General features: G+C 56.1%; 49 protein-coding genes, 3 pseudogenes and 1 riboswitch. Of the genes and pseudogenes, 34 read left to right on the forward strand and 18 right to left on the reverse strand.

The features are described 5' to 3' along the window. The 5 genes from JCM12296_RS07550 to JCM12296_RS07570 form a co-directional block, all read left to right on the forward strand. Positions 1 to 306: electron transfer flavoprotein subunit beta/FixA family protein (locus tag JCM12296_RS07550; protein WP_422698625.1), on the forward strand; the 306-nt coding region annotated here is incomplete at its 5' end. Then, on the forward strand, positions 297 to 491 hold the full coding sequence (locus JCM12296_RS07555; protein ID WP_054691350.1) for a hypothetical protein: 195 nt from the start codon (positions 297 to 299) through the stop codon (positions 489 to 491). The genes JCM12296_RS07550 and JCM12296_RS07555, both read left to right, overlap by 10 nt. Positions 492 to 575: 84 nt before the next feature. Further along, positions 576 to 2,204: an FAD-binding protein gene (locus JCM12296_RS07560; protein ID WP_054691351.1), complete on the forward strand. Its 1,629-nt coding sequence runs from the start codon at positions 576 to 578 to the stop codon at positions 2,202 to 2,204. Between the two features lie 90 nt (positions 2,205 to 2,294). Further along, positions 2,295 to 3,434 (forward strand): DNA alkylation repair protein, encoded by a 1,140-nt coding sequence (locus tag JCM12296_RS36075; RefSeq protein WP_083455937.1) that lies wholly within the window; start codon positions 2,295 to 2,297, stop codon positions 3,432 to 3,434. A 9-nt stretch (positions 3,435 to 3,443) separates the two neighbouring features. Beyond that, on the forward strand, positions 3,444 to 4,157 hold the full coding sequence (locus tag JCM12296_RS07570) for a histidinol-phosphatase (protein WP_246804057.1): 714 nt from the start codon (positions 3,444 to 3,446) through the stop codon (positions 4,155 to 4,157). Between the two features lie 678 nt (positions 4,158 to 4,835). Here the strand turns inward: JCM12296_RS07570 and JCM12296_RS37960 are convergent. Beyond that, positions 4,836 to 4,997, reverse strand: a complete 162-nt coding sequence (locus JCM12296_RS37960; protein ID WP_157067442.1) for a hypothetical protein — start codon at positions 4,995 to 4,997, stop codon at positions 4,836 to 4,838. A 59-nt stretch (positions 4,998 to 5,056) separates the two neighbouring features. Here JCM12296_RS37960 and JCM12296_RS07580 point away from each other — a divergent pair, with 59 nt between their 5' ends. Continuing rightward, complete coding sequence (locus JCM12296_RS07580; RefSeq protein WP_054691353.1) at positions 5,057 to 5,401, forward strand: hypothetical protein; 345 nt, start codon at positions 5,057 to 5,059, stop codon at positions 5,399 to 5,401. Positions 5,402 to 5,587: 186 nt separating this feature from the next. Next, a complete protein-coding gene (locus tag JCM12296_RS07585) occupies positions 5,588 to 5,791 on the forward strand; it encodes a cold-shock protein (RefSeq protein ID WP_054691387.1) in 204 nt (67 codons plus the stop codon). A gap of 107 nt (positions 5,792 to 5,898) precedes the next feature. On the opposite strand, the pseudogene gdhA reads toward JCM12296_RS07585, so the two are convergent. The 6 genes and pseudogenes from gdhA to JCM12296_RS07610 form a co-directional block, all read right to left on the reverse strand. Next, positions 5,899 to 7,247: pseudogene (gdhA, locus tag JCM12296_RS07590) on the reverse strand (NADP-specific glutamate dehydrogenase). A 34-nt stretch (positions 7,248 to 7,281) separates the two neighbouring features. After that, positions 7,282 to 9,885 carry a PEP/pyruvate-binding domain-containing protein gene (locus tag JCM12296_RS07595; protein WP_246804058.1) on the reverse strand — a complete coding sequence of 868 codons (2,604 nt, stop codon included), beginning with the start codon at positions 9,883 to 9,885 and terminating at the stop codon, positions 7,282 to 7,284. Between the two features lie 5 nt (positions 9,886 to 9,890). Continuing rightward, a complete protein-coding gene (locus JCM12296_RS43770) occupies positions 9,891 to 10,244 on the reverse strand; it encodes a hypothetical protein (RefSeq protein WP_246804059.1) in 354 nt (117 codons plus the stop codon). 222 nt (positions 10,245 to 10,466) lie between these two features. Continuing rightward, positions 10,467 to 10,895, reverse strand: a complete 429-nt coding sequence (locus JCM12296_RS07600) for a hypothetical protein (protein WP_054691354.1) — start codon at positions 10,893 to 10,895, stop codon at positions 10,467 to 10,469. Between the two features lie 27 nt (positions 10,896 to 10,922). Further along, a pseudogene (locus JCM12296_RS50285) lies at positions 10,923 to 12,375 on the reverse strand (CoA-acylating methylmalonate-semialdehyde dehydrogenase). A 423-nt stretch (positions 12,376 to 12,798) separates the two neighbouring features. After that, positions 12,799 to 14,271, reverse strand: a complete 1,473-nt coding sequence (locus tag JCM12296_RS07610) for a hypothetical protein (protein WP_054691355.1) — start codon at positions 14,269 to 14,271, stop codon at positions 12,799 to 12,801. A gap of 267 nt (positions 14,272 to 14,538) precedes the next feature. Between JCM12296_RS07610 and JCM12296_RS07615 the strand changes: the two genes are divergently transcribed. From JCM12296_RS07615 to JCM12296_RS07725, 25 genes are all read left to right on the forward strand, one after another. Continuing rightward, positions 14,539 to 14,826, forward strand: a complete 288-nt coding sequence (locus JCM12296_RS07615) for a hypothetical protein (protein ID WP_054691356.1) — start codon at positions 14,539 to 14,541, stop codon at positions 14,824 to 14,826. Between the two features lie 91 nt (positions 14,827 to 14,917). Continuing rightward, entirely contained in the window at positions 14,918 to 16,450 is a 1,533-nt protein-coding gene (locus JCM12296_RS07620) for a DUF1254 domain-containing protein (RefSeq protein ID WP_054691357.1), read from the forward strand. Positions 16,451 to 16,685: 235 nt separating this feature from the next. Further along, positions 16,686 to 17,489: an acid phosphatase gene (locus JCM12296_RS07625; protein ID WP_281491955.1), complete on the forward strand. Its 804-nt coding sequence runs from the start codon at positions 16,686 to 16,688 to the stop codon at positions 17,487 to 17,489. 52 nt (positions 17,490 to 17,541) lie between these two features. After that, the gene (locus JCM12296_RS39680; protein WP_172683804.1) at positions 17,542 to 18,471 is read left to right on the forward strand and encodes a DUF1254 domain-containing protein; all 930 of its coding nucleotides are present in this window, start codon (positions 17,542 to 17,544) and stop codon (positions 18,469 to 18,471) included. A gap of 38 nt (positions 18,472 to 18,509) precedes the next feature. After that, on the forward strand, positions 18,510 to 19,070 hold the full coding sequence (locus tag JCM12296_RS41510) for a DUF1214 domain-containing protein (protein WP_218188004.1): 561 nt from the start codon (positions 18,510 to 18,512) through the stop codon (positions 19,068 to 19,070). A 59-nt stretch (positions 19,071 to 19,129) separates the two neighbouring features. Beyond that, complete coding sequence (locus tag JCM12296_RS07635; RefSeq protein ID WP_054691358.1) at positions 19,130 to 20,599, forward strand: DUF1254 domain-containing protein; 1,470 nt, start codon at positions 19,130 to 19,132, stop codon at positions 20,597 to 20,599. A gap of 348 nt (positions 20,600 to 20,947) precedes the next feature. Then, positions 20,948 to 21,481, forward strand: a complete 534-nt coding sequence (locus JCM12296_RS07640; RefSeq protein WP_054691359.1) for an MBL fold metallo-hydrolase — start codon at positions 20,948 to 20,950, stop codon at positions 21,479 to 21,481. Then, complete coding sequence (locus JCM12296_RS07645) at positions 21,454 to 22,785, forward strand: alkyl sulfatase dimerization domain-containing protein (RefSeq protein WP_054691360.1); 1,332 nt, start codon at positions 21,454 to 21,456, stop codon at positions 22,783 to 22,785. Before JCM12296_RS07640 ends, JCM12296_RS07645 begins: the two co-directional genes overlap by 28 nt. A 111-nt stretch (positions 22,786 to 22,896) precedes the next feature. Beyond that, the gene (locus tag JCM12296_RS07650) at positions 22,897 to 23,511 is read left to right on the forward strand and encodes a transporter family protein (RefSeq protein ID WP_054691361.1); all 615 of its coding nucleotides are present in this window, start codon (positions 22,897 to 22,899) and stop codon (positions 23,509 to 23,511) included. After that, positions 23,444 to 23,920 (forward strand): SphA family protein, encoded by a 477-nt coding sequence (locus JCM12296_RS07655; protein ID WP_083455939.1) that lies wholly within the window; start codon positions 23,444 to 23,446, stop codon positions 23,918 to 23,920. The genes JCM12296_RS07650 and JCM12296_RS07655 overlap by 68 nt, the downstream gene beginning before the upstream one ends. 206 nt (positions 23,921 to 24,126) lie before the next feature. Then, the gene (locus JCM12296_RS43780) at positions 24,127 to 25,095 is read left to right on the forward strand and encodes a hypothetical protein (protein ID WP_054691363.1); all 969 of its coding nucleotides are present in this window, start codon (positions 24,127 to 24,129) and stop codon (positions 25,093 to 25,095) included. Continuing rightward, positions 25,079 to 25,963 carry a DUF2860 family protein gene (locus tag JCM12296_RS07665; protein ID WP_246804061.1) on the forward strand — a complete coding sequence of 295 codons (885 nt, stop codon included), beginning with the start codon at positions 25,079 to 25,081 and terminating at the stop codon, positions 25,961 to 25,963. The genes JCM12296_RS43780 and JCM12296_RS07665 overlap by 17 nt, the downstream gene beginning before the upstream one ends. Further along, positions 25,963 to 27,276 carry a BamA/TamA family outer membrane protein gene (locus tag JCM12296_RS07670; RefSeq protein WP_054691365.1) on the forward strand — a complete coding sequence of 438 codons (1,314 nt, stop codon included), beginning with the start codon at positions 25,963 to 25,965 and terminating at the stop codon, positions 27,274 to 27,276. Before JCM12296_RS07665 ends, JCM12296_RS07670 begins: the two co-directional genes overlap by 1 nt. An 81-nt stretch (positions 27,277 to 27,357) precedes the next feature. Then, positions 27,358 to 28,203: a hypothetical protein gene (locus JCM12296_RS07675; protein ID WP_054691366.1), complete on the forward strand. Its 846-nt coding sequence runs from the start codon at positions 27,358 to 27,360 to the stop codon at positions 28,201 to 28,203. Next, entirely contained in the window at positions 28,200 to 28,463 is a 264-nt protein-coding gene (locus tag JCM12296_RS07680; RefSeq protein WP_054691367.1) for a hypothetical protein, read from the forward strand. Before JCM12296_RS07675 ends, JCM12296_RS07680 begins: the two co-directional genes overlap by 4 nt. Positions 28,464 to 28,563: 100 nt before the next feature. Then, positions 28,564 to 29,796: an esterase/lipase family protein gene (locus JCM12296_RS07685; protein WP_172683806.1), complete on the forward strand. Its 1,233-nt coding sequence runs from the start codon at positions 28,564 to 28,566 to the stop codon at positions 29,794 to 29,796. Continuing rightward, positions 29,793 to 30,779 carry a patatin-like phospholipase family protein gene (locus JCM12296_RS07690; RefSeq protein ID WP_054691369.1) on the forward strand — a complete coding sequence of 329 codons (987 nt, stop codon included), beginning with the start codon at positions 29,793 to 29,795 and terminating at the stop codon, positions 30,777 to 30,779. The genes JCM12296_RS07685 and JCM12296_RS07690 overlap by 4 nt, the downstream gene beginning before the upstream one ends. Next, on the forward strand, positions 30,761 to 31,063 hold the full coding sequence (locus JCM12296_RS07695) for a hypothetical protein (protein WP_054691370.1): 303 nt from the start codon (positions 30,761 to 30,763) through the stop codon (positions 31,061 to 31,063). Before JCM12296_RS07690 ends, JCM12296_RS07695 begins: the two co-directional genes overlap by 19 nt. A gap of 153 nt (positions 31,064 to 31,216) precedes the next feature. Further along, positions 31,217 to 32,686: an alpha/beta hydrolase gene (locus JCM12296_RS07700; protein ID WP_054691371.1), complete on the forward strand. Its 1,470-nt coding sequence runs from the start codon at positions 31,217 to 31,219 to the stop codon at positions 32,684 to 32,686. Then, positions 32,683 to 33,693, forward strand: coding sequence for a GGDEF domain-containing protein (locus JCM12296_RS07705; protein WP_054691372.1), 1,011 nt, complete (start codon positions 32,683 to 32,685; stop codon positions 33,691 to 33,693). The genes JCM12296_RS07700 and JCM12296_RS07705 overlap by 4 nt, the downstream gene beginning before the upstream one ends. Positions 33,694 to 33,810: 117 nt before the next feature. After that, positions 33,811 to 36,156: a mechanosensitive ion channel family protein gene (locus tag JCM12296_RS41515; RefSeq protein WP_213182060.1), complete on the forward strand. Its 2,346-nt coding sequence runs from the start codon at positions 33,811 to 33,813 to the stop codon at positions 36,154 to 36,156. A gap of 142 nt (positions 36,157 to 36,298) precedes the next feature. Further along, positions 36,299 to 36,497: riboswitch (cobalamin riboswitch) on the forward strand. Positions 36,498 to 36,847: 350 nt separating this feature from the next. Continuing rightward, positions 36,848 to 37,492, forward strand: a complete 645-nt coding sequence (locus tag JCM12296_RS07715) for an ABC transporter substrate-binding protein (protein WP_218188005.1) — start codon at positions 36,848 to 36,850, stop codon at positions 37,490 to 37,492. Beyond that, positions 37,486 to 37,734: an ABC transporter substrate-binding protein gene (locus tag JCM12296_RS41520; RefSeq protein ID WP_218188006.1), complete on the forward strand. Its 249-nt coding sequence runs from the start codon at positions 37,486 to 37,488 to the stop codon at positions 37,732 to 37,734. Before JCM12296_RS07715 ends, JCM12296_RS41520 begins: the two co-directional genes overlap by 7 nt. Further along, the gene (locus tag JCM12296_RS07720) at positions 37,731 to 38,738 is read left to right on the forward strand and encodes a FecCD family ABC transporter permease (RefSeq protein WP_054691374.1); all 1,008 of its coding nucleotides are present in this window, start codon (positions 37,731 to 37,733) and stop codon (positions 38,736 to 38,738) included. The genes JCM12296_RS41520 and JCM12296_RS07720 overlap by 4 nt, the downstream gene beginning before the upstream one ends. After that, on the forward strand, positions 38,735 to 39,520 hold the full coding sequence (locus JCM12296_RS07725) for an ABC transporter ATP-binding protein (protein ID WP_054691375.1): 786 nt from the start codon (positions 38,735 to 38,737) through the stop codon (positions 39,518 to 39,520). Before JCM12296_RS07720 ends, JCM12296_RS07725 begins: the two co-directional genes overlap by 4 nt. A 221-nt stretch (positions 39,521 to 39,741) precedes the next feature. On the opposite strand, the gene JCM12296_RS39690 is transcribed toward JCM12296_RS07725, so the two are convergent. Then, a complete protein-coding gene (locus JCM12296_RS39690) occupies positions 39,742 to 39,954 on the reverse strand; it encodes a hypothetical protein (protein WP_172683807.1) in 213 nt (70 codons plus the stop codon). A 3-nt stretch (positions 39,955 to 39,957) separates the two neighbouring features. Next, on the reverse strand, positions 39,958 to 40,113 hold the full coding sequence (locus JCM12296_RS39695) for a hypothetical protein (RefSeq protein ID WP_172683808.1): 156 nt from the start codon (positions 40,111 to 40,113) through the stop codon (positions 39,958 to 39,960). Positions 40,114 to 40,389: 276 nt separating this feature from the next. Between JCM12296_RS39695 and JCM12296_RS39700 the strand changes: the two genes are divergently transcribed. Both JCM12296_RS39700 and JCM12296_RS07735 read left to right on the forward strand, forming a co-directional pair. After that, positions 40,390 to 41,016, forward strand: a complete 627-nt coding sequence (locus JCM12296_RS39700; protein ID WP_172683809.1) for a histidine kinase dimerization/phospho-acceptor domain-containing protein — start codon at positions 40,390 to 40,392, stop codon at positions 41,014 to 41,016. Next, a complete protein-coding gene (locus tag JCM12296_RS07735; protein WP_054691377.1) occupies positions 41,013 to 41,921 on the forward strand; it encodes a response regulator in 909 nt (302 codons plus the stop codon). The genes JCM12296_RS39700 and JCM12296_RS07735 overlap by 4 nt, the downstream gene beginning before the upstream one ends. A gap of 77 nt (positions 41,922 to 41,998) precedes the next feature. Here the strand turns inward: JCM12296_RS07735 and JCM12296_RS50290 are convergent, their stop codons facing one another. From JCM12296_RS50290 to JCM12296_RS07780, 9 genes and pseudogenes are all read right to left on the reverse strand, one after another. Next, the gene (locus JCM12296_RS50290) at positions 41,999 to 42,157 is read right to left on the reverse strand and encodes a DUF2196 domain-containing protein (RefSeq protein WP_479690856.1); all 159 of its coding nucleotides are present in this window, start codon (positions 42,155 to 42,157) and stop codon (positions 41,999 to 42,001) included. Beyond that, positions 42,108 to 43,841, reverse strand: coding sequence for a DEAD/DEAH box helicase (locus tag JCM12296_RS07740; protein ID WP_083455943.1), 1,734 nt, complete (start codon positions 43,839 to 43,841; stop codon positions 42,108 to 42,110). The genes JCM12296_RS50290 and JCM12296_RS07740 overlap by 50 nt, the downstream gene beginning before the upstream one ends. A 557-nt stretch (positions 43,842 to 44,398) precedes the next feature. Next, positions 44,399 to 45,670: a DUF1302 domain-containing protein gene (locus JCM12296_RS07745; protein ID WP_157067446.1), complete on the reverse strand. Its 1,272-nt coding sequence runs from the start codon at positions 45,668 to 45,670 to the stop codon at positions 44,399 to 44,401. A gap of 8 nt (positions 45,671 to 45,678) precedes the next feature. Beyond that, positions 45,679 to 46,511: pseudogene (locus JCM12296_RS50295) on the reverse strand (outer membrane lipoprotein-sorting protein). 23 nt (positions 46,512 to 46,534) lie between these two features. Further along, complete coding sequence (locus tag JCM12296_RS07760; protein ID WP_054691381.1) at positions 46,535 to 48,979, reverse strand: efflux RND transporter permease subunit; 2,445 nt, start codon at positions 48,977 to 48,979, stop codon at positions 46,535 to 46,537. A 29-nt stretch (positions 48,980 to 49,008) separates the two neighbouring features. Then, on the reverse strand, positions 49,009 to 49,623 hold the full coding sequence (locus JCM12296_RS07765) for a TetR/AcrR family transcriptional regulator (RefSeq protein WP_054691382.1): 615 nt from the start codon (positions 49,621 to 49,623) through the stop codon (positions 49,009 to 49,011). 301 nt (positions 49,624 to 49,924) lie between these two features. After that, positions 49,925 to 50,362 (reverse strand): acyl-CoA thioesterase, encoded by a 438-nt coding sequence (locus JCM12296_RS07770; protein WP_054691383.1) that lies wholly within the window; start codon positions 50,360 to 50,362, stop codon positions 49,925 to 49,927. 104 nt (positions 50,363 to 50,466) lie between these two features. After that, a complete protein-coding gene (gene thrH, locus JCM12296_RS07775) occupies positions 50,467 to 51,078 on the reverse strand; it encodes a bifunctional phosphoserine phosphatase/homoserine phosphotransferase ThrH (RefSeq protein WP_054691384.1) in 612 nt (203 codons plus the stop codon). A 41-nt stretch (positions 51,079 to 51,119) separates the two neighbouring features. After that, on the reverse strand, positions 51,120 to 52,436 hold the full coding sequence (locus JCM12296_RS07780) for a homoserine dehydrogenase (RefSeq protein WP_054691385.1): 1,317 nt from the start codon (positions 52,434 to 52,436) through the stop codon (positions 51,120 to 51,122). Positions 52,437 to 52,789: the final 353 nt, after the last annotated feature.

A 52,789-nucleotide genomic window follows, 5' to 3' on the forward strand; every position in this document is an offset into this window, starting at 1 on the left:
GCCCTTGCCGCCATGGTCAGGCACGTTTCCCCATTTGACCTGTTACTTTTCGGAACCCGCACGGCCGACAGCGATACCGGACAAGTGGGCCCCCAGACGGCCGTTCTGCTTGACATCCCGATGGTGACCGGTGTGACCGGTTTTGACGCCACGGACAGCGCCCTTACCGTCGATCGCCAGATCGATGGTTTCCAGGAACGGTATCAACTCAGCGCACCGGCGGCACTGACCATCCATCCTTCGGCCGCCCAACCGCGCGATCCGGCTTTGGTCGGCTTGGCGCGGCATTCGATACGATGTCCGTAGCGCTCTTGGGCATCGCGGATGTGGGACTTGAGGCAAATCAGGTGGGCGACGCCGGCTCCCCCACGCGGGTGTTATCCATGAAAGCGGTGAAAAAACAGCGCACCTGCCAGTGGATTGAGGGGCCCCCGGCGGATCAGGCGGAAACCCTGGTTCAACAATTGGCCGACAAGGGTTTGATCGGCTAAGGCTGGCGTCAACCCCGGCACGCTTTCACCAGCGTTTCGTCAATACAAAAAGCGTCATTTAACGAAAAGACACACATAACGATCATGACCAACGCAACGACCAACGAAATCTGGGTATTCGGGGACCTGCGCAGCGACGATTTACTGACCCTCAGCATGAAGGTGGTGGTCAAGGCAGCCGAACTGGCCCGCCAGACCGCTGACCGGGTGATTCTGTTTGCCCTGAAAACAACCGCCGAACCGCTGTTAACCCTTGCCGCAGATGAAGCCTGCGCCGTACGCGAGGGCGGCATCGATGCGGAAGCCTTTGCCTGGGGGGCCGATGAGGTCCTGTTTTTCGAAAACGATGCTTTCGCTTCTCCCATGGTGCATCCCTTTACCCATGTTCTCACGCCGCAGATCAAAGAGCGACGCCCCCGCCTGGTGCTCTTTCCCCTGACCGATTTCGGCCGCGACCTGGCCGCGCGCACTGCCGCCGCATGCCGTGCCGGCTTGATGGCGGATTGCATCGCCTTGAAGCAGGCAGAAGATGGGGCGATCGTCGGTCTATGCCCGGCCTGGGGCGGCGAGGTCATGGCTGAAATCACCTACGCCGCCGGTCACGGTACCGGGTTTGCCACCGTCCAACCCCATGGGGCTACCGGGACTTACGATCGGACGCGGTCCGGCCGCACCACACGCATCGGTGTGGACTGCCCGCCGCCGGCGGAAGGCATCCGCCGGATTTCCAGCCAACGCGCCCCGGTCAGTGCCGAGGATCTGGAAAACGCCCGTACCGTGGTGGTTGGCGGTGCCGGTCTGGGGACCATCGAAAATTTCAGCGCCGTTCGTCAACTGGCTGCCGCACTGACCGGTCAGCTCGCCGCAACCCGCCCGCCGGTGCTCAACCATTGGATCGCCGAAGATCGGCTGATCGGCCAAACCGGAAAGACCGTGCGCCCTGACCTGCTGATCTCGGTGGGAACCTCGGGAGCCGTCCAGTACACGGCCGGCATCATGGACGCGGGAACCATCGTCGCCATCAACCGCGATCCGGCCGCGCCGATTTTTCGTATCGCCGACATCGGCGTGGTGGCCGATGCCACCTCTTTCCTGCCCGTGTTGACCACCCAGATCCAGCAGACGGTCATGCGTCGGTTGGCCGATGACATCTGTGTGGACGGGGCAACCCCGACGGAAAAGCGTGGATTCGGCGAAAAGATCAAACACCTTCGCCAGGCGAAAAACTGGACCCGCGAGCAACTGGCCGATGCCACCGGTCAGACCCCGGAGTTCATCACCAGCGTCGAGTCGGGTGACGTTTCGCCACCCGTCGCCTTTCTCTTACGCCTGTCCACGGCCTATGGTGTCGATCCGGGGATGTTTCTGCGCGAGGATGAGAAGGCTCAGATTCGCGACCAGCGCACGCAGGCTTACGTCAATCGGACCCGCAATTACTCCTATCAGACCTTGACCTCGGGCGCGGAACACGACCACCTCAGGGCCTTTATGATCACCATCGAGCCCCATCATGATCACAAACCGGTGGCGTATAAGCACGATGGCGAAGAATTTATTTTTGTCATGGAGGGCAGGCTCCAGTTCACCCTGGGAAGCAAGGTGCACACGCTGAACCAGGGTGAGTCGATCCACTTCCACTCCAATACCCCGCATAAGCTGAAAAGTCTCTCTGCGGAAATCACCCGGTGTCTGGTCATCCTCTACACCCTGTAATCCGCAATATTGGAGGAGACCGCACGGAAGCATTTGCGGCAGAAAGCAGGTTTTCGGATCCGCAATAGCTAAAAACGATGACAGGCGGGCATGGGCGCAGAACAGAAAAGGCCGTTGATCGGTGTCGGCATTATCGTCGTAAGGGACGGTCGCGTGCTGCTGGGCAAGCGCAAGAGCGCCCATGGCGCCGGAACGTGGCAATTTCCCGGCGGTCATCTTGAGTTTGGCGAATCCATCGAGGCGTGTGCGCGGCGTGAACTTTCCGAGGAAACCGGTCTGACGATCTCCCGATGGCGCTTGGGGCCGTTCACCAACGACATTTTCGAGAAAGAGCAGAAGCATTACGTCACCCTTTTCGTCATCGCCGAAACGACCGAAGGAGAGCCCATTGTCAAGGAGCCGCATAAGTGCGAGCGATGGGACTGGTTCCCGTGGTCGGCCATGCCCAAACCCCATTTTCTGCCCATCGTCAATCTTCTCAGGCAAAACTTCAGCATTGCCGAAGTCGATCACCCGGCCGATGGCCTCATTCGTGAAATGGCCACCATGGCCAATGAAGCCAGGGCACGCCAGCTGAGCCGCTTCTTCAAGACCGGTCCGGGAGAGTATGGCGAAGGGGACCGATTTATCGGCATCAAGGTCCCCCAATTGCGCCAGCTGGCAAAAAGACACGCCGGTGCCGGCATGACCGTGATTGAAACCCTGCTGTGCGATCCGGTTCACGAACATCGCCAGCTGGCCCTGTTTCTTCTAATCGGTCGGTTTAAACGGGCGGTGCAACAGGAGCAGTCAGCCATCGTCGACTTCTACCTGGCGCACACCCGTTGGATCAACAGTTGGGATCTGGTGGATTGCTCGGCCCACGTGATCCTGGGTGCATTTCTGCTGCAGCGGGAGCGGTCCGTCCTCTATCGGCTGGCGCGGTCTACCAGCTTGTGGGAACGCCGCATCGCCATCGTGGCGACCTTCCAGTTCATCCGCGCAGGCGAAATCGGTGAGACCCTGCAGTTGGCCGAACGCTTGTTGGCCGATCGGGCGGACCTGATTCACAAGGCCGTTGGCTGGATGCTGCGGGAAGCCGGCAAGCGGAACGAAAAAGCCCTCGTGGCCTTTCTGGAAACCCACGCACCGGAAATGCCGCGGACCATGCTGCGCTATGCCATTGAGCGGTTGCCCGAGCCCCGTCGCCAGGCGTTTTTGGTCCGCAGACCGAAACCGTCATCAAGTTAGGATGCCATAATGAACGTTTCCCCGGTCTCGATCCATGGCGGTCATAGCGGTGAGTTTTGCGGACATGCGCACGATACCCTCGAAGCGGTGATCCAAGCCTATGTGCAAAAGGGCTTTGCCTGGGTCGGCATCACCGAACACATGCCACCGGCATCAGAGCGTTTTGTCTATCCCGAGGAGATCGATGCCGGGCTGGACGTTGATGCCCTGAAAACGCGTTTTGCCGCGTACATGCAAACCTGCCGGCAACTCCGGGACGCGTACCGGGACCGCATCCGGATTTATGTGGGTTTTGAGACCGAAACCTACACGGGAAGCATTGAACTGGCCCGGGAACTCATCACCACCTACGCACCCGATTACGTGGTCGGCTCCATGCACCACGTGGATGACCTGCCCTTTGATTCGAACGAAGACGATTATGCGGCGGCAGCCGCTCACTGCGGTGGTATCGATGGTTTGTATGCCCGCTATTTCGATCAGCAGTACGAGATGATCCAGGCGCTCAATCCGCGGGTGGTGGGCCACTTGGACATTATCCGGATTTTCGATCCGGACTACCGTTCCCGGATGATCAAACCGGTCATCTGGGAGAAAATCATGCGCAACCTGGAATTGATCCAATCCCTTGACCTGATCCTCGATTTCAACCTTCGTCCGCTGACAAAAGGCGCGGATGAGCGTACCTGTGTGCGCCGATCCTCAAAGCGGCCGCCCGGTTAGGGATTGATGTCGTTCCGGGTGACGATTCTCACGGTGTGGATACGATCGGTATCCACATGCAAAGGGCGGTTGATCTTCTCCAACGCGCCGGTTTGGGAACGGACTGGCGGCTCCCCGTCCATACGCCGCGGTAGCGCAAGCGCATCACTGCGATCCTCATTCATCCTCTATAAGATGACCCCGGTCGCCGCCATCCGTATTTTCACGGCCATCCAATGTCTCGCACGCGTCACATTCCTCAATTTTTTTCGGGAAAGCCGGCTGGCACGCTTTCGCCGGTCTCCTCCCTGGCGTCGTTCCGGATGATATCCCGGAGAATGAATCCAGCGCCGATCGATTCCCGTCCGACGGGAACCGCATGTTGACCTGTCGTTATTTTGATTATCGTCCATCGACCACGCTTTCGATCGTTGTCGCTCAATTCGCCGGGCCATCCATCTGGATACCGGGCCGTTCAAAACCTGGTAGACCGGCATTCAGTCGGCATTGGCGTGCGTCAATAAGCATGAAATCGCCCCCCCGCCATCTCACCGGAATCTGCTTTAACATGCCACAAGCAGTCGAGTAAATCAATTTTTAGTGATATTTTGGTAGCTTGACATTTATCCAGGCTTCCATTATGCTCTTTCTCAAAGGCGTTGCATTTTGGGTTTCGTTTGTTCTCACGTAACGTATCGGCTATTTGAAATAAAGCTGCATGATCCTTCTCAGCTCGGCAACGTCCGGCCGATTGCCGGTCTTCCGGCGATTGGGTCGAATAACGGCAAAATCAACCGCACTGCCGTTCAGCGACTGAGGAAGTATGCCAAATGATGAAACGGCAGTGCGTTCTTTCTCCATATATATCGTCTCAGGAGGAAAGGTCTTTTTCACCCCCTTTTACATGGAGGACGCAGGTCATGAAAAAACTAGCCCGAGAGTTGAAAACCATCGCCCGACAGCTTGAAAGCCTCTCCCAAAAGACTGAAAGCATGGCCACGGCATTTGAAGCAGACCCCGCGACTCAAGCCCCGGCGAAAAAAGGGGGGCGTACCCGGGTGGCCAAAACCAAAGCTGCAGGAACAACACCGACCGATCAGGTACTTGCCATCATGAAACGATTTAAGAAGGGAATTACCGTGGAGTCCTTGAGAGGCAAGTCCGGCCTGAACGAGAAACAGATCAGTAATATTGTTCACCGCGCCTGCAAGAAGGGAAAAATGAAACGCATTGGTCGGGGTGTTTACTCTGTGTATGATTCATGATCCGTTCACCGGACGACAGCATCGCCCGGACCGCTGAATATGGTTTTTTTATTGATACATCCTGTTATTGTGTGGTAACCGATCGTCGGGTCGGATAGGTCTTGCGCACAAATGGGGAATACCGCTGTACGGCGGCAGCCAATGTTCGAGACCGGGATTTTCACTTATTTTAAGGAGGCTGCAGAAATGGCTAACGGTGTTGTAAAATGGTTCAGTGACAAAAAGGGGTTTGGTTTCATCGAACAAGAAGGAGGTCAGGGCGACATCTTTGTTCATTTTTCTTCAATCAAAGCCGATGGATTCAAAACACTGGCGGAAGGTGATCGCGTGACCTTCGATGTGGAACAAACCGACCGTGGCCCCGCTGCTGCCAATGTGGTCCGATTGTAATCAATAGATAAAGCCATCTTCAAGAACGCATCCTGATGCAGGATGCCGTTCTTGTTTTTAGGTTGCCGGAAATCAGGCCGTTGTTCCTTGGAAGGGGCTGGTTGAGTTTAAACCACGCCTTGATCCAGCATGGCATCCACCACCTTGACAAAACCGGCGATGTTGGCACCGTTCATGTAATTCCCCGGCGTTCCGTACTGCTCGGCGGCCGCCAGGCAGGTGTGGTGAATGCTCTTCATGATCATCCGCAGGCGGTTGTCCACTTCCTCACGGGTCCACGCAAGACGCATGCTGTTCTGGGTCATTTCCAGCCCCGAGACCGAAACCCCACCGGCATTGGCTGCCTTTCCCGGACCGTAAAGCAACCGGTGCTCGATGAAGATATCGATTCCCGCCGGCACGGTCGGCATATTGGCGCCTTCACAAACCATGATAATGCCATTGTCCACCAAGTGCTTGGCGTCGACGGCGTTGATTTCATTCTGGGTGGCCGACGGAAAAGCACAGTCCGCCTTGTGATTCCAGAGCGGATTGAACTCCTCTGCCGGGTCAACGGGCGTGTAGGCCGCTGTCGGAAACTTCTCGGCAAATTCCTTCACGCGTCCCCGGCGTACGTTTTTGAGGGTCATCAGGAAAGCCAGCTTGTCACGATCAATCCCCTCGGGGTCAAAAATATAGCCCGATGAGTCCGAGCAGGTCACCGGCTTGGCTCCGAGTTCAATCAGTTTTTCGAGGGTATGTTGGGCCACATTACCCGATCCGGAAACCAGGCAGGTTTTGCCTTCCAGGGTCTGACCCTTGGTGGCCAGCATTTCGGCGGCGAAGTACACCGAACCGTAACCCGTGGCCTCGGGACGGATCAGGCTACCCCCCCAGTTGAGACTCTTACCGGTCAACACCCCGGTGAATTCGTTGCGCAGCTTTTTATACATGCCGAAAAGATAGCCGATCTCGCGCGCTCCCACGCCGATGTCGCCGGCCGGCACGTCCGTGTCCGGACCGATGTGGCGGAACAACTCGGCCATGAAACTCTGGCAAAAGCGCATCACTTCCATGTCGCTCTTGCCCTTGGGATTAAAATCGCTGCCGCCCTTGCCGCCCCCCATGGGCAGGGTGGTCAGGGCGTTCTTGAACACCTGCTCGAAGGCCAGGAACTTCAAGATCCCCAGGTTCACCGAGGGATGAAAGCGCAGGCCGCCCTTGTACGGGCCGATGGCGCTGCTCATCTCGATGCGGAATCCGCGGTTGACCTGGATCTGCCCCTGATCGTCCACCCAGGCACCCGGAAGAGAATCACCCGTTCGGGCTCCACCAGGCGCTCCAGGATCTTGGCCGCCCGGTACTCGGGGTTGCGGTCCATCACCGGCTTGATGGAAGCCATTACTTCCATCACCGCCTGGTGGAACTCCCGCTCTCCGGGGTCCTTATCTTTTACGAGCTGCAAAATATCCGACATGTTTTTTTCCTCCCCCATTTTCAGAGTCTTTTGGTTAAACAATAACACACTGCGACCGTCGTCCGTCAACTTTCAGGGTCACCGGATCTTCCAGGCGTACATGGGCAACATAGGTCAGGTCGCTTTGACGCGGCAGCGACGTCAGCCAATCCCAGTCCAGCCGGCCACCGGCATGCGTTGAGACGGTGATGTAATTGATGCCCAGGGTGGTTATGTTGTGAAAAAAATGGGACCCCTGCGACAGCTCGGCGACGAGTTTGTCCGACTCGGTCTCAATCATGGCACCGACACCGGAAATATCGGCCCAGGCCACCGGAATTCCCAGCCATCGGTCCGCCGACCCCCAGCGGCCCGGCCCGATCAGCAGGTATTTGCGTTTTTGGTTGACCAAAGCGGCGTTGAGCCTGGCAATTTCACGCGCGATCAATGCGGTTTTGCCCGGATCGAAGCTTTCCGGCTTGACGAAAAGAATGTCAGCCATGTCCTCCTTGACCGCATTGCCCAACGCCATGGGGGAAAAGCAACGCGACCGCGCAATCTCTTCGGCGGAAATGTCGACCTGTTCCAGTTCGGCGCGGGCGGTCATGGGCCGGATCTGGAGGAAGGCAAACTCGGGAGATGCATCGGGGCCGGGCAAGTTAACCGAGAACTCGATCTCCACCGGGCAGCCCATGCCCTGCTCGCCGAGCTTGAGAAGATCCTGGATGATGCCCGCCAGAGGGAATTCGTTGTATTTAAGAATATGCGCAAATGTCAGGACGCGTATACCCGGGATATGGACCGTATCCCGGATGCGGTGTTCGTCGGGCACATAGGTACTGGCCAAGAGCTGCAAGGGGAGTTCGTCATCGGCCTCGGCCACTTCGCGGTGCCACAGGCAAGCCGCATCATTGGCGGCCAGCGAATGGCATCGGCCCTCCATCTTAAGGGCATAAAAGAAGCGTTGCGCGTTTTCGAGGATATCGTCCACCGTGGAGCGCTGGGGGAGCAGTTGAGGGTGAACCGGTGAAAAGCGCAGGGTTTTCTCGCCTTCCACGACGGTCTTGCCGAGCCCCATGGCGATGGTCACGATCCCCTCCTCGGGTTTCATCCGCGCGAAGGGGTAGTAGTTATAGGACTGGGCCACGCCGGAAATCGCTGGATAAAAGCTGTCGTGATAGCGTGAACCCACCAGTTTCTGGATGATCACCGCCATCTGCTCTTCTTCGGTGCGGTGACCGACCCGTTTGGAGAAAGCCTTGGGTCCCCGATAATAGGTGGATGCATAAACCAGCTTGATGGCATGGATCAGATGCTCGAGTCGGCGCTCCAGATCCGGGCTGTCATTGCTGATCATGTAAGTGCGATAAAGGCCGGCGTAGGCCCTGAACTGGGCGTCTTCCAACAGACTGGAAGAACGGACGGCCAGTGGATAGGTCACCTGGGCCAGGTAGTCACGCAGCTTGGCTTCGATCCAGCCCGGAAATTGACAGTTCACGAAAATCGCGGCAATCTCCTCATCGGGAAGATCCGCCTTGGAGAGGTAGCGCAACTGATTGTCTTCCACGAAGGATTCGAAGCCATCCGTGGTGATCACCAGGGTCTGGGGAACGACAATCTCCACACCCGGATAATGCTCGCCCACCTCGGGATGCTGCCGCAACAAAGCGGTGATGAAGGCCATCCCCCTGGCCTTGCCCCCCAGCGAGCCCTTGCCGATCTTGAAGAATTCGGTATCAAAATCGGCATCGGCCGTATCGAAGTCAGCGACAATACCCTTTTGACGCCGCTTGCGCCGGGCGGCAATCATTTCCACCAGATGGTGACGATGGCTGTTCACATCGGTGAAGTCGCCATCGTTGATCGGCCGGACTTCGGCGGCCAGCGCCATTTCCGTACGGGCAAACAGCCAGCGCGAAAAGTCATTGCGGTTGCAATGGTAGCGGAAAGCGGCCTCTGGGATGGTGAGCAGATGCTGCTCCAGCGCCTTGAGGTTGGAAGCGCGCCCGATCTCCACGCCATCGGGCATGCGAAAAACGAAATCGCCGAATCCCAGATAGGTTTTGAAAAAAAGACGCACGTCCTGGTGCAGGGTATCGGAATTCTTGTCCACGAAGGCCGCCGGCAGCAATGCCGCCTTGGTGGCGTTGGCCGATTCCGAGCTGGTCAACAGCAGGGGGATATCGAAACGCCGGGCCTTGACATGGCGGAGGAAATACACGCCGGCAGATTCATCGAGTTGGCCGCCCCGTGAGAAGCGCACATCCGAAATGACGCCGAGAACAAAGGATTCGTAGCGTTCGTAAAGGGCGACGGCCTCTTCGTAGTCGCTGGCGACCAGAATCTTGGGTCGCGCCCGCATGGTGACCAGACGATGCTCTTCATTCAGGGTCCCCTCCATCACCGCCTGGGTCTGAAAGACCAGTTCGCGATATAGAATCGGCAGGAGGGAGGAAAGGTAATAGGGTGAATCCTCAACAAAGAGAATGACCCGCACGCCGAGCGATGCGGTATCCGCCTCCACGTTCATGCGGTCCTCGACGCTCTTGATCAGGGCGACGAGGATATCGGTGTTGCCGGACCAGATAAAGGTCCGGTCGATGCCCGGCGCGTTTTGCGGCTCGATCACCTCCGGCGAAGGAATCGCATCATGGGCCAACAGAATCACCGGCAGCCCGGGGACTTTTTTTTGATTTTGTGCCCCAGCGCGGCGGCGCCCATATCGGCCAGGCGCGGCATGGTGACAACCATATCGAAAGGTTTGGCGTCCAGCGCCGACAGGGCTTCTTCAGCGGATGAGACCCAAGTCAGGCGCGGGGGCTGGCTGAGGTTCAGGCCGCGGTACTCATTGACGATCCGCTCGGATAACCGGCAGTCGTCCTCCATGATCCAGGCGTCGTAAGGTGTCGAAACCAGAAGAATATCACGCACCTTGCAGGCCATCAGTTCATGAAACTGCTTGAACCGATAATCGGACTCGCGACAACCGGATTCCCTAGGATAAGGTTTGTTCGTCACGGCCATGAATCCACGATCTTTCTTCCTTGGATGAGCAAAGCGGTGTTCCCCTGCCCTTGTCAGCGGTTCCGGCATGAAGCAACAAAGGCGTTTGGCGCTGCCCCCTTGTATCGCCAAGCCATGGATCCGATCCCTCAGGCGTGTTGATCATAACCAAAATCACGGCAAAAGGAAACCGTGGGATTCGCTTGCCCGGCCCCCGGATCCGATATTCGCTTCAGGTCACTGGGAATTCAATTGCGCCAGACGTCGGCCTCTTTTCTTGGCCAACGATGTCAGCGCCCGGGAGACTTCCGGCAGCGCACGGATTTTCTCGGCGGCATCTGTGTAATAGCGGATGGCACGCGCCTCGCGGGAAAGCGCCGCCGGCAGAATGGCCGTCGGATCCATATGGACGGCATCGGCGGTTGGAACCTGATAACGGGTACGCTCGAAATCTTGAATCGGCTCGAGGATCATCTCGGTGACATTCTCCCGACGCGTGCGTTGAACCAAGGATACATTTTTCTTATTTTCCTTGGCCAGCGTCGTGTAAAGCGCTTTTCGGGGAGCGTCGGGCACCGCAGCGGCGGCGGCCTCGTAGAAAGTCATGTCCGTTTGCTCCAGCGTTTCGGCAAAGTTCAAGATGGCACCAAAATTGGTCAGGGGCATCACATCCTCCGATCGTTGGGTCGATTGCTAATACCACCGTTCAATGACCACTTTCATGTCCGTATAGAAGAGAAACGCTTCCTGGCCATGGCCCTTGATATCGCCGAACATGGAGTTGCCGGCACCACCAAAGGGGAAAAAACTCATGGGTGCGGCAATGCCGATGTTGACCCCGATCATGGTCGGTTTGACGCGATATTTGAATTCCCGGGCAGCCGCGCCGCTGGTGGTATAGATGCAGGCCGCATTGGCAAAACCGCGGGTATTGACCAACTCCACCACCGCATTCATGTCGGGTGCGCGGACAATGCTCACCACCGGTCCGAAAATCTCCTCGCGAGCGAGGGTCATCGCCGGCGTGACATTGTCGAAGATCGTCGGCCCGACGAAGAATCCCTCGGGATAACCGTCCACCTTGGCGTCGCGACCGTCCAGGACCAAATCGGCGCCTTCGGCGATCCCTTTTTCGATATATCCCAGAACCCGCTGGCGGTGGGCGGCGCTGATCAGCGGCCCCATGAAAGTCTGCTCGTCGAGTCCGTCACCCACGCTCACCGTCCGGGCACCGGCGACAAAGCGTTCGACCACCCCATCGGCCGCATCGCCCACGGGAACGAGAACCGAACCGGAAAGACAGCGCTGGCCGGTACAGCCAAAAAAGGAGGTCAGCAGGGAGGGCATGCCCTGGTCAAGGTCGGCATCGGGCATGACGGCAACAATGTTCTTCGCGCCGCCCAAGGCCTGGACCCGTTTCCCAGTGGCACCGCAGCGCTGGTAGATGTGGCGTGCCGTGGGTGTCGATCCGACGAAGCTGATGCCCTGGATGCCGGGATGATCCAGCATGGCGTTGACCACGTCCCTTGATCCGTGAACCATGTTGATCACCTTCGGGAAAACCGACCTCATCGACGATCTCCATGATCTTCGTCTGGGTCATGGGGACCTGTTCCGAGGGTTTGAACACAAAGGTATTCCCGGTCACCACGGCATAGGGCAGAAACCACCAGGGCACCATGGCCGGAAAGTTGTACGGCGCGATGCAGCCGAACACGCCCATGGGCTGGCGATGGCCATAGCAATCGATGTTCTTGGCGATATCCTCCAGGGTGTAGCCACACATCAAGGTGGTCACGCCGGTGGCATGCTCCACGTTTTCGATCATGCGCCGCACTTCGCCGCGCGCCTCGTCGATGGCCTTGCCGTGTTCGGTGGTGAGGGTTTCGGCGATCTCCTCGAAGTTCTCCTCGAAGGCGTCCTTCAAGCGGAAGAGATAGCGCGCCCGGGTCAACGGCGGGGTTTCGCGCCAAATGGGGAATACGGCCAGGGCGGCCTGAACCGCGCGGTCCACATCCGCCGCGGTACCGTAGGCCACACGGGCGATCTTCTCTCCCTTGGCCGGATTGAAGACATCCCCCCAGGTGGTGGCATCGGATTCCACCCATTCGCCGTCTATGTAGTTTCTCATCAAGGGTAAGGTCATCGTTGGTCAACTCCTTTGCTGATATCAGGTTGCCGGAAAAAAATAATTCCTCCATTCTGCTTGTCTTTGCGCCCGTCTACCGTGTTGCCGCCCCCCGCACATATTCCCTGATATGCACGGGGGGGGGGCGGCGCCTTGTAGACGACTTCAAATCCGGTGCGATCTGGGGGAATTATTTATTTTCGGCAACCTTATCCGTTCGTTCTTCTTTACAGGCAGATTTCCCCAACCTATGCCTGCAGACAGTTCTCCCAGGGTTCTGGTCCCAGGCCCGAACTGTTTGGAAGCAGAGTCACAGGCTGTCATTTTATCCAAAAGCCCTTTTCCCGGAAAGAACTGGCAATCAAGGTTAAAGAGGTTCTCGATGGGTAGATTCTTTTTCAGATTCCTGATTTTTGAAGCCGCCGGAAAGCCTCCTGAGGTTCAATTTCCCTCGACATCGATACCCACACGGCTCAACCCAACCAACATTCGCTCGACAATCTCATCGAATTTGATGAAGTGACGAATCAAAAAATTGCCCCGCTGGGCAAAGTCGGGTTTGCGTGTGAGCAATCCATCGGCGACCTGACAGCCCTCCGGAATACGGCCCAAATGGCCAAGGGTCGCGGCTTTCATGACATGCTCCCAGAACAGATTGGGGGTCTTGAAGTTCAACGTTTCCAGATAGGCCTGTCTGTAATCCAGCCGGCGGAACATATCCAGCCACAAGGCATGGTGGACAATGGGATTGTAGTAGGGATTGATATCGATGGCTTTTCTGATCAGGGCGGGGCCTCGCTGCCAATCCCCGAGAAGCGTTAACAAATAGCCGATGCCGTCAAGGAAGATTAACGAATCCGGATTCAAGGCCAGGGCTCGATCGGCTTCAACCCTGGCGGCCGAGATTTCATTGGCAAGCATCAGGGCGAACGACAAGGCCCCTCGGGTCCGTTGGTTGCCGGGGTCGAGTTTGGCACCGGTCTGGGCGAATCCCACTGCTTCATCGATGGGCGTATCCACTGCAAACAACTCGGTGCCGTAATTGATCGCATACAAACGCGCCATCAGGCTCCAGACCAACCCGCAATCAGGTTCGCTTTTCGAAGCCTGCTGGAGCGCCCGCATGGCATCGAGAAATGCCTGGTGGGTGTACTGGGCGTTGAATTCATGATACCGCAGCATGGCTTCGTAGGTGGTCAGTTGCCTGGGGGGGGTGTGTTTCGATTCGACGGACAGTTGTTTGGCGATGATTCCGTATTCGGCGCAGCTCTTGCCGGCCACCGTCCTGGCAACCTCTTCCGCGAAAATCATCAGGTGGGCGGGATTCAACGCTGCGCGGTAGGTGTCGGCCCAAATTTGCATCCCTGTTGACAGGTCTGTCAGAATGACGCTCGCCTTGAGGTTCGACAGATCGGTATTGATGCTCCCACTCAAGACGAACCGTGCCCCCTTGTCCGTAGCACGCCGTTTTCTTTTCTCCGGAAACTGCAAAATGACGCGAATTTCCTGATAGCATGTGATTTCCGAGGCAATTTCGGAAGCGATGGCGGCTCCCACATGCTCAAGTTCCGGATTACCGGTCAGATTGACAAGGGGTTGGACCGCCAGGCTCGGCCAGGTTATCTCAAAACACGTCCTGGCATGGTGGTCATCGTGAGGGAGCGCCGTTTCCGTTTCGGTGCAGCGTTGCTGGAACGTCGGAACGTAGGTGCCTTTCGGGATGTCGATGCGGAGGGGATCGTTTCGTCCGGCCACCAGGTAATAGCGTTCAAGGGCCCGTCGGAGCTTGTTGGCCTGAATGCTCACGACAGGATCGGTCGCCTGATCGAAATCCTCCCGCCGACCGAATACTTCTGTGGCGACAGCGTATCCCTTGATCTGGTCTTCCTTTCCGGCCAGTGCTTTTGCGACCACATATTCCAGAAATGCGCGTTGGGAATCCGTGGCGTTGAACTCCGATGAGCCAGAATCCGTGACATTTGCTCTTGAACTGCCGACGGTGAGAACTTGGAGCCATCCACCGGGGCCGCTGCCGGATGGAGTGATCCGTTATTGGCCATGATTCCGGCTTGTCCTTTTTTCTATTGCTATATAATGGCGTGGAAAAAACGAAACCTAATTTATCCTATAATAGGTAGTCAACGGTAAATATTAATATTACACACCTGACCGGGGAGATCAATGCAATATGTCTTCAATGGAATGTCGGGAGAGACCATGTCGGTGATCCACCCAGGCCTGTTCTTGATCATGCAGCAATTCCCATCCGCAAAGGATTCTTTGCGACGATTGTATCGGAGCAGCGCATCCTTTCAAACCCTTTGCGATGACTATCAGAGTTGCACCAACGCAATCGCGCACTGGACGCGATCCCAACAAGAACAGGCGCTGGAAAGGCGCCGTGAGTACCAGGAGCTGAAGCGAAGCCTGGAATGTGAGATCGAGGAGCGGATCAGCGAGACGTGGTAATGGCGGTTTTCACTGATCGGCAGCCCAACCGCCGGGTGGACGTCGCCGTGGTCTTCTGAAATCGAACCCATTACCCTTTAGGAGGGAAATCATGCACTGGCCCCTTACCGTCAGGCTCTCCATTTTCCTGATCCTCTTAATGTTTGGTGGTGAATTTGCCGAGGCCGCCGCCCTTCCCAAAATGCGCATGGCCACGGACATTCCGGAATCGATCATCGTGCCGGACAGAATCGACACCCGTATCGGTCCGCTCGAGTTCTTTGACGGTTTTCCCAAGGCGGAAACCGTAAGAAGGGCTTACGATTTTCTGGATTTCCAGCGTGGCGTGGATGTGTTCCTGGATGAGATGCGCGCCGCCTCCATGGTGGCCTTGCGAGAGGGCCACCGGCAACTGGGCATCATGGACTCCCACCAGGTGGCGGTGTTCGAGAACCTCATGGATTCCAAATCCCTGTGGCTCACGGCCAACTCGGAGACCGTCTATGCCAGTACCTTCATCGATCTCAAGAAAAAGGGTCCCACGGTTATCGAATCGCCGCCCAACGTCCTGGGCATCCTGGATGACATGTGGATGCGTTACGTGGGCGACATCGGCAACGCCGGCCCGGACAAGGGCAAGGGTGGCCGGTTCGTCATCCTGCCGCCCGGCCATGACGGCGACGTACCAAAGGGGGTTCACGTTTTCCGCTCCAAAACCTACGGGGTGTGGTTCCTTCTGCGTGGCTTCCTGGTCGATGGGGATACCGGCCCGGCGGTGGCCAGTATTAAAAAGCAGTTGCGTATTTACCCCCTGGCCCAGGCAGACAGCCCGCCGGCCATGGAGTTCAAGAATGTTTCCGGAAAAGTCCACAACACCATCCATGCCAATGATTTTCATTTTTTCGAGGAATTGAACAGCCTGATTCAAGAGGAGCATGCGCAGGCCATCGACCCGGAGGTCCGCGGTCGCCTGGCCTTGCTCGGTATCGTCAAGGGCCAGCCCTTCAATCCCGATCCGCACATGCGCAAAATCCTTGAGGAGGCAGCCTGGGTGGGGGCGGCCATCGCGCGATCCGTCAGTTTCGCCTCCCGCGACGATTCCATCTACCTCTATCCGGAGACGGACCGAACCTGGTTCAACCCCTTTACCATCGGCAACCACGAGTTCATGACCGAGGACGGCTGGCTCAACCGCGATGCCCGCACCCAGTTCATGTACAACGCCATCGGCATCACCCCGGCCATGGCCGTGGCCATGCCCGGCATCGGTTCCCAATATGCCGCCGCCTGCCGTGACGCCGACGGCGAGTATCTGGATGGTTCAAAAACCTATAAACTCAGGCTGCCTCCCCATGTGCCGGCCAAGGACTTTTGGTCCATCGTGCTCTACGACGCGCAGACCCGCTCCATGCTGCAGACCGACCAGCCGTTCCCGAGCCTGAACAGCCAGAGTGGAGAGGTTGAAATGAATACGGACGGTTCAACCGACATCTATTTCGGTCCTGAGGCGCCGGCAGGCAAAGAGAACAACTGGGTGCAGACGGTTTCCGGTAAGGGCTTCTGGCTTATCCTTCGGTTGTACGGTCCTTTGGAACCCTGGTTCGACAAGACCTGGCGGCCGGGGAAAATCGAAATGCTCAAGTAAGACTGGCGGAAAGAAATAATTCCACCATCCTGCTTGTCTTTGTGCGCGTCTACCGCGTTGCCGCCACAGGTACATATTCCCGATAATGCGATTCTACTGGTCCAAGGCGGAAGCTTTGGACGGGACCTGGAAGCTGCCGCCGCTGACGCGGGTGGAATAGAACATTCAACCACAACAAGGGAGTTTTTCTGTCATGTTTATCCGTGTCGATTTAGTGAGAAAAGGACCGATGTTTTTGACGCTTCTATGCTTGGGGCTGTTGATGGGTTGTGCCGGCCTTCAAAAGCAGGTTCCGGACCCTGTGCCGGAGATCATGCCCGGCATCCTGACGGGTTATTTAAGTGAGGATGCACAGCTCAACAGTCTGAAAATCGTTCCGCCGCCTCCGGCTGAAGGTTCGGCAGCCCTTGCCCTGGATGAAGAGATCAGCCGAAAGGGGCTCGCCCTTCGCGATACGTTGCGCTGGGATATGGCCACCAAAGACGCTGAAGTGTTATTTCCGGGAACGGCCGGCACCTTCGAATGCGCCCTGGGCATCCCGGTCACAGAGAGCGACACGCCGTTCCTTTACATGCTGTTGCGCCGCACCCTGGCCGATGCCGGGCTCTCGAGCTCCGCTGCCAAGAAAAAATATAAGCGCCCACGCCCGTTCATGGTGAATCAGCAGCCCACCTGCACGCCGGATGACGAGGATTACTTGAAAAAGGACGGCTCATATCCTTCCGGACATACGACCTACGGCTGGGCCTGGGCCCTGATCCTCGCGGAGATTGCGCCGGATCGGGCAGAGGCCATTCTCGCCCGGGGCCGGGCTTATGGTGAAAGCCGCATCATCTGCAACGCTCATTGGAACAGCGACGTTGCCGAAGGGCGAACCATGGGCGCCGCCGTTGTGGCCCGGCTGCATACCGATCAAAAATTCCTCGCGGACCTGGAAATGGCCAAGAAAGAATATTCGCAAGCTCGGGCAAAAGGCCTCCAGCCATCCGGGGATTGCCAGGCGGAGGCCGACGCACTGGCCGGTGGGAGTTTGAGGTGAGCGTGTTTTTGTTAACAATGGATCTATTCACTAATAAAAAGGAAATTGACCTGTGAATAATTTAAAAAAAATGAGTAAAGGATTTCTCGTTGCCTGCATGGTCACCCTTTTTCTGTCAGGCATTGTCCGCGCGCAAGAAATCCCAAAAGGCTATAACACGCCCATCCCACCTTCCATCATGACACCGGACGAGGTGAAAACCCGCATTGGAACGCTTGAATTCTTTGACGGTGTCCCGTCCAAGGAAACAGCAGCATTGGCTCTTGAAAACCTGACTTTTCTTCGCGGTGTGGAGGTATTTCTCAACGGTGTGCCCATGGCATCCATCCATGCACTGGTGCAAGGGTATAAAAGCATCGGGGTCACGGAAGCCCACCACATGATCGTGACCGATAAGTTGATGGACTCGAATCCACTCTTTCTTACCGCCAACACGGATACGGTTTACGCCTTCAGTTCTTTCGATCTGGAAAAAACCGGACCATTGGTGATTGAAGTGCCGCCGGGTACCGGTCCGGGAACCGTCAATGATGCCTATTTCCGTTTTGTGGTGGATATGGGAATGCCGGGTCCGGACCGGGGCAAGGGCGGCAAGTACCTGATTCTGCCTCCGGGCTACCAGGGAGAGGAACCTGAAGGTTACTTTGTTGCCAGATCGCCGAGCTACATCAATCTGTTCGTTCTCAGGGGCTTTCTTGTGGACGGCAAACCGGATGCGGCCGCCAAAATGTTTTCCGAGCAGGTGCACGTCTACCCGCTGTCCCAAAAAGACAACCCGCCCAAGATGGTCATCACCTCCGGCTCGGGTATTTCATACAATACCATCCACGCCAATGACTTCACCTTTTATGAAGAAATTAACGACGTGCTGCAGAAAGAGCCCATTGATTTTATCGACCCGGAGCTACGCGGCTATTCGCCAGTATCGGCCTGCAAAAGGGCAAGGAATTCAAGCCGAGTCCCGAACTCAAAAAGATTCTGATCGATGCGGTGGCGGTTGCCAATGCCACGGCACGATCCTTGATTTTTTATACCCCCCAGGAGGAGGCATACCTGTATGAAAACAGTTACTGGAAGGTCGGCTTTATCGGTGGCAACCATGAGTGGTTGAAAGATGACGGGGCCGGCGGGCGCTACCTGGATGCACGCACCCTGTTCTTCTACGGCGCAACCGTGAACACCCCTGCCATGGTGCTTAAAATGGTCGGTCTGGGTTCACAATACGCCATGATCACCCAGGACAGTAAGGGCAATGTCTTGGATGGCGGCAAAACCTATAAGTTAAATATCCCCGCCAACGTGCCGGCCAAGGATTTCTGGTCGGTTGTGATTTACGACCCCCAAACGCGATCCGAGTTGCAAACATCCAACCCATTTCCGAGCAAAAACAGCGAGGCCGACAAGATGGTCGCCAATGCCGATGGGTCCATCGATCTCTATTTCGGGCCTGAAGCACCAAAAGGAAAAGAAAACAATTGGATAGAAACGGTGCCCGAAAAGTCCTGGTTTCCGATTCTTCGTCTTTACGGCCCCCTGGAGCCTGGTTTGACAAGAGCTGGAGGCCTGGTGAGGTCGAGTTGATCCAATAGTTGCTGTACCCTGTGCTCGGTCAATGAACATGGACACAAAGGGGAATCAAAATGAGAAAAAAGACGATTATGACAATAGCGATTTGCCTGTTATCGACGGCTGCCGCTACCGGTTGGGCGGAGACGACAATAAAAACCAGAATCGGGAAACTCGCTTTTACCAGCGGCTATCCCACGGAAAAAACGGCGCAGCAACTTTACGACGAACTTGATTTCCAACGTGCCGTGCAGGCCTATCTCTGGGCCTTGCCCATGGCCTCCTACGGGGCCATGGCCGACGAGCACATCCGAGTGGGCTGCGGCAGCAGCGCGGTTCTCATCGCGGACGAGCTCGCGGAACAGCAACATCTGGTTCTTACCGCCAACCAGGATACACCTTACATGTCAGGCGTCCTGGATCTGCGCAATGGCCCCATGGTGATGGAGGTGCCAGCCGGACTTCTGGGAACCCTGAACAATATCTGGCAACAGCCCCTGTGCGATCTGGGCGGCCCCTTTTCCCCGGAACAGAACCGCGGCGGACGGTTTCTGATCCTGCCACCCGGCTATGACGAGCCCTTGCCCGCGTTCCATCATCATGTCGTGGCGTCGGATTCGAACATCGTGGTGTTCTACCTTAGGGGCATACCGATGACCCGCGACGATCTTCCCAAACTGGTCGAGCACATTAAGACCTACCGGCAGTACAAGCTGTCAGAGGCCAAGGAGCCGCCGCCGACCAAGTTCATTTCCCTTACCGGAAAAGAAGCCAACCTGCTGACCCACGAGGGCTTCGAGTACTTCAAACGACTGGCGCGTTACATCGATGAAAATCCGCCCCGCTCCCAGGACATGGCCATGCTCGGCATGCTGGAAACCCTGGGCATTGCCCATGGCAGGCCTTTCGAGCCGGATGCGCGCATGCAGAACATCCTCACCCAAGCCGCCGAAGTAGGGCGGGCCATGGCCAAGACCCTGGCCTGGCAACCGCGCATACCGGAAAAGGTCCTCTACGCCTATCCCGGAAAACGGCAGTGGAAAAACATATTCTTCGGCGATCCGATCTTTCATACAGCGGATTACATGGCCATCGACCAACGCAGCAAATACGCCTTCGAGGCCATCGGCACGGCAAAATCCATGGTGGTCGCGGTGCCGGGATTGGGTTCCCAGTATATCGGCCTTTACAAAGACGCCGATGGCAAATGGCTGAGCGGCGAGCATACCTACAAGATCCATCTTCCCAAAGATGTTCCTGCCGCCTGGTTCTGGTCCCTCACCGCCTATGACAACGAGACCCGGTCCCTGATTCAAAATGACCTTGGTCGCCCGCTGGTGGGTTCGGTACATGGCGCCAAAGCGAACGATGACGGCTCCTTTGACGCCTATTTCGGGCCTAAGCTTCCCGATGGCGTTGCCGAGGCAAACTGGGTGCAGACCCGTCCGAATGCAGGCTGCTTTATCTATCTGCGGCTGTACGGCCCGGAGCAATCCTATTTCGACAAGACCTGGATTCCTGGCGATGCGGAGAGAGTGAAATGACCAAATAGGGAGATCTCTCCCTCCGGTTTTCCGTAAGACCCAACGAGAACGGATCGGTCACAATCCATTTCGGCGGGGGCCCCAAAAGCGTGAACGACCTGCCGATGACCGAAGGGTGGAACGATGCCGTGCGGATGTGCCCGCCGCGCAAGGAAATCCTTGATGGCTCCTGGACGTTCCCGCGCATCGAGCCCGTTAAATAATCACGGTTCTTCCTTCTTAAATCAAAGGAGAAGAAATGCGTCTTCGCGGCAAGACCATGAAAATCAACGGTCTCAACCTGAACGTTCTCATCGAAGGAGAAGGTGAACCCGTACTCCTCCATTTTAAGTCAAAAAAGAGGTAGTCATGCTTAAGCATATCGGAACAGTGTTGCTGGGCTTGGGTCTGCTCGTTTTTTCAAGTACCACCGATGCCAAACAAGAAGAGCGCGTACCCTCTTCCCGCTATATGGGCGGTCCGGCGGAATTGGTGACGGCGCCAAACGGTGCGATCACCAATTCCGAAGCCCTGCAGAAACTACCTGGAATCATGTATCTGAAGCCCACCACCCAAAAGGTGGCCGAAGGGGTCTGGTGCATCGGCGGGTATTCGGTGGCCAACACGTCGGTCATCGAGGCCGAGGACGGTTTGATCGTTTACGACACGGGCGACAACGATGAAGAGGCCCGCCACATCCGCGCGGCCATCGAGAAGATCAGCGACAAGCCCATCAAGGTGATTATCTACAGCCACTCCCATTATGCCCTGGGTGCCGGTGCCCTGGTGGACAACCCCGAGGATGTCATGGTGATCGGCCACCCCACGCTGAACGACACCGTGCAGGCCAATCTGAGGGGCGGCGGGCCCCATCGGTGTATGGTGAAATCGGCCCTGTCCTGACCGCCAGGGCCGTGGTCCAGATGAATAATTTTCTGCCGGAGGAGGGACCGGATGCCCGGTTGGGCGGCGTGATCCCCTTCGGTTTGCCCACCAGCCATCTGCCGGCAACGGTGACGCCGGAACATGGGGAAACCATGGATGTACTGGGCATCAAGATGCAGTTTTTCACCAAGTATATCTCCGATGATCACAACCTGACGGTCTGGATTCCGGAAAAGGGTATTGTCCTGAATAACTTCTTCTGGCCGGGAACCCCGAATCTCTACACCTTGCGCGGCGGCGTGTACCGGGATCCCCGGACCTGGCGCGACGGTCTGGCCATGATGCGGGACCTGCAGCCGACCATTCTCCTGAACACCCACGCGCGTGCCGTGGTCGGCAAGGAGGAGGTGCTGAAACGGCTCAACGGCTACATGGACAAGATCACCTTGACCTTCGACCAAACACTGCGCGGCATACTGGGCGGTCGGGGGCCTGACGAGATATCCCATGAGATATACTACCCGCCCCACCTGAATGAAATTCTTGAAAACGCCGAAGTCTATGGCGAAAGCGCTCATTTTCCGGCCGCGGTCTACCAGTATGCCATCGGTTGGTTCGATAACGACGTCACCAAGCTGTTCAAGATTCACCCCAAGGAAGAAGCCAGGCGCATGGTCGCCCTCATGGGCGGCCGTGACAACGTCATTTCCGCCGCTAAAAAAGCCCTGGAGCAGAAGGAATACGCCTGGGCCGCCCAGGTCATTCAATACGCCTACAGGCTGGATCCCATGGATAAGGACGTGCGCCAGTTAAAGGCAGACATCCTGCGCAAACTCGGCCAGCTCACCACCGGGTCCATCCCCCGGGCGTTTCTGCTCTCCGAGGCCCGTGCTTTGGAGGGAGACGTAACGATTCCGCGCCTGATTCCCCCTGCGCCTGAAAATATCGCTGGATCGCCCACGACCTTTGTGGATTTCTTCCGGGTGCGTATCGACCCCAAAAAGAGTCAGGACACGGATCAGGTATTGGAATTCGTCTTTACCGATGCGGGCAAGCCGGCCGTGGGACTGCACGTGCGCCGGGGGATTGCGGAGTATATCCCCGTCCCGGCGGATTACTACCGCGAGGCGGATTTCGTGGTGAAGCTGGATTCCGGAACCTGGGCAACGCTTTATCTCAGCTCGCTGGACCTGGGAGAAGCCATCGACTCGAAAGCGGTTGAATTGGAAAAAGGAAAAAAGATGAACTTATCAAGGTTTTTGAGATGTTTGACCGTTTTCAACCGGCAAAAAATGTCACCGTTCCGGCGCTGGATAACATGAGCCATATGGTTAGATAGTGTCCATTCAGAAATGTCCAATTTGCCCGAGATCGGGTTTTTTACGGATCCGTGAAGATCGACGTCATTCTTTTAATCATGAGAGGAGCCCGAGGTGAAACGTAATTTTTGGTTTTTGGCCGTCTTGATTTGCTTGATCGCATGGGCCGTCTTGTTTCCGGCGGGGGCGGCCCATGCGGTAGAGGGCGGGTCCGGGGTTTACGCGCTGGGGCTTGTGGGCCCCCAGGCGGGCATCATGCCCGAGCCGGGCACTTATGTCGGCTACAATCTATACTATTACAAGGGTGACACCACGACCCCTGTTTCCGCCTCGGGTAAGGTCCAAATCCCCGGCACCGGCTTCGAGCTTCCCGCGCAGTTGACCGGAAGTGTTGACACGGAGGCCGAGTCCTACGCCCATATCGTCACGCTGACCTACGTCTTCGATGCGGACATTCTAGGCGGGCGGCCCGGTGTGAGCGTGTGGTTGCCCTATGTCGACTCGGATCTCACGTTGCGTGGCAGCGGGGTCTTGTCGTTGACCGGACCCTTGGGCGGCACCTACGACATCCCTTTCGGCGGACGTGCCGACGCCAGTGAGACGGACATCGGCGATACGACCTTCATCGGCATGCTGCTGGCACGCCGGATTTCTACACTATATGACCACGCTCAACGTGTACGCCCCGACCGGCGACTACGACAAGAATCGTTTGATCAATGCGGGTAGGAACCATTGGGCGATAGAACCCATGCTGTCGGTGACGTATCTGAATGAAGATGTCGGGCTGGAACTTTCCGGTGCGGCAGGCATCACCTTCAATTTCGAGAACACGGACACGGACTACGAATCAGGGGATGAGTTTCATCTCGACCTCGCGGTGATCCAGCATTTGTCGGAGAACTTCCACCTTGGTTTCGTTGGTTATGCATATCAGCAACTCAGCGGAGACAGCGGCCGGGGCGCCCCCGAGGACTTCAAGGGGCGGGTGTACGCTTGGGGGCCGACGGTCGGCGGGATGATCTCGCTGGGGGATACATCCAACCTCTACCTCAAGGCGCGTTATTACAATGAGTTCGATGCCAAAAACCGCCTCGAGGGCGACGTGTGGCTTTTTACCGCGACGGTGAATTTCTAACGCCAGGCAGGTCGGGAAGAATCACGCATGGTGCGGATGAGAAGCATGCAGAAGATAAGTCGGGTATTTGGTGTTATTGCTTGTGGTCGTTTCCGGCGGCGCCAAGACGGCCGACAGCTACGATTTTCCCATGGTCATGAACCGCAAGACCATCTTTTGGGCCTGAACGAAGAGAACCCGAAGATACAGTGAAACAGTGTGAAGCCATGAGAAAAGTATTTTTCGTTATACTGGTCTTTTTGCTGGCGGTTCCGGCCGGTGCCGATACCACCCGGCCGGTGCACATCGTCCGTTTCAACGATTACGCGTCAGGATCCGAGGAAGACTGGCTGCTCGGAAAGGGCTTTCAGTTCGAGCAAGATGCCAAGCGCCGTAACTATATCGATCTGGAGGTGGCCGATGACCGTCTCATTATCGAAGCCAAACGGCCTGCTTTCGGCATCCTGACAAACGAAACCGTGAACGTCCCCACATTCAGCAGCGTGGAAATCGATTGGGGGGTCAACACCTTTCCCGAAGGCGCCTCCTATGAGCAGGGGATTCGCAACGAAGCCATCATGGTGATTTTTTTTCTTGGCGACGAGCGCCAACCCAGCGGTGCCCTGTTCATTCCCGACTGTCCCTACTTCGTCGCCCTTTTCCTCTGTCACGGTGACGACCGTGTGACGCATCCGTATGTGGGATCTTATTTCAAAAAGAGTGGCCGGTATGTTTGTGGCGACCGCCCCGCTATCGGCCAGGTGATTACGACGCGCTTTGACCTATTGGCCGCGTACCGTTCCTATTTCGATAAGGAGGGCGACGACGACCCTGCCATATCGGGGATTGCCCTGGCGCTGGACACCAAAAAAGCGGCAGCGCCGGCCGGTCTTCAGCGTTTATTCGCGAGATTCGTATTTATTGATGACGGGGGAAATGACCGTTGCGCCGAAACGGAACGGGTTCGCTGGAAATCTATCGGTTTCTCGAGAAAAAAAAACCGACATAATCATGAATCAAGAGAGAAAGGAAACCAAGATGGTACGCAAGTTCATATTAATGGCGGTCGCAATCCTGCTTCTTTCCGGCAGCGCACATGCGTTGGATCCGATTCCCCAGGAATCCGGGTTCAGCGGTTTCGTGCGCGCCGGTGCCGGCATCCTCAAGTACAAGAGCAACATGGTTGCCGGGAATAACTTCATGGATGTGGGTACTGAAAGAATCGACAGCCTGACCGATGAGCCCGATTCAGATACGACGGGAATGGGGATGCTCAATTTCGAGTTGGCCTACACCCTTTCCGCCACACGGACCCAGTTCACCCTGGGGTCCCAACTCGAAGACATCGCCCAGCTGCAGTTGGGTCAGCAGTTGGCGATCAAGCAGGAATTGCCCGACAAGAGCATCATCATGGCCGGCTTCCTGTTCTCGGGCATTCCCACCGAGGTGTGGAAGGATCCCTACGTGACCGACAGCCCCCGCCAGGAAACGGATCGCGACTCCGCCGGCGCCCGGTTGGTGTTCGACCGCATTCTGGGTTCGAAATTCGAGCTGCGGTATACCTTCCGCAATATCGAGATCGACGATGAAGCCAGCGGCAGGGCACTGGGATTATCACGTGCCCAGCGGGACCTGCTGCGCCGCGACGGAACCGACCATTGGCTGGATTTGAACTATCGGTTCACCTTTCAGCAGCGGCATGTGTTGATTCCCAGCATCACCTATTTCGTGAACGACCGGGACGGTGATGCCATGAGCAACGAGGGGCTCGATTTCCAGCTGACCTACCTCTTTTTCAATGATCCGCTTACCCTGGTCGTCAATGGACGCATCGGCGCGGCCGATTATGACCGAACCAACCCCATTTACGGCAGAACCCGGGAAGACGATCGCTTTGGTGCGGACGTTCAGGTCTACTACAAGAACCCGTTCGGCTGGGAGCCTTTCGGGTTTAACGATTTCAGCGTGTTCGCCATGGGGACATACTGGATGACCGATGCCAATATCGATTTCTACGATACGGAAGTGACTGTCGCCCTGGCTGGTATGATGGTTCGTTTCTGATGCCGTCCGCCGTTCCGTTGATGCGCGCCATTGCCGTCAGAGGCGTCTTATGCCTGGTCCTGCTCGTGGGATTTCCACCTGTTGCAGCGTCATTGGAAATCCTCGCCGGACCGGACGGGCAGGTATCGGCGCAGTCGCTGAGCCTGCCCTATGCCTTCTACAATGAGAACTTCGGTACCGCCGTGGGCTATGTTTACGGTACCGTCGGATTTCCACAGCGGCAATCCTCGTTGTTGGCGACGGTGATGGCCGGCACCAAGGGGTCGGCCATGGGGTTCTTGATCGGCCGGGATTTGCGGCTCCCCTGGTCGGAACGCCTCTTCCTGGATCCGGTGGTATCGGTCGGCTATTTCAAGGAGAACGATTTATACATCGACGGCAACCTTGAGTATGCGGATTCCAGGGCCGGCGGCAACGATTCCGACGAATCCGATTTCATCACCGGCGACGGATGGGACAACTACTTACGCCTGACCTTCAAGTACCTGCTGCCCATCGGACGCGGCTGTGAGAGCGTTGTGGATGTGTGCCGTATCGATCGGGGAATGCCGATGCAGACCAAGGCGTACCCCTTTTCGTTGAATCCGCTGAAAAGCGGCAAGTCCTATCTGGAATTAAGACCGTTCTATCGGTCTCAATCCATCGCGGGCGACCGTTTTGAGGAAGAAGTCAGGACCAACGGCGTCAATCTCGGCCTGTTCTGGGACAACCGTGATTTCGTTCCCAACCCGTCCCGCGGCTTCTCGGTGCGGACCAAGGTCTCCAGGGATTTCGGCGGACTGGACAGCTCCGGATCATGGACCAATGTGGATGGCGAGCTTGACGCCTATATCCCCTTGGGTGCCACCCGCTATCTGCGGCAACAGGTGATCGGCGTCAACTTCTGGACCGCCTACTCCCCGTCATGGGAGGTGCAGGCCGATGGCAGTATCGATAACCGCCCGCCGGCCTACACCGGCGCGACCCTCGGCGGCATGTGGAAATTGCGCGGTTATCCCTCCCAGCGGTTCAGCGACAAGGCCGCCGTCTACTACGGGTTGGAGTGGCGACTGATTCCCCGCTGGAATCCGTTTTCCCGGTCCGCGTGGCTGCAGCGGCATCTGGGCATCCAATGGATCCAGCTGGTGCCGTTTTGTGAACTGGGACGGGTGGCACCCTCCTGGAACCTGGGCGAACTGCACCGGGACATGAAATGGAGCCTCGGCCTTGGCATACGGGCCTGGGCCAAGGGAATCGTTGCCCGCATCGATGCGGCCTCATCCGAGGAGGGATTCAAAATCCAGATGATGGTCGGGCAGCCCTTTCAGTTCTGACCACCGGCTCAGTGGCATGCAAACGCGATCGATTGACAACGGTCATATCCAATCTCAAAAAAAATTTGCGGAGGCTTAACGATGAGAAGAAAACGGATGGCGATCATTTCCGTTTTGGCGTTAATGGCGCTTTTTATTCCCTTGGTTCCGGTTTGGACCATTGATGCGGCGGCAACGGATGCGGAGGCCGATCTCGCCCAGGAGCTGACCAATCCCCTGGCCGATCTGATGACGATTCCGATCCAGGTCAACTACGACCAGGACATCGGTCCCGCCGATGCGGGCGAAAGGTGGCAGATCAACATCCAACCGGTGATTCCGTTTCATCTGAATGAACGCTGGAACCTGATTTCACGGACAATTGTGCCTGTGATCCAGCAGGATGACATCTTTCCGGGTGAAGGGTCTCAGTTCGGCCTGGGGGATACCAGCCTGAGCCTCTTTCTTTCACCGAAGAAACCCACGGCCAACGGCCTGCTATGGGGTGTCGGCCCGATTCTGCTCCTGCCGACGGCAACGGATTCGCTGCTTGGCGGAGAGAAGTGGGGCGCGGGGCCCGCCGCGGTGCTGTTGACCATGCGGGGGCCGTGGACCATGGGCCTGCTGGCCAATCATGTCTGGTCCTTTGCCGGCGACAGCGACCGATCGGACATCAGCAACACCCTCATCCAACCCTTCGTGTCCCACACCTGGTCGAACGCATGGACCCTGTCGGTTCAATGCGAAAGCACCTACAACTGGGAAACGGAAGACTGGTCGGTGCCGGTCAATGCCGCCGTTTCCAAGCTGGTCTATTGGGGCAAGTTGCCGGTGAGCTTGCAGGCCGGTGTCGGCTACTGGCTGGAGGCCCCCGAGACCGGACCCGAAGGATGGCGCTTCAGATTCCAGGCGAATTTCGTGCTCCCCAACCTGTTCAGCGGGAAATGACGCTTGAACCGGAATCGATGGCGATCGTCGATGGGTCGCGGTGGCCATTTCAAGAGGAAGAAAGGAGACTTTCCAATGAAAAAGAGAAAGACAAGTTGCGAACGGATGGTTCCTATCCGTGCCAAGGGGCTGAAATCGTTGCGGAGCTGCGGAATCGAGACGGAAAGATCAACCGTGCAAGCCTCGGCAGCGCCATAACCGTCGGCGATCGTCTTCGCCGGATCGTCAGTCCTGACGATTCGCACCGGATCAGGCAGTAATCATTTTCTTTCGATATTGATAGAATCAACCGCGCAAGGAGAGAACCCCACGATGAGACCCCATGTTGGCCTGTTATTTTCGATGGTAATGGCAATCATCATGATCAGCCTGCTTTGTGGCTGCTTTTTTCGGGATTTAAAAAATGATCTGGCCGAATACGATGCCTCATACGCCCTTGTGGGAAAGATTCTCAATCTCAACGAAGAGCAGCAGGGCAAGGTTATTGTTATTTTGTATTCAGAGGAAGCGGACGGCCGCCGAAGTCCGATAAGCTGCGTGTTTCCAGAGGATTCGGGACATTTTTCTTTTTTGGTGAAACCGGGCGTCTACCATTTAAAGGCCTTCGAGGACAGCAATGAAAACTTCGATCATGACCCGGGAGAATATGCGGGGGAATTCAGCGATCCGATTCGAATCACACCCGTTGAAGCAAATACAGCGGGGAAGGTCAAAAGAGCCCGCCAGAATCTGGACATCCAACTTTCCCCGAAGCAAACCTTCATCGATGACCTGGACAAGCTGAGCGACCTTGCGATCGAGCAAATGCCTGTTTTCAAGCTCGGTGTGATCAAAAAACTCAATGATGGCCTTTTCGATGAAGCCAATGGAAGCATCGGTTATTGGAAGCCGCTGGCCTTCATCAAGCAGTTCGGTGTCGGCATTTATTTTACAGAGCCATTTGATCCGAAGCGGATTCCGGTCCTTTTTGTCCATGGTGCCACCGGTACTCCCGCAGGATGGCAGGATATTGTCGACCAACTGGACAAAAAACGATATCAACCGTGGTTTTACTATTATCCATCCGGTATCCGTCTGGATGTCGCCGCTGAAATCCTGCATGGGTTGATTCAAACGTTGCATGATCAATACCGGTTCGATCGCCTTTATATCACCGCCCACAGCATGGGAGGGCTCGTTTCCAGGGCGGCGATCCTGCCCACCCCCACCCACCTTGCGCCGTCCTACGTGAAGCTGTTTGTTTCCATGTCAACACCCTGGGGCGGGGTTCGGATGGCGGGAAAAGGCGCCGAAAAGGCGCCTACGGCCATTCCCTGCTGGCATGATTTGGCGCCGGGCAGCGAATTCATCCGTACGATTTACAGCCGATCCCTTTCCCCGGATATCCCTTTTTATCTACTTTTCAGCTACAAGGGAAATTGCAGTCTGTTCATGGAAAACAACGACGAAACCATCGAGCTGAAAAGTCTGTTGGACTACCGGGCGCAAGACGATGCCGCGGGGATCTATGGCTTCAACGAGGGGCATGCGAGCATACTAACCAGCCATGAAACCATCGTGCGTTATCTGGAGGTGTTAAAATCTGTTCAATGAGAGGGATATCGACATTCATCAGCGGCGAGAAAACGGCTTTCCCGGCATTTCTCAATATCAAACGGTGGTCGGCAATGATCATCGTCGTTTTGGCCGGTTTTCAGTTGAGCGGGTGCGCGACACCGGACCGGAATGCACTTCCGGACGCTTCGGCGGTCTCGGCGCGCATCCCCGGTATCGATCAAGCCTACATCTGGGGCGATCAATCCGGGCTGCGACTCGACACGCACAAAAGCGCATCGTTGAAGAAGATCGAAGCGATGGTGGCCAACCATGGTGAAATGGTGCTGAAAAAGCCGCTGTATTATCTGGCCCTGTCCGGAGGCGGCCCCAATGGCGCATTCGGCGCGGGAATTCTCAACGGATGGTCGCTAACCGGCCAGCGTCCTGTGTTTACTATCGTGACCGGTATCAGTACGGGCGCCATTATCGCTCCGTTTGCCTTCCTCGGGTCAGAGTATGATGCCACGCTACGTGAGATTTACACCCGATATCGGACTGAGGATGCACTTTCGTTCCGTTCGATCCTTGGCATCCTGATCGGAGAATCGGCGGCCGATGTTACGGGGATGAAGCATCTTCTTGGCAAATATATCGACAAACCGCTGATGAAGGCCATCGCCAGGGAGCACAACAAGGGGCGGCTGCTGTTCATCGGCACCACCAACCTCGATGCCGGCCGACCGGTGATCTGGAACATCGGCCGCATCGCCGCCAGCGGCGCACCGCATGCCCTTGAGTTGATTCAGGACATCATTCTCGCATCGGCCTCCATCCCGGGGATTTTCCCGCCGGTGATGATCGATTATGAGCCGGCGGCAGGCGATACCAGGAGATGCATGTGGACGGTGGCGTCACCCGGCAGGTGTTCCTGTTCCCGGCGGCGCTCCAGTGGCATAAATTCATCAAAGAACTCGGGTTTTCCGGTAGCCAGCATCTCTATATCCTTCTCAACGGAAACCTGGTGCACCAACGCAAGGTAATCGACCGTGACATTTTCTCGATTTCCGCGCGATCCATTCAAACGCTGATCAAAAACCAGGGGCTTGGCGATTTGTATAAGCTCTTTCTCATCGCCCGGAACAACGATATGGCTTACCATCTCGAATTCATTCCCTCTGATTTTTCCGAGAAGCCCAATGAGATGTTCGACCTCAATTACATGCAATCGCTTTTTGACCTGGGTTTCGCAAAAGGCCAGCAACCCGATCACTGGCATGTCCTGCCGCCTGGTTTCGCCAGGGAAGATGCCGACGGTATTGACTGACGTGACATCGATACAATCGTTGTCGCCGGATCACTTTCCGATGCCCCATGATCAGAGACGGTCATTGAGGGATCAAGGATGGCTACCTTGCCGTGCCTGCGCTGGTTAAGGACCGACGCTCGTGGGACGGACGGCACGCCCGGAGGCGCCCCCATGATGAAGCGCGTCTTTTTCGCGGCTCTATGGGCGCTGTTGGGGGGATTGAGCACGATGATCCTGGTGGCGGTGGTCCATCTGGGAAATCGACCGGATCTCCAGCCCTGGCATGCGGTGCACCTGGATGCCGAGTTCAGCGCCGACTCAGCGGTGTCGGACATGAACGGCTACCTGGCCATTGAAGATCGGCTTTTTCGGCAGCTTGAGCAAGGAATCGTGGATCGGTTGCCATCCGCCGAACAGATGTCCCTCAGTCGTTACCATCGCGGCAGTTTGACCGATCCCGGCCGGTGGGATCGCAACTGGAACCGGACCTTTGAGTTCGCGGCAGTGGAGCCGGTTGCGGGTGTCTTGCTGTTGCATGGCATGTCCGACGCCCCATACAGTTTAAGGGCCTTGGGGCAACAGCTAAACGAAAACAACGCATGGGTGTTGGGGCTGCGCCTGCCCGGCCATGGTACGCTTCCCTCCGGTCTGATCCGGGTAACCTGGGAAGATATGGCCGCGGCGGTCCGCCTCGCCATGCGGCACTTGCGTGAGCAATTGGGCGACAAACCGCTTTTTATCATCGGGTATTCCACCGGCGGCGCCCTCGCCGTGGAATACGCGATGGCGCAGATCGATGGAAACGATCAGTTGCCCGCGGTTGAAAGGATCGTTCTAATTTCTCCTGCGATCGGGGTGACCCGCATGGCCGCCCTGGCGGTCTGGCAGGATCGCATCGGTCGCTGGCTGGGGGTCGATGCGCTCTTGTGGAACAGCATCCAGCCGGAATACAACAGCTTCAAGTACAATTCATTTGCCATCAATGCGGGCGCCCAGGTGTTTCGCCTGACCACCGCGCTTCAAAAACGGCTGAAAAGGGCCTCTGCAAACGGCAGCTTGGTGCGCTTCCCGCCGGTATTGACCTTTCAATCGGTGGTGGATGCGACGGTGTCGACACCGGCCCTATTTACCGGCCTGTACAATTATTTGACCAACGCGGGCAATGAATTGGTCTTCTTCGACATCAATCGCCATGCCGGTGTCGGCAGTCTGTTGATCAACGACCCGTTAAAAAGGATGCAGGCGCTGATGGCGCCTACGGGTACAAAATACCGCCTCAGCCTGGTGACCAATGAGAACCCGCGGAGCAGACGCGTGGCCGTGACCGCTTATGAAGACGGTAAGCGCCTTGCTCCGCCGCTTCTCCTTCCCTGGCGTTGGCCCGAGGATGTCTATTCCCTATCCCATATCGCGTTGTCGTTTCCGGAAGACGATCCCTATTACGGGAATTCGGTTTCCGCGGTCAATCCGGGAATCTCTTTGGGCAACATCACGCCGCGTGGTGAAAGGGGCCTGATCTGGATACCCGCCAACGAGGTCCTGCGGCTGCGCTGGAATCCGTTCTATCCCTACTTGGAACAGCGTGTCATGGCGTTTCTGTCTTTGAAAAAGAACACGCGGCAATCGGAGTTGTCCCCATGAAAAACCAGTTTGAATCAAAACAATATTTACGAATCGCACTTGAGATGATCGGCAAGCATGGACTTTCTCCCGATCCTGTAAACTACCACGTCTGGTATGCATATGCAGTGGGAGACAACGAAACGCTCAAGCGGGACATCGATAGGCACGTCGAGGAGAGGGGACTCTTGTCCGACGATGTGATCCTGCAGATGTTCAACCAGCATATTGCGACGAAGGAGCAGAATATTACGTCGCTGGTTTCCAAACAACTGAAAGCGGTGCTTGCCGAAATCGTATCCGCCATCGCATCTGCCGACCATCAGTTTGACGGGGCGAGTCAAAACCTGAATGCCATCCACGCATATATAGACCAGAATCTGTCGGAAACGGAACTGGGAACGATCATCAAGGATATAAAGGCAGAAATCGGCCTGCTCAAGTCCGCCAACGGTGCATTCCAGGCACAACTGAAACAGGCCGACCAAAAAATAACAGACCTGAACAGGAAGCTGTCCCGATACCACGAGCAAGCACATAAAGATCCGTTGACCCAGGTGGACAATCGCCGGGCATTTGAAAAAAAACTTCTTGAGGTCATTGTTGGATCGAACACGACGGAAACCGCTGTTTGCCTGATTCTTGCCGACATCGATCATTTTAAAAGGGTCAATGACACCCACGGCCACCTGGTTGGAGACAATGTTCTCAAAATGGTGGCGGCCACCATTAAGGAATCCGTAAAAGGTCGGGATACCGTGGCACGCTTTGGGGGTGAGGAGTTTGCCATCCTGTTGGCCGATACGCCCATCGAAGGGGCCGCGAAACTGGCCAATGATATGCGGCTCGCATTTGAACTCATGGATTTCAAGAAACGCAACACCGGAGAAAAGATTGATAAAATAACACTTTCTTTCGGTGTCACGCAATATCGGCGGGGGGAAGATGCAATGGACTTTATCAATCGGGCGGATAAAGCCTTGTACCGGTCGAAAAACACCGGCCGGAATAAAGTGACCGTTGGCTAACCGACAATGCGAATAAGAGAAAAAACGGTACCCATGGTGATGGTCTTGATGGCCGTGTTTTGGATCTTCTGTATAGAGACGGCCCCCATGGCCCATGCCCGATCCCGGGAAAATGACGTGTCCATTGACGAAGAGATAAATTCCGGACCGTTGCCGGGCCTGTCAGATATCATCCCCATGGCGGCCCAACTGTCGGGCCGTTTTGAGACGCTGGAAAAACGGATTGACAATCTGTCTCTTGACGCTTCTGAATTCGAAATCAAACTGGTTGCCATAGAAGAGCGCCTGCGGCGCTTAGCGGATCAATTGGTTCAGGTGAAAGCGTGGGAAATCAATAAGCTGAAAAAACTCGTGTCCATCAGAGAGGCCGTTGAGATAGAAAAAGATCGGTTGGCGGGCATCGGCAGCCCACTGAAAAATAATATCCGTCAATTTGGAATGTTAAGAAAAGAATGGTCCACCGAGAAGACGCATTGGCATGAATGGCGGTCGGCCATCATGCAGGAGGGCGTGTTCGATCAACTTCAACCGGTTTTCATCAAAACGGACGAGACGATCGACAGGGCTCTCCATCACATTCTTCAGCAGCTCAAGACGATGCTGAAGATGCAGGAGAATGCCGGTCGGATAGAGACAACACTCTTCACCATGCAAGACGAGATCGCCAGCCAGATCATGAATAGACGCCGGATGGGGCTGGCCGGCAGGTCTTTCCCGTTGCTCTCGCCCCGCTTTTTCGGTCAATTCAATGGCGCATTATGGCATGAACTGAAAGCAGGGATGGATTCGATCGACTGGCCCAACAGCCGTTTTTTTGCTCGAATGGGATGGATCCTGGTTCTGCATGCGCTTTTTTCGATTATCCTCTTTGCCGCCATCTGGCGGAACCGTGAAACGGCCAAAACGGAAAGCTACCGGCAATTCGTCTCCTCCCGGCCGTTGTCGGTGGCGTTGTTTGCAGGATGCATGGCAACCTTGGCGTTATACGAAACAGTTGGAAATTCAGATGTGTGGCGCCTGTTCCTGTTTACGGTCAGCCTGGCATCCATGTGCCGTCTCGTGGGAAGCGTAAGCAAATCACCAGAAGGCACCCAGTTTGTTTACGGTTTGGTCAGTGTTATTATCGTCACGCAATTCATGCAGGTGATCCACCTGCCGCTTCCGCTTCTTCGCCTGTATCTCTCTTCAACCGCGATTGTCGGCGTGGCTTTTTGTATTTACTGCGCGCGAAAAAGTGACCAGAGAAAGCTGTCTTCTTACTCTCGTTCATTTCGATTGTTCGCGCTGTTCCTGTCCTTTATCATCGTTGCCGAACTGATCGGCAGGACCAAATTGGCGCTTTATCTTCTCATATCATTTATAACCACGGTCGGGGTCCTGATTTCCTATGCGATTTTCAGACACTTGATTCGCGGAACCGTGGAATGGGTATTGAGTGCCTCGTTCTTTCGAGGCGCCGAAGGATTGTTTAAGCGTACGAACCGGATCATCCGCCAGACCACGATCGTTGTCGACATCATCTTATGGGGGTTTTTCTTCATCCCGACCATTCTTGTCATCTGGAAAGTATACGATAGTTTCGGATTGGCGATTAAAGGATATCTCTCATTGGGGGTTGAAATGGGTTCCCAGCGGATCAGCCTCGGCCTGGTGATTACCGCCTCAGCCATTTTATATGTCACGTTTTTCGTGTCCTGGGTATTACAACAAACGGTATTGACCCAATTGCTTTCGACGCGCCAGGTGGAAATTGGCGTTCGGCATGCGATCGAACGATTGGTCCATTATCTCATTGTGTTTATGGGTATTTTATTCACGTTATCGGTGCTTGGCCTGGATTTCACAAAGCTTACGATCCTGTTGAGCGCCCTTGGTGTGGGGATCGGTTTCGGACTCCAGGGCATTGTGAACAACTTTGTCAGCGGAATCATCTTGCTCTTTGAGCGGCCGGTACGGGTGCACGATATGGTCGAAATCGACGGACAATGGGCGGTCATCGGAAGAATCGGCCTTCGATCCACGACCGTTACCACTTTCAGTGGATCGGATCTGGTCATTCCGAATGCGAATCTGGTCAACAATGAGGTCACCAATTGGACGCTAAGTAATCGCCGCGCACGGATTGATGTCCCGGTGGGGGTTGCCTATGGTTCAAACGTTGCCAAGGTCATTGATCTTCTCACGGCCTGCGGTAAAAACAACCCATGGGTGGCTCCGGTACCGGAACCGATCGCGCTTTTTCTGCATTTCGGAGAAAGTGCACTCGAATTTGAACTCCGCGTTTGGGTGTATGATGCCGAAAACAGGTTGATGGCCCAATCGGAGATTCACCAGGAAATCGATCAAAAATTCAGGGAGGAAGAAATCGAAATCGCCTTTCCGCAACGGGATCTCCACCTGCGCGGGATCGATGCCTCGAGCGCTGCTTTCAATCACTCAAGCGGAGCTAGATCAACAAGTTAAATTACCGTGTGTGTTTTCGCAACGAGATCCCCGCCGATACACGCAACAGACTTCATGTCGTACCGGATCCCTTTTTGGGAAAACCGAAAACCCATTGACATCAAACCGGCTTTTGGGTTTATTGACGCCAAAAGATAAAGCGTTCATCCGGTTGCCATCCAGGCGGATTCATCCCTGGGGGCGTTTGACGAGGGAAAGCGGTGCGAATCCGCTGCGGACCCGCCACTGTGAGTGAAGACGAAAGCCGCGAGGAGCCCACGGCCTGATTCGATGGGGCGGGAAGGGGCGGCCGGTAGGATGATCCACAAGCCAGGAAACCTCGAAGGATGACAGAATCCCATGTGCCTTCGCGGTCGAGGCTGATTCAACCCGGCGACAGACAGACGTGTTGCCCTGCCTTGGTTCCGTTTTCGGGCAGGGCTTTTTTTATTGACGGCGTCGTAAAACGTCCAATATCTTCGTTACGCTTCATCCCTCGTCACTGCGGCGTACGCAAAAGTACGCCTCATTCCTCGGGATTCGCAAGCCTCGATCTTGAACGTTTTACGACGCCGTCCGAAAAACGACAGTTTACGAGACTGTCTCGATTGATTCGGAATGTCCCATGGAGAATCCGCGCGTTTGTCCACTGCCATACCGACCGGCGACCCGGCACGTCCAGGGATCTATCCGGTGGGCCGGCCGGTGGTTGATGACACTGCTGCTGACGCTGCTTTTGCCATCCTGGCTGGCGGCCGGAACCGTTGCCGATCCGCCGGAACAAAAGGTCGGTCTGCCGGAGCATGCCCGACGGATCGTCGCACTGGCCCCCAGCATCACCGAAATCCTCTTCTCCCTCGGCCTGTCCGATAGGCTGGTGGGGGTGACCCAGTTCAGCGATTTTCCGGCGCAAGCCGCACGCCTGCCCAAAGTCGGTTCCTACGTCCACCTGGACGTGGAAAAGATTGTCGCCCTGCGTCCCGACCTGTGCATCGCCATTAAGGACGGCAATCCCGTCTCCGTGGTCAGCAAACTGGAATCCGTCGGCATCCCGGTCTACGCCGTGGATCCGCGCGATCTCGGGTCGGTCATGGGAACCCTGCTGGAGCTGGGCCGGATACTGGATGCGCGCCAACGGGCCAGCGAAATTGTCAGCGGAATGCAGCGACGCATCGATGCGGTGAAACGGCAGGTGGCCGGCACCGATCGGCGACCCGGCGTCTTTTTCCAGATCGGCATATCGCCGATCGTTTCGGCGGGCACGCCCACCTTCATCCACGAACTGATCACCCTTGCCGGCGGGACCAACCTGGCCCGGGGACCGATCCCCTACCCCCGTTTCTCCAAAGAATGGTAATCGACCTGCGGCCGGAGGTGATCATCATCACCTCCATGGCCAGACAAACGGTATTCGAGGCCGTCAAACGAGAATGGCAGCAGTGGGAGGGATTGCCCGCGGTGAAAAACAAACGCATTTATCTGGTCGATTCCAATGTCCTCGACCGCCCCACCCCGCGGCTGGTGGACGGCCTTGAGCTCCTGGCCAGCCTGATCCACCCCGACGGCTTCAAGCCTCCTTCCCCCAAGGCGCAGCCATGACCCGCCATTCCGGCAGCCTTCCGATGAAAATTGCACTGGTCTGCGCGGTCCTGCTCCTTTTTCTTCTGGGCGCCATCCTGGCCGGGATTTCCATGGGGTCGTCGGGCAGCGCCCTGAAAACGGTCTGGTCGTCACTTTTCCAGGACGGCGGCGATGCCATGCAGTCGGCCATCATCTGGCGGATCCGCCTGCCACGGGTGCTTTTGGCCGCACTGGTGGGTGCCGCGCTTTCCCTGGGCGGTCTCGTTTTCCAGGCGCTTTTGAAAAACCCCCTGGCCGAGCCTTACATCCTGGGCATTTCCGGCGGTGCGGCGATCGGTGCCATCATCGGTATTCTTCTGGGTCTGTCCCGTATCCCCGGCGTGGGCATTACGGCATTTCTCGGCAGCCTGGCCACCTTGCTGCTGATCCTGATCATCTCATCGGGCCGTGCCATCCTGGTCAAAGACGCCCTGCTGCTCTCCGGCGTCATGATCAATGCCTTCTGCACCGCGGTGATCATGTTTCTGCTCTCCATCACCCAGGACGCCCGCCTGCACAAAATTATCTTCTGGCTCATGGGTGACCTTTCGGCGTCGCAAATCCGACATGTGGGGATGCTGGCGGCCGTATTGCTGCCCTGCTTCGCTGTCATCTTCCTCTATTCCAACCGCATGAACCTGCTGCAGGTGGGCAGTGACCTGGCCGCGTCCATGGGCGTGCCCGTCAGGCGGGTGACCCTCGTGCTGCTGGTCACCACTTCGCTGATGGTCAGCGCCACGGTCAGCCAGTGCGGGCTGATCGGTTTTGTCGGGCTGGTGATTCCCCACCTGTTGCGGCTGATCGTCGGTCCGGATCATCGGGTGCTGGCCCCCGGCTGTATCCTCGGCGGTGGCGCCTACATGGTGGTGTGCGATCTTTTGGCCCGCGTCCTGCCCGCGCAGGGGGAAATGCCCGGCGGCGTGATCACGGCCATGATCGGCGCCCCGCTGTTCATCATTCTCCTCAGGCGGTCCAAACGATGAGCCCAACCATCCACGTTCACGGGATGCACTGCGCCTACCCGAACACCCCGGTGCTGCGAGATCTGACCTTCAGCGTGGAGCCAGGCGACGTCTTCGTGATCATCGGTCCCAATGGGACCGGAAAAACGACCCTGTTAAAAGTATTGGCCGGCCTGCTGCCCCCTTCAAGGGGAGAAATTCTCCTCTCCGGTCACCCGTTGGAACGGATCAAGCAGAGACAACTGTCGCGCCAACTGGCCTACGTGGCCCAAACGATCGCCGATGACTGTCCGTTTACCGTAAGAGAACTGGTCCTCATGGGGCGGGCACCCTATCTGGGCGTGCTGGGTATCGAAGGCCAGGCCGATATCGCCATCGCCAGCCAGGCCATCGAATTCACCGGGCTTTCTCACCTGGCGACGCGTCCGGTCAGTCATCTCTCCGGCGGAGAACGCCAACGGGCGCAGATCGCCCGGGCCATCTGCCAGCAACCGGACCTGATCCTGCTGGACGAACCCACGGCGGCACTGGATCTGGCCCACCAAGTGCGGGTCATGGAATTGCTTGTCAGCCTAAGCAGAACCCAGGACACCACGGTGGTGATGGTCTCCCACGACATCAACCTGGCGGCCATGTATGCCGACCGTATCCTGCTTTTGGTCGAAGGCCGGATCGCCGCCTGTGGACCTCCCCGTGCGGTAATCGACGAGCGGGTTCTCTGTCCGGCCTATGGCTGTCGTCTACGGGTGGATACCAGCCCATGGGGCGCCTGGCCGAGGGTCAACCTGGTGAAGTCGCGGTAACGATTCATTGGATATCAGTTATTACTTTCAATATTAGACAGATACAAATCTATTGGAACAAGGTTACAACCTTTTAAAGGTTGTAATTGTTTCTCGAAAGCATTTAAAAAAGAGATAGCAAACTGTGTTGCGTTGATGATCGCATTGGGTTCTGACTGAAAACGGCAGAGAGTGTGGACGTGACCGTCGGAAAAATCGTATTGCAATCGGCCGGTTCATTATCAGTTGCAGTGACAGCGCTGATCATGGTGATCGCGCAACTCATCTTTATCCTCAAAAAAACCAGATTCGCACTTTATGGTTGGAGTGTCGGCATCTCTTTTTCCGCCATGCTCTATGCCATCGGAATATTTTTCGAATACAATGCGCCCCCAGGACCCATCAATCAATGGGCGGGTCGCCTTGAATGGACGGCCATTCTTTTCCTGATTCATATTTTATACGGCTTCACGTTTACCTATTTTAAAATCGATGGAAAACACTATCACCAAATCGCAGGCATTTTTCATCTTATCCTGATCGCCATGATTTGGCGTACCGACATTTTTATCTCCGACCAATTTGTCACCCGCAACTTCATTGGCCTCTCCCAACCCTTCATTGAACCGGACCTGGGTCCAATGGGGTCATTCTTCGTGCTGTATGGTTTCCTGGCATGTTGGGTTGCCATTTTCATATGGGTAAGGCACAGGGACCCCAACGACCACCATAAAGGCCCTTTTCTTTTGGGCATCATCCTTTGGACGGTGCTTGGCATCCATGACGGCATGGCGGCACTCGGTGTGATAACATTTCAATATCTTATGGAATACGGTTTTCTGCTCTTCGCGATTATCGTTCTTTGGATTGTTAGCAGCAGATTCTATGAAATGTTGTCCGAAGATAAATACCGCATCGTTACCGAATTCGTTAACGACGGCATCCTCGTGCTGCAGGACGGAATCACCGTTTTTGAAAATCCGGCCTGTCGCTCCCTGGTCGGCCAGTCGGTAAAAGGTTGGACCATCGAGGATTTTTCGACGCTTCTTGGCAATTCCGAAAAGGAAAAACTTTTACGTTTTTACGATTCGTTGGTCCATTCCAGGGATCAGGGAAATTCGATCGTACTCAATGTCGGCAAGGAAGATGACTTCGAATCGGTTATCGAAATCAGGGCCAATACCATTGCGTATAAATCCGGGACCGCTTTTCTGGCCGTTTTAAGGGACATCACGGAACAAATTCGCAAGGAGAAAGAACTCAAGGAGAGTGAGGAAAAGGTTGCCCGACTGAAAAAAATGGAATCCCTGGGATTGCTTGCCGGTGGTGTTGCCCATGATTTAAACAATGTGCTTTCGGGAATTGTCAGCTACCCGGAGTTGATCCTGATGGACCTGCCCGAGGACAGCAAGCTCAAAAAACCGCTCCTCACGATACAGGATTCTGGCACGCGGGCCACGGCCATTGTCAATGAGCTGCTGACCATCGCCCGGGGGGCGGCCATTGAAAAAAGGTGATCAACCTAAACCGCGTCATAACGAACTACGTGAGCTCTCCGGAGCACAAAAAACTGCTCATGTTTCATCCCCGGGTCAAGGTTGAAACACAGCTTGATGCCCAACTCCAAAACATTAAAGGGTCTTCGTTGCATTTCGGCAAAGCGGTGATGAACCTGGTGTCCAACGCTGCGGAGGCGATCCAAGACGAAGGGAAGGTGGTCGTTTCAACCGCCAACCGGTACCTTGACCGGGCCGTGAATGGGTATAGCACCATTCCCGAAGGCGAATATGTGGTTTTGACGGTTGAGGACAACGGCCCGGGAATCGACCAGGACGGTCTTGATCGGATTTTCGAACCCTTCTACACCAAGAAGGTCATGGGCCGAAGCGGCACCGGTTTGGGCCTGACCCTGGTTTGGAATGTCGTCCAGGATCACGATTGCCACATCGACGTCACCAGCAATAAACAGGGTACACGCTTTGACATTTATTGCCGCACCACTCGCGAGATGTCTGCGGAAATGACAAACCATCTTTCATTGGCGCACTTTTTGGGTCAAGGCGAACGGATTCTGGTGGTTGACGATGTCAAAAACCAGCGGGAAATCACCTGTTTGATGCTGAACAAGCTCGGCTACATGACGGATTCGGTTTCATGTGGTGAAGGGGCCGTTGACTATATCAGGAAACGTGGCGGGGTCGATTTATTACTTCTGGATATGATCATGGATCCCGGGATTAACGGACGGGAAACCTACCAGCGCGTAAAAGAAATCCAGCCTGACCAGAAAGCGATTATTTTAAGCGGTTTTTCAGAAACCGAAGATGTCAAACAGACACTCAAGGCTGGCGCCGCCAAGTATTTGAAAAAGCCGGTGACCATTCATGTACTGGGGCAAGCGGTGAAGGAGATGATGTGTTAGCGCTTGATACCAAGCAACAAACCGGTTCCGGTCGTCAAGATCACCCGCCGCCATTTGGTGGGCAATGAGGCACCCAATCATAGAATCGCGCCTACGTGTCGACAATCTGCTTGACGCGGCCCACCTGCCCGTCCACCAAGCGCACTTTGATGCCATGGATGGTACGGCGATTTGGTCAACAGGTGCTTAACCACGCCGCGGGTCAGCGTGCCGGTTCGCTGGTCTTTTTTTAGCACAATGTCGACGGTTTGTCCGGGATGAATATTTTTTTGATATTGGTTTTGCAACGGATCGCCTGCCTTCTGAGGGGGAATTGTCCACCGGTTTTATGGTGACGCTGCGATTGTCCAGTTTGGCATTTCTCAGGCCAGATAGAACCTTGTCGGCCACCCGCGTATCCACTTCAAAAAAGGAAAATTCCCGTTTCAGATGGATCTGGCCGATTGTTTTTGACCGGATGCCGGTCTTGTCGCAGACCCATCGGACAATGGCACCTTCGTTGATCTTGTCCAGCCGGCCGATATTGATGAAAAAGCGCCGAACGTCCCTTTCCGCGTTATCGGTAAACGCGCCCGCCCTTTTTTCCCGTTTAACGGAGCGAACATTCAAATCCTGGCTGTCGTGGTAGTCCTTCAAGAAACGATTGAATTCCACCGAGACAAAACGCTGGATCAACTCTTCCTTGCTCAGACTTGAAAGCGCCTTCTGCGCCAGCGGAAGATAAGCGGCCATATCGCCGTGTTTGACCTCAACATCGGCCATCTTTTGAACGATTGTCAAAAGCTGTTTCTCGCAGATATCCCGTCCCTGGGGAATTTCTCCCCTTTCAAATCGCACGCCCGACAGCCGCTCCAGCTCAGGCAATCGTCTTACTTCACGGGAATTGACCAACATCAGGGAAAGGCCTGATTTTCCGGCCCGGGCGGTGCGACCACTGCGGTGGGTATAGCGTTCGGTTTCATCGGGAAGATTGTAGTGGATCACATGGGAGATGTCTTCCACATCGATGCCCCTGGCGGCCACATCGGTGGCCACCAGAATCCGCAAGGCGCGGTCCCGGTAGCCCCGCATGACCCGGCTGCGCTGCTCCTGGGACAGATCGCCGTGCAGCGCCTCGGCAGGGTAACCCTCTTGGGAGAGTTTTTCCGCCACATTTCGGGTTTCCGCCCGAGTACGGCAAAAAATAAGTCCGTAGATGTCGGGCTCGATATCGATCAACCGCTTCAAGGCAGCATATCTGTCCGCTTCCTTGATCACATAATAAATATGTCCGATATTCTCAGCCCCCATGTTGCGTCGTCCCGTGGACACTTCGATGGGGTCTTTCATATAGGTCTTTGCGATTCGCTCGGCCGCTGCCGGCATCGTGGCGGAAAAAAGCCAGGTCCGCCGGGTGCCAGGTGTACGCTTGAGAATTTCGTCGATATCCTCTTGGAATCCCATGCTGAACATCTCATCCGCCTCGTCCAGGACCACAAATTGAACGTGTGCGGTGGATACAACGCCGCGGTGCATCAGATCGAGCAACCGGCCGGGGGTCGCCACAAGGAGCTGCGCCCCACGCTTGATTCGTCGGATCTGATCCGCCATGCCGGCCCCGCCATAGACCGCCACGATTTCCATTTGCTTCAGATGGCGTGCAAAGCGCGTCAAATCCGCCGTGATTTGCAGGCATAGTTCACGGGTCGGGCAGATCACCACGCCTTGCGCCGCGGCCTTGTTTGGATTGATCAACTGCAGCATCGGCAGCCCGAACGCGGCCGTCTTGCCGGTTCCGGTCTGGGCCAGGCCCACCAGGTCAGACCGGCCTTCCAAAAGTCTGGGAATGGCGGTTTGCTGGATGGGTGTAGGGGTTTCAAATCCCAACGCGTGAATGGCTTTTAACAGATGGGGATGTAACCCCAGCGCATCGAAGGTCATCTTTTTATCGTCCTTAGGCTGGCGGAAAAAAATAATTCCACCATCCTGCTTGTCTTTGTGCCCGTCTACCGCGTTACCGCCACAGGCACATATTCTCGATATGCACCGGTGGCGGCGCCTTGTAGACGACCACAAATCCGGCGCGATCTGGGGGAATTATTTCTTTCCGCCAGCCTTAAAAAAACAAGACCGTCCAGCATGTTGCACGGACGGCCGCTAAATCGCAACTTTACCCAAATGTTGATGTCTACACAAAACTGCTCTTTATGGACTTCTTCTTGAAAAAGATCAATAAGAATCAACAAGAATCGGCAAAAATTGATGCACGCATAAAAAGTCGCTATCCCGACGGGCTTGTTACGAATCCGTCAAAACTTAGAAACTGTACTTGAGTTCAAGAAACAACCTATCGTTATCACTGATATCCTTGAACGCGGGCAGATGGCCCGACTGATAAAAGACGATGCCGCCATTGACCGTAAACGCGTCGGCGATTTCGTATTCGGTCGAAAGACGCTGATAGGCGCCATCCTGAAAAGCTTCCCCATAAACCGATATCAGAACGGTGAGGTCAGGGTATCGTGCAGAAAATCCTTGTCCATCCGGGCCACCCACTGGATCTGATCGGCATTGCAGCCATCCGGGTCTTGTTTCAGCGCATCATCGTGATCGAACAAATGCCGGTCGACGATTTCCAGGGTGAGCTGGGTATCGTCGAAGCCGGCGTATTCCAGGCCGGCCATCACGTCCAGACGGCAGTAGGTGTTGTGCGGCAAATGGGTGAATTCGAGCCCATCCAGCCAGGCGAACTCCCCCTTGATCAGCCAATTGCCCCAGGCTAGATTGGCGGAGCCACCCACCATTTTTATGCGCGCATGGGTGCTTTCCAGTACGGTTGATCCGGATACCGATCTTTTAAAATGGGCATTTTCATCGTAGATATCGGCGGCGTAGAACCCTAAATCCCAGCCGGAAAAAATTCCGTTCAGAGCAACGGCAAACTGGGTGTTGGCCACATCGCTGTCAGGATCATTTTCCACCGGTGGTGGGGTTGCCGACGGAGAAAAATCCGACCCGTCGGGCGGGTTCTTATTGAAGCGCACCTCATGGATGGCGATCCCCGTCAAGCTGAAATCGCCCCAGTAATAATCGAGCCGGGTCAGGGTGACCGGCAACCGCAGATCCTCGATGTCGGTCACTCCCGGTTCCCTCAGGTCCAGTGGGTTGATGACATCCACGACACGGATGTTATCCGATGTTCCCCAGACCACGATCTGACGTCCCACCTTCACGTCCAATTGTTTGGAAAGGCGTCCCTGCAGGTAGGCTTCACGCAGTTCCACCTCACGCTCATCATCGTCCAGCACCGCGTCGGCATACTGGCTGCGGCCATTGATCCCGTAGGCGAAATCGTAATCCGCCGCACCACTGGCAAATGCCCGCCAGTCGGCTACCGGCTTGACGTTAAGCTCAAGCAACAGCTGCGCTTTCAGGCGGGAGAGACCACGCCAGTCGGTCTCTCCCACGTCTGGTGAATCATGGGCGAAATTGATTGAAGCCGCGGCCTTGAGATGGCCGCCAAGACACACCAATGGATCCACCGTATCGACATCCGGCCCTTCGGCCGTTGTCTCGGGATCCATGGCCGATCCCGCATCTTCGAAGCCATTCAAAAGCTCGTCATAACCCCTGACCGGCGCGTCGAATCCACCGAGAAGGTCGTCCTGTGCCCAGGCCGGATCGCCGGCAATGCCTGAGAAAAGGTACAGCACCGCCAGCAGGCAGCACCGCCTTATGCCGCCCCCCTCCCATCGGCACCAACAGACCATCTTTTGGCCTACAGCCCCTTCTCCATCTTGCGGACGGAGAACATCGCTTTGTCGAGGTTTTGGTTGAAGCGGACCCTGTCCAGCGTCAAAATCGTTTTGTGAACGGTCTGCTTGCCCTTCTTGCGGGTGACCCGCAGCTGTGTGGCCACCCAGATGCCTTCGATCCGCTCCAATCGGTCGACCAGCATGTATTTGAGGTCGGCACTGTTTTCGACCCAGTGGATGGAACGGACGATGAAATCGTTGTCCTGGCGGACAAACAGCAACTCCTTTTCGTAGCCGGTTTCCTTCACCACCTTTTTCGAACGCGGCGTGGCCCAGATGGCCCAGGTTTTCACGCCGTCGAAGGTCTGCTCACGCCCCTTTTCATAAAAGTGATAATCCCAGTCTTCCAGTTCCCGGTCGGTCAGATCGCTATAGTTCAGGTCCGATCCCATAAACTGCCGCTTTTATCCGTGGTGGCGATGCGTTTGGTTTTTTTAAGGGCCGGCAGATAAAGCCACTGATCGTCGTCGTGCGCGGGATCGTCATAATCAATGGTCAGAAAGGCGGTGTCCTTGACGTCGGCCGGCTGCAAGAAAAACATCAGTCGCAGGGTGTTCGGTCCCTTGTCTTTGGTGAAGGTGGCGAGTTTACGGAGTCGCTCCCCGCCGCTTCTATCGATCAGGACCATCTGCATGTCAGCGGTTTGGTTGTCACCGTCATCCCGGGCATCTACCCGTTGCATGATGGCGCGGGCCTCGGGATCGTCGGCGGCCACGGTGATCGAAACGCTCCCCATAAACACGAGGCCGACGATCAAAATGGTCCAAAGTAAGATATTGCTGTCCCCTTTTCTCATTTCCGTTCGTCCCCTGTTTCTTTTCAATTGCTGTTCTCCATCAGTCCTTGGTCCTCTTGGTAGTATTCATCCACCATTCTTTTGGGGGCGTATAACAACGCCAGCAAGGCCGGCACCAGAAGCAGATCGGCGGCCAGGGCAAAGAGGACCGCACAGCCCACCAACACGCCAAAATAGACGTAGCAGGACAGATAGGCGCTCGTATAGATGATGAATCCGCCGCATAACACCAGGCTGGTGATCACCAGCGCCCTGCCGGTGTTGAAAAGCGTTTCTCTCACGGCTGTCTCCACGCAGCCGCAGGTTTCATAGGACCTGCGAAAATGGTGCAGGAAGTGGATTGTATCATCCACGACCAGTCCCAACACAATACTGCCGATGAGCACCGTCATCAGATCGATGGGGATACCCGCAATCCCCATGATGCCGAAGATCAGGATAATGGGAACGATATTGGCGATCATGCTCATCAATCCCACGCGCAAGCGTCCGATCATCACAACCATCAGCAGGGTAATGATCAAAAAGGCGAACAGATAGCTTTTGGCCATGCTGGTGATGAACATTTTGGTAATACCGATAAACAGCGCCATATGACCGGTCAGGGTGACGGTTTCACGGGGGAACTGACGGTTGAGATAGGTTTTTATTTTATCGACGTAGTCTTTGTAGAGGATCGAATCGGTAAAGGGCGCCAGAATCGACAGGCGGCCCGTACGATAGCTGGAATCGGTCAGTTCGGCCAGATCATCGCTGCCGCTGGATTCGAAAAGGATCAATTCCTGGGCGACCAGCTGACGGTTATCCGGAACCATGTAAGCGGCGTCGCTGTCCTGGTTCAAGGCCCGGTGGGTTTCCTTGAGCACATCGGCCACGGAAACCACCTTGGCCGCGTTGATCTGGTGAGCGTTAAGCGTGGGGATTGCCTCGCCCGCCTGGGCCATACGCGAAATCAGGTTCGGATCATGCAGACCGTTTTCACGCCCTGAATCCACCAGCACCTCCAGCATCACCGTGCCCCCGTTCTTGCTGTCCATGAGTTGGGTGCCGATCCGAACGGTAGAGTCTTCGGGCAGCCAGGTCATGGCATTATGCGAAAAACGGACCGTGCCGGCTGCCACGCCGGCCAGCAGAACGACAACGGCCCAAATCGTGGTGACGGCGAGCGGCCGGTGAGTGGTGGTGCGGGCGATGGCATCGAACAGCCGATCGGCAATGGCGCGCTTTCCCTCGGGAATCGGACGAGGCGTTTTCAACGGGAAAATGGCGATCAGGGCCGGCAGCAAAAATAGGGTGTAGAAAAGGGCCAGCATGACCCCAACCGGGGCCACATAACCCAATTGGGCGATGATGGCCACATCGGCCCAAACAAAGGAAAGCAGCCCGCAAGCAGTGGTCAGGCTGGTCATGAGCACCGGCAGCCCGGCATAGGCCACGGCGTTTACGATCGCCGCCTGTTTGTTGCCGGTGATCCGAAGTTGGCGATAGAAAATGGTCAGGATATGCACCGAATCCCCGACGCCCACCACAATCAGAAAGGTCGGCAAGATCATGATGGCGTTGGTGATGGGAATCCGCCAGATGGCCATGATGCCCAGGCAAGCGACAAGGGACAACAACACGATGGTCAGCGGGTAGATGACACCGGAAACCCTTCGGAAAAGAACGGCCAGGAAAATGATGATCAAAAGAAAAGAGAGCGGAATCATCCGGTTCAGATCTTTTTCCAGCCCGCGCTGCAGTTCGGCCACGAAGACGGGATTGCCGGCAAAGTAGAAATCGATTCCCTTTCCGCGATAGTTGTCGACAATGCCGCGGATCACGGTATCGATTTCAACGTTCTGATCATTGCTCAGGTAGCGGCGGGTCGGCTGCGTTTTCGTCTCGGTTTCTTGGCTGAAACCATCTAAAATATCCTCTCCTGCCGCTGGCATGACGGCCTGGGCCTTGACCAGAATCATGGCCAGTGAACGGTCCGGAGACACCAGCAGGTTTTCGTAGAGCGGATAGCGGTCGATGCGGTTTAGGATACGCCGGTAGTCAGCCATGGATTGTGGGGGCCGGGGAATGAGATCCTCCACGATCAGGGTATCGCCCTCGGCCCTTACCACTCGCCCGTTGATCAGGCTGGTGACCTCATCCAGATAGGGCACCGACGTTTCCAGTTGGGTGTGCAACCGGGCCATGGTTTTGAAAAAGGCCGGGCTCAGGCCGTTTTCCGGCTTCAGGGCGATAAAGAACATATCGTCCTGGCCGAATTGGTCCCGGAAATCATTGTAGGCGATCAGCGTCGGATCGTCTTCGTGGAAAAAACTCTCTTCGCGGGTGTCGATGGTCAATTTGGGAAGCTGACTGCCAAGCAGGGTGGTAATCAACAACACAGCCACCAGGGTAATGTAGCAGTGCGCATAGACCCATGCGGCAAGTGCGCTAAACAGGTCTTCCAACCGGCGGTGGATGGTGGTCATAGCTAAATCCTTGATGAACGCGTAAAAAGTCACAGTTCCGACGGATGCGTTGTCAGACCAGCCAAGGCCTGCCGGTTCATGTTTAAAACCAGATCGGCGGCCATATCCGGCGTCATGGACGGATCGCGGTAAAACATGACCAGCGCGCCAAAATAGTGTGAGAACAACGCAGTGGCCAGAATATAGCTGGTCACCGTGCTTGCCATTTTTCCTTCCGCTTTCTCATCATCGATCATTTTTTCCAAAAAATTGAAAAAGGTGATCGTTTGCCAGGTGAGAAATGGCGTATCCTCTTCAGGTTCGAAGACCGTGCTGCGGATCAACACGCGATAGAGCCTTCGATTGGCATCGTAGAAGGTATACATGGCCCGCCAGATATGGTTCAGCCGCTGAGCCAGGTCCCCTTGTGAGGGCATGGTCGCAAGGGCCTGGGCCGTGGTGCGCTCGATATCCTCGGTTAGGGCGGCTTCCATCAGTGCGCCCTTGTTCTTGAAATGCACCACTACCGATGCCGGCGACACACCGGCTTCCCGGGCGATGGCCCGCATGGTGCATTGGTCCACATCCTTTTCCAAAAACAGTTTGCGGGCGGCCGCCATAATCAGTCTGCGGGTTTCGCCTTTGGAGACGTCCCGTCGGTTCATGGACTTTCCTTTGTTGAACGTGTTTTTTAATTAAACGTGTTTAATAAAAATGCGTCGTCAAGGTCAAGCGTAAATTTGACAGGCGGAACCCCTGCCCGCAGTATCACACAACCGGAGAGGTCCCCTTAAGCGGAGCAAAAAACTGATATGGTTAAATAATTGTGTTTGGATAAAGGCGGGGTTGGCAATAACGACGGTGATGCGGGTTTAATGCAGATCGCCGATCAAGGAAACATCTTCGCCGACCTGAAAGCATGCAATATTCCAGTGTGTTCTTGCGGTTTTCAGCGGAAAATGGCGTTCACCCCTCGCCGTTCGCCAGACCCTGTTTGATCATTTCCCGGATAAAGTCCGGCGGCCGCACCACTTTGCCCTCACCGTTGACAAAGGCATGGCGGGTGAATCCCGTGGTATGGGTGACACTGCCATCCTCGCTGGTAATGGTGTAGTCGAACTGCATACCGGCGCGAAAGGCCGTGTTCAGCGTGGCCTCGATCACCAGGATATCGTCGTAGTGCGCCGGGGTGAGGTATTTGCAGGTCACCTCGGAGACGGGCAGCATCAGTCCGCGGGCCTCGATCTCCCGGTAGGGCAGGCCCAGGTGACGGAACAGTTCGGTACGTCCCATCTCGAACCAGCGTAGGTAATTGGCATGGTAGACGATCCCCATGGTATCGGTATCGCCGTAGATCACCCGGTAGGTGGTCTGGTGGCTGATTTTTTTCGTTTCGTCACTCATTTTGTCGGACTCTCTTGATTAGGCCTTTCAACCCTGTTCATGGCTCACCCGGATCACATAAAATCGATATCCATCCGACCACCTAAACGCCTACAGCCTTCAGCCTAAATCCCTTTCCCTATCGCCTTTCCGAAAATCTTCTTCAATTCCGCATAGGTGGTGGCCACGGGAAACTGGGGATATTCGTCGATCACGTTCTGGGGCGGGCGGAAAAGCACGCCCATATCGGCTTCCTTGAGCATGTTGACGTCATTGTAGGAATCGCCCATGGCCAGCACTTGGTAGTTGAGCGTCTTGAAGGCCTGGACGACCTTACGCTTGCCATCGGCCTGCCGCAAATTGTAGTCGGCAATCGCCCCGCGCGTATCGATGGTCAATCCATGGCAGAGCAACGTGGGCCAGCCCAACTTCTCCATCAGGGGCCGGGCAAACTCGACAAAAGTATCCGAAACGATGACCACCTGGGTGCGCGCCCTGAGCCAGTCGAGAAACTCCCTGGCCCCCGGCATGGGATCCATGGTGGCGATAACGTCGGTGATGTCCTTGAGCTTGAGGCCGTTGGCATCCAGAATGGACAGGCGCCGCTTCATGAGAACATCGTAGTCGGAAATATCCCGGGTGGTCAGCCGCAGGTCGGCGATCCCCGTCCGCTCAGCCACATTGATCCAGATTTCCGGGATAAAAACGCCTTCCAGGTCTGAACAGATAATGTGCATGATTCCTCTTTTTAGTTGGTGCGCTTACGGAACGGTAGACGTTAATCCTGCCCGTCCTCATCCTCAATGCGAATCAACATGGGCGTGCCGGCCACCACATCCAGGCCGCTGATCTCGGCCAGGGCGCGGGAGACATCGGCTTCGCGGGCGTGGTGGGTGAGCATGACCACCGGCACCGAACCGTTGGTTTTGCGGCCCTTCTGGTGCACGAACTTGAGGCTGATGCCGTATTTACCCAGGATTCCGGCGATCGCCGCCAACACGCCCGGGCGGTCCATGGCGTCAAAGCGGAAGTAGTAGTTGGTCACGATCTCGTCCACCGGCTTGACCGGGATGCTGCGGATCGTGTTCGCCTGGAAACCCATCACCGGTATCCGACCGGCGCCGTCGGAAGCCAGATTCCGGGCGATGTCGGCCAGATCCGAGACAATCGCGCTGGCCGTGGGCATCATCCCCGCGCCGTGGCCGTGCAACAGAATCTCCTCCACGGCATCGGCCCGCACGCTGATGGCGTTGAGCGTGCTGTTGACATTGGAAAGCAGGTTGTCGAAGGGAATCATCGTGGGGTGCACGCGCGCCTCCACCGACGCCCCGTTATATTTGGCGATGGCCAACAGCTTGATGCGGTAGCCGAACTGGGCGGCAAATTCGATGTCCAGCGGCGTGATGCGCGAGATCCCCTCGATGTAGACGTCGTCAAAATTGATCTTCATGCCGAAGGCCAGCGCCGAGAGGATCGCCAGCTTGTGGGCCGCGTCCAACCCTTCCACGTCCAGGGTGGGGTCGGCCTCGGCATAACCCTTGGCCTGGGCCTCGGCCAGGGCGGTCTGGAAATCCACACCTTCGTCGGTGATCTTGGAGAGAATATAGTTGCAGGTACCGTTGAGAATTCCGGTCATGCCGCTGATGCGGTTGCCCACCAGGGACTCGCGCACCGTCTTGATGATCGGCATGCAGCCGCCCACGGCGGCCTCGTAGGCCAGGTCCACCCGCTTGGCCGTGGCCGCCGCGATGATCGCGTTGCCATGCTTGGCCAACAACGCCTTGTTGGCCGTGACCACATGTTTGCCCTGGGCGATGGCGTCCAGGATCAGTTGTTTGGCAATACCTTCTCCGCCAATGGTCTCAACGACGATCTGCACTTCGGGATCGGCAATGGCCACCGCCGCGTCGGGAATCATCACCCCGGGCGCCAGGTCGAGACCGCGATCCCGCTGGGTGTCGATATCGGCCACATACTTGAGATGCAGTGTGCATCCGATGCGGTCGCGGATGATATCCCCGTTTTCCAGCAGCAGCCGGGCCACCCCCGTGCCCACCGTTCCGCAGCCCAGAATGGCGACGTTCACTTGTTTCATATGCATTCGGTCCCTGATCAACGTTGTTAATAGGATAAATCGTGCGGTTATTTCTTATGACAGGCACCCGAAAGTCAACAAAAATTGACGGATTCGTAAAAAGCCCGATATCGGCGTTACGCTTCATCCCTCGTCACTGCGGCGTACCCAAAAGTACGCCTCATTCCTCGGGACTCGCAAGCCTTGATCTCGATCTTTTTACGAATCCGTCCGAGACTGCGACTTTCTACGGGTCCATCAGAGTTGTAGAAGGACAAAATACCACCATTCATTTACCCGTCACGGCCGCAGCCGTCGCGCCAACCGCCAGGCCATGCCGGCCACCACCAGCACCCCGCCCAGAAGGACCGACC

The organism is Desulfosarcina cetonica JCM 12296 (assembly GCF_001311845.1).
In the GTDB taxonomy this organism is placed as follows: domain Bacteria; phylum Desulfobacterota; class Desulfobacteria; order Desulfobacterales; family Desulfosarcinaceae; genus Desulfosarcina; species Desulfosarcina cetonica.

Excerpts from the sequence above, each read along its gene's own strand:
- JCM12296_RS07600 (WP_054691354.1), bottom strand. The coding sequence starts at position 10,895 with ATGCCCCTGACCAATTTTGGTGCCATCTTGAACTTTGCCGAAACGCTG.
- JCM12296_RS07555 (WP_054691350.1), top strand. The coding sequence starts at position 297 with ATGTCCGTAGCGCTCTTGGGCATCGCGGATGTGGGACTTGAGGCAAAT.
- JCM12296_RS39690 (WP_172683807.1), bottom strand. The coding sequence starts at position 39,954 with ATGAATCAGGAAAAGAATGGCCGTCCATTCAAGGCGACCCGCCCATTG.
- JCM12296_RS07680 (WP_054691367.1), top strand. The coding sequence starts at position 28,200 with ATGACGCTTGAACCGGAATCGATGGCGATCGTCGATGGGTCGCGGTGG.
- JCM12296_RS07745 (WP_157067446.1), bottom strand. The coding sequence starts at position 45,670 with ATGGTCTGTTGGTGCCGATGGGAGGGGGGCGGCATAAGGCGGTGCTGC.
- JCM12296_RS36075 (WP_083455937.1), top strand. The coding sequence starts at position 2,295 with ATGGGCGCAGAACAGAAAAGGCCGTTGATCGGTGTCGGCATTATCGTC.
- JCM12296_RS07715 (WP_218188005.1), top strand. The coding sequence starts at position 36,848 with ATGACACTGCTGCTGACGCTGCTTTTGCCATCCTGGCTGGCGGCCGGA.
- JCM12296_RS07580 (WP_054691353.1), top strand. The coding sequence starts at position 5,057 with ATGAAAAAACTAGCCCGAGAGTTGAAAACCATCGCCCGACAGCTTGAA.
- JCM12296_RS07640 (WP_054691359.1), top strand. The coding sequence starts at position 20,948 with ATGCTTAAGCATATCGGAACAGTGTTGCTGGGCTTGGGTCTGCTCGTT.
- JCM12296_RS07635 (WP_054691358.1), top strand. The coding sequence starts at position 19,130 with ATGAGAAAAAAGACGATTATGACAATAGCGATTTGCCTGTTATCGACG.
- JCM12296_RS37960 (WP_157067442.1), bottom strand. The coding sequence starts at position 4,997 with ATGGAGAAAGAACGCACTGCCGTTTCATCATTTGGCATACTTCCTCAG.
- JCM12296_RS07585 (WP_054691387.1), top strand. The coding sequence starts at position 5,588 with ATGGCTAACGGTGTTGTAAAATGGTTCAGTGACAAAAAGGGGTTTGGT.
- JCM12296_RS07725 (WP_054691375.1), top strand. The coding sequence starts at position 38,735 with ATGAGCCCAACCATCCACGTTCACGGGATGCACTGCGCCTACCCGAAC.
- JCM12296_RS07570 (WP_246804057.1), top strand. The coding sequence starts at position 3,444 with ATGAACGTTTCCCCGGTCTCGATCCATGGCGGTCATAGCGGTGAGTTT.
- thrH (WP_054691384.1), bottom strand. The coding sequence starts at position 51,078 with ATGCACATTATCTGTTCAGACCTGGAAGGCGTTTTTATCCCGGAAATC.
- JCM12296_RS39700 (WP_172683809.1), top strand. The coding sequence starts at position 40,390 with ATGTTGTCCGAAGATAAATACCGCATCGTTACCGAATTCGTTAACGAC.
- JCM12296_RS07620 (WP_054691357.1), top strand. The coding sequence starts at position 14,918 with ATGCACTGGCCCCTTACCGTCAGGCTCTCCATTTTCCTGATCCTCTTA.
- JCM12296_RS07560 (WP_054691351.1), top strand. The coding sequence starts at position 576 with ATGACCAACGCAACGACCAACGAAATCTGGGTATTCGGGGACCTGCGC.
- JCM12296_RS07740 (WP_083455943.1), bottom strand. The coding sequence starts at position 43,841 with ATGACCTTCGATGCGCTGGGGTTACATCCCCATCTGTTAAAAGCCATT.
- JCM12296_RS07765 (WP_054691382.1), bottom strand. The coding sequence starts at position 49,623 with ATGAACCGACGGGACGTCTCCAAAGGCGAAACCCGCAGACTGATTATG.
- JCM12296_RS07655 (WP_083455939.1), top strand. The coding sequence starts at position 23,444 with ATGACCACGCTCAACGTGTACGCCCCGACCGGCGACTACGACAAGAAT.
- JCM12296_RS07685 (WP_172683806.1), top strand. The coding sequence starts at position 28,564 with ATGATCAGCCTGCTTTGTGGCTGCTTTTTTCGGGATTTAAAAAATGAT.
- JCM12296_RS41520 (WP_218188006.1), top strand. The coding sequence starts at position 37,486 with ATGGTAATCGACCTGCGGCCGGAGGTGATCATCATCACCTCCATGGCC.
- JCM12296_RS07690 (WP_054691369.1), top strand. The coding sequence starts at position 29,793 with ATGAGAGGGATATCGACATTCATCAGCGGCGAGAAAACGGCTTTCCCG.
- JCM12296_RS07615 (WP_054691356.1), top strand. The coding sequence starts at position 14,539 with ATGCAATATGTCTTCAATGGAATGTCGGGAGAGACCATGTCGGTGATC.
- JCM12296_RS07705 (WP_054691372.1), top strand. The coding sequence starts at position 32,683 with ATGAAAAACCAGTTTGAATCAAAACAATATTTACGAATCGCACTTGAG.
- JCM12296_RS07780 (WP_054691385.1), bottom strand. The coding sequence starts at position 52,436 with ATGAAACAAGTGAACGTCGCCATTCTGGGCTGCGGAACGGTGGGCACG.
- JCM12296_RS07760 (WP_054691381.1), bottom strand. The coding sequence starts at position 48,979 with ATGACCACCATCCACCGCCGGTTGGAAGACCTGTTTAGCGCACTTGCC.
- JCM12296_RS07665 (WP_246804061.1), top strand. The coding sequence starts at position 25,079 with ATGGTTGCCGGGAATAACTTCATGGATGTGGGTACTGAAAGAATCGAC.
- JCM12296_RS07670 (WP_054691365.1), top strand. The coding sequence starts at position 25,963 with ATGCCGTCCGCCGTTCCGTTGATGCGCGCCATTGCCGTCAGAGGCGTC.
- JCM12296_RS43780 (WP_054691363.1), top strand. The coding sequence starts at position 24,127 with ATGAGAAAAGTATTTTTCGTTATACTGGTCTTTTTGCTGGCGGTTCCG.
- JCM12296_RS07675 (WP_054691366.1), top strand. The coding sequence starts at position 27,358 with ATGAGAAGAAAACGGATGGCGATCATTTCCGTTTTGGCGTTAATGGCG.
- JCM12296_RS07770 (WP_054691383.1), bottom strand. The coding sequence starts at position 50,362 with ATGAGTGACGAAACGAAAAAAATCAGCCACCAGACCACCTACCGGGTG.
- JCM12296_RS07700 (WP_054691371.1), top strand. The coding sequence starts at position 31,217 with ATGATGAAGCGCGTCTTTTTCGCGGCTCTATGGGCGCTGTTGGGGGGA.
- JCM12296_RS07720 (WP_054691374.1), top strand. The coding sequence starts at position 37,731 with ATGACCCGCCATTCCGGCAGCCTTCCGATGAAAATTGCACTGGTCTGC.